Origin of the sequence: Paenibacillus sp. MAEPY2 (assembly GCF_000499205.1) — a bacterium.
GTDB lineage: Bacteria > Bacillota > Bacilli > Paenibacillales > Paenibacillaceae > Paenibacillus > Paenibacillus vandeheii.
On sequence record NZ_AWUK01000028.1, the window covers coordinates 1 to 57,671 of the forward strand.

The 57,671-nt window shown below is 44.4% G+C and carries 46 protein-coding genes and 2 pseudogenes (1 of these 48 running past the window's edge); 25 read left to right on the plus strand and 23 right to left on the minus strand.

Annotation, left to right across the window (positions count from 1 at the left end; translation table 11 throughout):
• Positions 1–221 (minus strand): annotated as a pseudogene (locus tag P364_RS36970) (IS3 family transposase); the annotation flags it as partial.
• Between the two features lie 297 nt (positions 222–518).
• Positions 519–596: pseudogene (locus tag P364_RS38760) on the minus strand (transposase); the annotation flags it as partial.
• A gap of 346 nt (positions 597–942) precedes the next feature.
• Here P364_RS38760 and P364_RS0120305 point away from each other — a divergent pair.
• A complete protein-coding gene (locus P364_RS0120305) occupies positions 943–1,686 on the plus strand; it encodes an SDR family NAD(P)-dependent oxidoreductase (RefSeq protein ID WP_024631910.1) in 744 nt (247 codons plus the stop codon).
• 24 nt (positions 1,687–1,710) lie between these two features.
• Positions 1,711–2,010, plus strand: a complete 300-nt coding sequence (locus P364_RS0120310; protein ID WP_024631911.1) for a hypothetical protein — start codon at positions 1,711–1,713, stop codon at positions 2,008–2,010.
• A 210-nt stretch (positions 2,011–2,220) separates the two neighbouring features.
• Here P364_RS0120310 and P364_RS0120315 read toward each other — a convergent pair whose 3' ends face one another.
• Positions 2,221–3,414 carry an alpha/beta hydrolase family protein gene (locus tag P364_RS0120315; protein WP_024631912.1) on the minus strand — a complete coding sequence of 398 codons (1,194 nt, stop codon included), beginning with the start codon at positions 3,412–3,414 and terminating at the stop codon, positions 2,221–2,223.
• Positions 3,415–3,663: 249 nt separating this feature from the next.
• Between P364_RS0120315 and P364_RS38765 the strand changes: the two genes are divergently transcribed.
• The 9 genes from P364_RS38765 (at position 3,664) to P364_RS0120355 (ending at position 12,058) form a co-directional block, all read left to right on the plus strand.
• Positions 3,664–4,047 (plus strand): helix-turn-helix domain-containing protein, encoded by a 384-nt coding sequence (locus P364_RS38765; protein ID WP_081718047.1) that lies wholly within the window; start codon positions 3,664–3,666, stop codon positions 4,045–4,047.
• A gap of 269 nt (positions 4,048–4,316) precedes the next feature.
• Complete coding sequence (locus P364_RS35515; protein ID WP_161634267.1) at positions 4,317–4,478, plus strand: transposase; 162 nt, start codon at positions 4,317–4,319, stop codon at positions 4,476–4,478.
• 175 nt (positions 4,479–4,653) lie between these two features.
• Positions 4,654–5,529 (plus strand): AraC family transcriptional regulator, encoded by an 876-nt coding sequence (locus P364_RS0120325; RefSeq protein WP_024631913.1) that lies wholly within the window; start codon positions 4,654–4,656, stop codon positions 5,527–5,529.
• 33 nt (positions 5,530–5,562) lie between these two features.
• Positions 5,563–6,459, plus strand: coding sequence for an alpha/beta hydrolase family protein (locus tag P364_RS0120330; RefSeq protein ID WP_024631914.1), 897 nt, complete (start codon positions 5,563–5,565; stop codon positions 6,457–6,459).
• Between the two features lie 1,341 nt (positions 6,460–7,800).
• Positions 7,801–8,385 carry a TetR/AcrR family transcriptional regulator gene (locus P364_RS0120335; RefSeq protein ID WP_236642260.1) on the plus strand — a complete coding sequence of 195 codons (585 nt, stop codon included), beginning with the start codon at positions 7,801–7,803 and terminating at the stop codon, positions 8,383–8,385.
• Positions 8,386–8,542: 157 nt separating this feature from the next.
• Complete coding sequence (locus tag P364_RS0120340) at positions 8,543–9,412, plus strand: NAD(P)-dependent oxidoreductase (RefSeq protein WP_024631916.1); 870 nt, start codon at positions 8,543–8,545, stop codon at positions 9,410–9,412.
• 28 nt (positions 9,413–9,440) lie between these two features.
• Positions 9,441–10,493, plus strand: coding sequence for an LLM class flavin-dependent oxidoreductase (locus tag P364_RS0120345; protein ID WP_024631917.1), 1,053 nt, complete (start codon positions 9,441–9,443; stop codon positions 10,491–10,493).
• A gap of 56 nt (positions 10,494–10,549) precedes the next feature.
• A complete protein-coding gene (locus P364_RS0120350; RefSeq protein WP_024631918.1) occupies positions 10,550–11,500 on the plus strand; it encodes an alpha/beta hydrolase in 951 nt (316 codons plus the stop codon).
• A gap of 183 nt (positions 11,501–11,683) precedes the next feature.
• Positions 11,684–12,058, plus strand: coding sequence for a DUF2750 domain-containing protein (locus P364_RS0120355; protein ID WP_024631919.1), 375 nt, complete (start codon positions 11,684–11,686; stop codon positions 12,056–12,058).
• Positions 12,059–12,604: 546 nt separating this feature from the next.
• Here the strand turns inward: P364_RS0120355 and P364_RS35520 are convergent.
• Both P364_RS35520 and P364_RS0120365 read right to left on the minus strand, forming a co-directional pair.
• Positions 12,605–13,546: a DUF4158 domain-containing protein gene (locus tag P364_RS35520; RefSeq protein ID WP_024631920.1), complete on the minus strand. Its 942-nt coding sequence runs from the start codon at positions 13,544–13,546 to the stop codon at positions 12,605–12,607.
• A gap of 346 nt (positions 13,547–13,892) precedes the next feature.
• Complete coding sequence (locus P364_RS0120365; RefSeq protein ID WP_236642259.1) at positions 13,893–14,387, minus strand: MarR family winged helix-turn-helix transcriptional regulator; 495 nt, start codon at positions 14,385–14,387, stop codon at positions 13,893–13,895.
• A 171-nt stretch (positions 14,388–14,558) separates the two neighbouring features.
• Here P364_RS0120365 and P364_RS0120370 point away from each other — a divergent pair, with 171 nt between their 5' ends.
• The 9 genes from P364_RS0120370 (at position 14,559) to P364_RS0120425 (ending at position 23,945) form a co-directional block, all read left to right on the plus strand.
• Positions 14,559–15,311, plus strand: a complete 753-nt coding sequence (locus tag P364_RS0120370; protein ID WP_024631922.1) for an SDR family oxidoreductase — start codon at positions 14,559–14,561, stop codon at positions 15,309–15,311.
• Positions 15,312–15,404: 93 nt separating this feature from the next.
• The gene (locus P364_RS0120375; RefSeq protein WP_024631923.1) at positions 15,405–16,376 is read left to right on the plus strand and encodes an aldo/keto reductase; all 972 of its coding nucleotides are present in this window, start codon (positions 15,405–15,407) and stop codon (positions 16,374–16,376) included.
• A 1,607-nt stretch (positions 16,377–17,983) separates the two neighbouring features.
• Positions 17,984–18,664 (plus strand): hypothetical protein, encoded by a 681-nt coding sequence (locus P364_RS0120385; protein ID WP_024631924.1) that lies wholly within the window; start codon positions 17,984–17,986, stop codon positions 18,662–18,664.
• A 451-nt stretch (positions 18,665–19,115) separates the two neighbouring features.
• Positions 19,116–19,553: a hypothetical protein gene (locus P364_RS0120395; protein WP_024631926.1), complete on the plus strand. Its 438-nt coding sequence runs from the start codon at positions 19,116–19,118 to the stop codon at positions 19,551–19,553.
• A 188-nt stretch (positions 19,554–19,741) separates the two neighbouring features.
• Positions 19,742–20,257, plus strand: a complete 516-nt coding sequence (locus P364_RS0120400) for a transcriptional regulator (protein WP_024631927.1) — start codon at positions 19,742–19,744, stop codon at positions 20,255–20,257.
• Positions 20,254–21,261 carry a linear amide C-N hydrolase gene (locus P364_RS0120405; RefSeq protein WP_024631928.1) on the plus strand — a complete coding sequence of 336 codons (1,008 nt, stop codon included), beginning with the start codon at positions 20,254–20,256 and terminating at the stop codon, positions 21,259–21,261. Before P364_RS0120400 ends, P364_RS0120405 begins: the two co-directional genes overlap by 4 nt.
• 594 nt (positions 21,262–21,855) lie before the next feature.
• Complete coding sequence (locus P364_RS0120415; protein WP_024634591.1) at positions 21,856–22,449, plus strand: stalk domain-containing protein; 594 nt, start codon at positions 21,856–21,858, stop codon at positions 22,447–22,449.
• Between the two features lie 99 nt (positions 22,450–22,548).
• Positions 22,549–22,869, plus strand: a complete 321-nt coding sequence (locus tag P364_RS0120420) for a hypothetical protein (RefSeq protein ID WP_024631930.1) — start codon at positions 22,549–22,551, stop codon at positions 22,867–22,869.
• 161 nt (positions 22,870–23,030) lie between these two features.
• Positions 23,031–23,945, plus strand: coding sequence for a phosphotransferase (locus tag P364_RS0120425; protein ID WP_024631931.1), 915 nt, complete (start codon positions 23,031–23,033; stop codon positions 23,943–23,945).
• A gap of 519 nt (positions 23,946–24,464) precedes the next feature.
• Here the strand turns inward: P364_RS0120425 and P364_RS0120430 are convergent.
• The 8 genes from P364_RS0120430 to P364_RS0120465 form a co-directional block, all read right to left on the minus strand.
• Positions 24,465–27,131, minus strand: a complete 2,667-nt coding sequence (locus tag P364_RS0120430; protein ID WP_024631932.1) for a discoidin domain-containing protein — start codon at positions 27,129–27,131, stop codon at positions 24,465–24,467.
• A gap of 195 nt (positions 27,132–27,326) precedes the next feature.
• Positions 27,327–28,976 (minus strand): extracellular solute-binding protein, encoded by a 1,650-nt coding sequence (locus tag P364_RS0120435; protein WP_029881152.1) that lies wholly within the window; start codon positions 28,974–28,976, stop codon positions 27,327–27,329.
• A 19-nt stretch (positions 28,977–28,995) separates the two neighbouring features.
• Positions 28,996–31,296, minus strand: a complete 2,301-nt coding sequence (locus P364_RS0120440) for a helix-turn-helix domain-containing protein (RefSeq protein ID WP_236642254.1) — start codon at positions 31,294–31,296, stop codon at positions 28,996–28,998.
• 309 nt (positions 31,297–31,605) lie between these two features.
• Positions 31,606–32,697, minus strand: coding sequence for a glycoside hydrolase family 88 protein (locus tag P364_RS0120445; RefSeq protein ID WP_442952317.1), 1,092 nt, complete (start codon positions 32,695–32,697; stop codon positions 31,606–31,608).
• Between the two features lie 70 nt (positions 32,698–32,767).
• Entirely contained in the window at positions 32,768–33,649 is an 882-nt protein-coding gene (locus P364_RS0120450) for a carbohydrate ABC transporter permease (RefSeq protein WP_024631936.1), read from the minus strand.
• Between the two features lie 10 nt (positions 33,650–33,659).
• Positions 33,660–34,583 (minus strand): ABC transporter permease, encoded by a 924-nt coding sequence (locus tag P364_RS0120455; RefSeq protein ID WP_024631937.1) that lies wholly within the window; start codon positions 34,581–34,583, stop codon positions 33,660–33,662.
• 56 nt (positions 34,584–34,639) lie between these two features.
• Positions 34,640–36,265: an extracellular solute-binding protein gene (locus P364_RS0120460; RefSeq protein WP_024631938.1), complete on the minus strand. Its 1,626-nt coding sequence runs from the start codon at positions 36,263–36,265 to the stop codon at positions 34,640–34,642.
• Between the two features lie 262 nt (positions 36,266–36,527).
• Positions 36,528–36,926: an RDD family protein gene (locus P364_RS0120465; protein ID WP_024631939.1), complete on the minus strand. Its 399-nt coding sequence runs from the start codon at positions 36,924–36,926 to the stop codon at positions 36,528–36,530.
• 281 nt (positions 36,927–37,207) lie between these two features.
• Between P364_RS0120465 and P364_RS0120470 the strand changes: the two genes are divergently transcribed.
• The gene (locus P364_RS0120470; protein ID WP_024631940.1) at positions 37,208–37,528 is read left to right on the plus strand and encodes a DUF2642 domain-containing protein; all 321 of its coding nucleotides are present in this window, start codon (positions 37,208–37,210) and stop codon (positions 37,526–37,528) included.
• A 210-nt stretch (positions 37,529–37,738) separates the two neighbouring features.
• On the opposite strand, the gene P364_RS0120475 is transcribed toward P364_RS0120470, so the two are convergent.
• The 9 genes from P364_RS0120475 to P364_RS0120515 all read right to left on the minus strand — a co-directional run bounded on the left by P364_RS0120475 (position 37,739) and on the right by P364_RS0120515 (position 52,831).
• Positions 37,739–40,246 (minus strand): WG repeat-containing protein, encoded by a 2,508-nt coding sequence (locus P364_RS0120475; RefSeq protein WP_024631941.1) that lies wholly within the window; start codon positions 40,244–40,246, stop codon positions 37,739–37,741.
• Positions 40,247–40,419: 173 nt separating this feature from the next.
• Complete coding sequence (locus P364_RS0120480; RefSeq protein WP_024631942.1) at positions 40,420–41,799, minus strand: DUF4179 domain-containing protein; 1,380 nt, start codon at positions 41,797–41,799, stop codon at positions 40,420–40,422.
• Between the two features lie 5 nt (positions 41,800–41,804).
• The gene (locus tag P364_RS0120485) at positions 41,805–42,347 is read right to left on the minus strand and encodes a sigma-70 family RNA polymerase sigma factor (RefSeq protein WP_024631943.1); all 543 of its coding nucleotides are present in this window, start codon (positions 42,345–42,347) and stop codon (positions 41,805–41,807) included.
• Between the two features lie 167 nt (positions 42,348–42,514).
• Positions 42,515–42,793: a hypothetical protein gene (locus P364_RS0120490; protein ID WP_161634262.1), complete on the minus strand. Its 279-nt coding sequence runs from the start codon at positions 42,791–42,793 to the stop codon at positions 42,515–42,517.
• Entirely contained in the window at positions 42,780–44,552 is a 1,773-nt protein-coding gene (locus tag P364_RS0120495; protein WP_024631945.1) for a hypothetical protein, read from the minus strand. The genes P364_RS0120490 and P364_RS0120495 overlap by 14 nt, the downstream gene beginning before the upstream one ends.
• A gap of 4 nt (positions 44,553–44,556) precedes the next feature.
• Positions 44,557–48,072 (minus strand): DUF4132 domain-containing protein, encoded by a 3,516-nt coding sequence (locus P364_RS0120500; RefSeq protein ID WP_024631946.1) that lies wholly within the window; start codon positions 48,070–48,072, stop codon positions 44,557–44,559.
• Positions 48,073–48,165: 93 nt separating this feature from the next.
• Complete coding sequence (locus P364_RS0120505) at positions 48,166–49,317, minus strand: VWA domain-containing protein (RefSeq protein ID WP_029881154.1); 1,152 nt, start codon at positions 49,315–49,317, stop codon at positions 48,166–48,168.
• 23 nt (positions 49,318–49,340) lie between these two features.
• On the minus strand, positions 49,341–51,743 hold the full coding sequence (locus P364_RS0120510; protein WP_024631948.1) for a DUF5682 family protein: 2,403 nt from the start codon (positions 51,741–51,743) through the stop codon (positions 49,341–49,343).
• The gene (locus tag P364_RS0120515; RefSeq protein ID WP_201770155.1) at positions 51,731–52,831 is read right to left on the minus strand and encodes an ATP-binding protein; all 1,101 of its coding nucleotides are present in this window, start codon (positions 52,829–52,831) and stop codon (positions 51,731–51,733) included. Before P364_RS0120515 ends, P364_RS0120510 begins: the two co-directional genes overlap by 13 nt.
• A gap of 498 nt (positions 52,832–53,329) precedes the next feature.
• Between P364_RS0120515 and P364_RS0120520 the strand changes: the two genes are divergently transcribed.
• The 4 genes from P364_RS0120520 to P364_RS0120535 all read left to right on the plus strand — a co-directional run bounded on the left by P364_RS0120520 (position 53,330) and on the right by P364_RS0120535 (position 56,791).
• Entirely contained in the window at positions 53,330–54,520 is a 1,191-nt protein-coding gene (locus tag P364_RS0120520; protein WP_024631950.1) for a cytochrome P450 family protein, read from the plus strand.
• A 39-nt stretch (positions 54,521–54,559) separates the two neighbouring features.
• Positions 54,560–54,904 (plus strand): hypothetical protein, encoded by a 345-nt coding sequence (locus P364_RS0120525; RefSeq protein ID WP_024631951.1) that lies wholly within the window; start codon positions 54,560–54,562, stop codon positions 54,902–54,904.
• A gap of 170 nt (positions 54,905–55,074) precedes the next feature.
• The gene (locus tag P364_RS0120530) at positions 55,075–55,356 is read left to right on the plus strand and encodes an ArsR/SmtB family transcription factor (RefSeq protein ID WP_024631952.1); all 282 of its coding nucleotides are present in this window, start codon (positions 55,075–55,077) and stop codon (positions 55,354–55,356) included.
• Positions 55,357–55,609: 253 nt separating this feature from the next.
• Positions 55,610–56,791: an MFS transporter gene (locus tag P364_RS0120535; RefSeq protein WP_024631953.1), complete on the plus strand. Its 1,182-nt coding sequence runs from the start codon at positions 55,610–55,612 to the stop codon at positions 56,789–56,791.
• Positions 56,792–56,942: 151 nt separating this feature from the next.
• Here P364_RS0120535 and poxB read toward each other — a convergent pair whose 3' ends face one another.
• Positions 56,943–57,671 carry the 3' end of a ubiquinone-dependent pyruvate dehydrogenase gene (poxB, locus tag P364_RS0120540; protein ID WP_024631954.1) on the minus strand. It continues 999 nt past the right edge of the window, so 729 of the gene's 1,728 nt are visible here — the last part of the coding sequence; the start codon falls outside the window, past its right edge; it ends in the stop codon at positions 56,943–56,945.

Sequence of the window (57,671 nt, forward strand, 5' to 3'; positions counted from 1 at the left end):
GTGGTACAGACCGTTCGAGATAGAACGTTTCAGACTTTAGCGTGGAATGAAACGATTAATAGGGGCATTATCAGCGGGCGTTCCCTGACGGGACATGCTCATGGTAATGCCTTTTCCTTTTACAGTTTCCTGATACGCCTGAGACGTGTACACACTGCCTTGATCACTATGGGCATCATGCCCGGTCGCTCTGGTAGTTGATTCAGCGTGTCCAGAGCTAATGCAGCAGTGATCTTTCGGTAGCCGTAACGAAATTTATGCTGTTACAGAGCTTACAAATGTGTTCTACCGTCGGGTCTGCGCGCTCTGTACGAGAAACCCCTAACCATCACAGGTTTGGGATACACTTACTTCCCCTTCGAATGGACTCTCTCCAGGGGATGTCGATTTTTGCGACACCTCCATTCCAGTTCCTTGTACTTTTTTAGCACGTCCAGTTGTTGTTTCAGAAACCGATTCTCTGCTCTCAATCTTTCGACTTCTGACGCATACTCGGGGCCACTCCCATAGCTATACTATTTGCCGATAGGTTGTTCCAGTCGGTGAATTTCTCCATTCCGATACCAATTCATCCAGGTTTTCAATTGGGTCTGATTTCGTATGTCGAGCTGTCACATGACTTCTTACATTGAAATACCTGATAATCTCATCTCAATGGCTTTCATCTTTACTTCCACTGGGTAGCTGACTCAAGTTGCCAACGCAAAAACACTTCCAAAGTTGTTCCCATATCTTACGACATGGTCGCATTCTTTTGAAGGTATTTTAATTTGTATCACTTCATGGGGTCAGTTCCCACCAGTGTGGCCGGTTTTTATTCTTACTAGGATTTTCGGGCACTGGGAAATAGATTGATATTTTGGAGTTGACACTCCAAAAAAAATGCACTAGTATTTGTATTGTGGAGTGTATGCTCCAAAAAAGAAGGGAGATATAAATATTATGAATTCGAATCCAACTACTGCACTGATTACAGGAGGAACAAGCGGGATTGGTCGTGTAGTAGCAAATAAGCTCGCAGCGATTGGCGTTCATGTCGTAGTTGCGGGGCGTAATGCAGAACGCGGTGAAAAAACAGTTGCAGCGATCAGAGAAGCAGGTGGGAAGGCTGACTTCGTGCAGACAGACCTTAGCAGTGCTTCAAGCGCAAAAAGCTTAGCCCAGCGTGCAATTGAGCTGGGAGATGGACAGGTTGATATCCTTATCAATAATGCTGGAATTTTCCCCTCTGGAGCAACACATGAAACCACAGAGGAAGAATTCGAAAAAGTATATTCTATAAATGTTAAAGCGCCTTTCTTTCTTGTTGCTGAACTTGCACCTCGAATGGCTCAGAGAGGAAAAGGAGCTATTGTCAATATTTCATCTATGATTGCCGATTATGGTATTGCTGGTTTGAGCCTTTACGGTTCAAGTAAAGCAGCGATTATTCTGCTTACCAAAGCGTGGACAGCAGAATATGGCCCCAGCGGGGTTCGCGTAAATACTATAAGTCCCGGGCCTACTCGTACAGAAGGTACAGATGTTATGGGGGATGAACTTGAACATATGGCTGTACAAGCGCCGGCAGGACGCTCTGCCTCAGCGGATGAGATTGCAGAGGCCATCGTCTTTCTTGCTACAGATCGTTCCAGCTTTATTTATGGCACTAATCTGGCTGTGGATGGGGGACGAACCGCTATTTAATGAATATCCAGGGAGAACCATTAGATGCTTTCACTAATGGAATTTTCAAAGGATACTTTGTGTCATTTTGGTAGGGAACTTTATGTCAATGTACAAATCCTGTCGAAGGACAAGAACATGGTCCCATTGAAAGTCGCTATTTTAGCGGCTTTTTTTGTTTTATCGGAACAAGTTCTTGTCCCGAGTCGAGGACAAAAACTTGTTCCGATTGCCGTATTGGACAAGAACATGAGCCGATTACCGATTAGAAGAATGTATAATAATGGAGAAATAGTGATGGTCTTTAGGCGCAGTTTGACAACAATGGGCTTTACCCAAAAGTAACCACCCGTTGGACGGGTGGTCAGGATTTAAGGAATCAGGCTATTGTTCCCATCTGAGGATAAGAACTTATTCCTGTTGCTATAAAGTAGAACATATGGAACATGCAGCTGTAAGAACTTCAGAAAAGACAAACGCCTTTTTCCTGTGTTGGGGAAAGGCACTAAGAGGTGATGTAATCTTCACCTAGTATCGGTATTCTTTAAAAGAAACTTAATTTTTATTCAAAACTTGATCTAACCAGGTAAACATGCGGTGGTTAGTCAATTTCAATGCTCCAAAATGGCAATGTTCTTCAGCAGAATCTTCTGCAGTAAATTTCATATATGTTTTGGAACTCTTTAAAGATTGGAATAATCGTTCAGGTTGTCCTGCAAAGGCATGATCATGCTCTGCTTCGCACACGAGTACCGGACACATGATTTGCTCAGCAACACCATCTAAGGTAAAGGGTTCCGTTTTGCGCACGAGTTCTTCTACATTCGTTGCTAGGAACGTGAACTGTCCATTTTCTATTCCCCATCGAGTACCTGTATCTTTGGCCATAATGGACGCGATTAAGTTCTCAGTCTCTGGTGAACTTAAATCGGATTTGTCACTTGTATTTATACCCAACGCCTCAGCCATTGCCCCCACTTGAAAGGAGAATAAACCGTCATTTGCTATGCATGCAGCGAGCCTGTGTTCATAAGCAGCCGCGCGCGGAGCCAAATACCCACCTAAACTAATACCCATTAACGCCATTTTGTCGGAGATGACTTCTGGGCGCTTGGTCAGGTAATCGACCACTGGAGTTACAGCAGCCTCCCAGTCATGCCTGAATGGAATTCGCTGCTCGCGGATAACAGCTCCTTGTCCAGGGCCCTCGAATACCAAGCAATGATAGCCTCTTTCTAAAGCAGAGGTAACGACTTGAAAATAAAGCTCTTCTGCAGTGGAATCATATCCACCGTGAACAATCAGGACGGGCCCGGGCTGATTCCCGGCTAAATAGAAGTACCCCGGTAGCTCTGTATCTTCATAAGGAATCGAAACAATCTCCCAATGATGATCAAGCAAAGAAAGCGCCTGTCTGAATGTGTTACGGCTAAGGCTCCATGTTTCAAGAATACGCTTATCCTCCGGATTGCCATGGAGAAAAAATTCAGCAGTACGGTAGTAATTAGATGCACGCAAGTAGAATTCTCTCGCGCTGATCTTGTTGCCTTGCTTGCTGCTCTCCTCAGCTTCCCGATGAGCCCGGATTCCTGTCTTAAGCCATTCCTCATACCAGCTTTCAAAATTGCCTTCCTCGATTCGATAAGCAGTAGATAGGCATTCGCCTACGTCCGCTCCACCAAAAGCTGCGTACCCCATTGTCCGAAGTAATTCGAACGAAAAAGTCTGATCATCGAAAATAAGTTTCATAATTAGTGCACTCCTTACATATGTTATTTTCTTAGCGAACTTTTTATTTTATCGGTACAAGTTCTTGTCCCGAGCCAAGGACAAGAACTTGTACCGATTACCGGAATGGACAAGAACATAGTCCGATTTCCGATTAGTTGTATATCTCATCCAAACCTATCGTATTTCAAGTCGAAGCGTTTTATCCAGATGGATTTCCAAGTATACTCAAGAGATCGTAACGAAAAACACCCTTCAAGGTAAAGGACGATCTCACATGAAAAAAGGACGAAAACCACATTCGAGGAACGCATCGAAATTGTAAAATATACTCTCACACATAAACTCGACTATCAGAAAGCGGCTGAGAAGTATGACGTGTCTTATTCGCAAGTATATGCATGGACTCAGAAATATCAATCGGGTCAAGAAGAGGCCCTCCGAGATCGTCGGGGACGTAGAAAACCTGTAGAAGAACTGAGCGAGCAGGAACAACTCAAGCTGCGGATGTCGAGGGACCAGAACATGGTCCCATTGAAGTCGCTATTTTTGCGGCTTTTTTATTTTATCGGTACAAGTTCTTGTCCCGAGCTAAGGACAAGAACTTGTACCGATTGCCGAAATGGACAAGAACATATTCCGATTACCGATTAGATGGTTATCTAAATATTAAGCATATGTAGTTAAAACCTTAATAAACCCCATGATACATGACAGTTTTCATCATTATGGAACAACTGCTTCGAGGAAAGGTAAACAGAGGCGGCTAGGTAATAATAAAGCGAATTAGTAGTACTGAAACAAGCTGTTGAGGGACAAGAACCTGGTCCCATAAAAAGTAGTATTATCCCCTTCAAGTAGACACTTAAAAAAACCTTCATGTTATCATGGGGGTTCAAGTGAAACTTGGAGGGCATATTTTTATGGCGAAAAAAGGACAAACATTTCAGACATATACCGAAGAATTCAAAAAGAAAGCAGTTAGAGCGTATGTCGAAGGTTCTTCAAGTTATAAAGCAGTAGCTGAGCGCGAAGGGGTTCGAAATTGTTCCCAACTGAAGGTATGGGTGATTTACTTGGAATAAATAAACTTTGTGTTTAAGTTTTGCTTTTGGTTGCCTGATTGGCGTTAACAAGAATGCAGCTGATCCGGAACCTGACTGTGTTAATATACGAGAAAAAAAGCACAATCCGCAAAAAAAATCAAAACAAGGCGTTTCGCATGCCGTAAAGTGAGAATATCTCCATGGAGGCATTGAAATGAACTATAAGGAATCAGTAATCAAGGCCATATCCTATATTGAAGATCATATGTTCGATGAGAATTTAAACGTTAAGATTACAGAGGTCACCGGCTATTCGCAATACCATTTTCACCGTATCTTCCTATCTGTTACACGATGCTCCGTTTCGGAGTACATCCGCAAGCGGAGATTGACTCGCGCGACATATGATTTGTTTCATACCAACCAAAGGATCATCGAGATCGCCATAAAGTGCGGATTCGAGTCCCAAGAAGCTTTCGCACGCGCCTTTCGTAAAATGTTCTCCATCTCGCCTGGACAATTCCGCAAGCAAAGAGACATGAAGGATACGTTGTTCCGGACCATGGAGATGCATCCTTTGAATGAAGAGAGGCTGCAACATTTGCACACTGGTATTTCTCTCGAACCTTCTTTAGTTCACATGGAAAAGTTGAATCTGGTTGGCATGTCGATAAGAGGTGTCGAATCGGACGAGGTCGGATTGTTATGGCGAAGCTTCAGGCAGAGAGTTTCTGAAATCAAGCGAAAACCTAACTCGGAAGGCATTTATTATGCGGTTATTGAACTTACAGGTGAGCAATGGGAAGTCGCTTATACCGCATGTGTCGAGGCTGGCAACGAAGCAAGTCCGGCTCCAGCAGGGATGATTGCCAAGCTGTTCCCAGCAACAACTTATGCAGTATTTTCACACAAGGGACCGTTAGACAGACTCAATGATACTTTCCAGTACATCTACGAAACATGGTTACCCCAGTCGGGCAGCGTTCGTACCAATGCCCCGGAATTCGCGCGTTATGACTGGCGATTTCTAGGTCCGACAAACGAGGACTCTGTACTGGACATCTATATTCCAATTTGTTCACCATCATAAAGAGTACGAATCACAAGAAGAGGGGAATTCGAGATGAACAAAAATGCTGAAATTATGGAAGGATACGCGGGATACTGCGAGGTGAAGATAACCGACCCTTCGTTGGGGATAACCTTCCCCATGATCGTCATGTATCCGGCAGATTCCCCGGAACAGACTCATCAGTTAGGTCCGTACCCTATTGAGGTGGCCAAAGATGCGGCACCACGAAAGGGGAAGTTTTCGCTGGTTATCATTTCACACGGTTCAGGTGGTTCTCCGTTTGTATACCGGTCAATTGCCTTGCATTTGGCGCGAAGCGGCTTTATCGTTGGTCTCCCCGAACATCCGAACAATAATCGCAATGATAATAGTCTGGAAGGTACGGTCACCAATCTCACCAATCGCCCCCGACACCTTTGCCTTGCGGCTGACTGGTTTTCTGAAGATGAGAGATTCAAAGGACTGATCGAGTCGGACAGCTTTTCGGTCATTGGGCATTCCATGGGCGGATACACAGCGCTAGCGGTAGCAGGAGGCGTCCCGACTTCCTTCCCTAACGAAAGTCCATACGGGCAGCCGTACCCGATCAAGGTTACGCGCGATCGGCGGATTCGATCCCTGGTTTTGCTGGCGCCGGCGTCCGTTTGGTTCCGGAATGAAGGAGCGCTTAGCAGTGTGAATCTCCCCATTCTGATGATGGATGCGCAGCATGATCCTTACACGCCGCCTTTCCACGCTCAAATCGTCTTAAATGGTGTTGCAGACCCACGACAGGTTCTCTATCGGACTGTTGAGAACGCTGGACATTTTTCCTTCCTGAGCCCGTTCCCATCTGCGATGATTTCACCAGCCTTTATTCCCTCGCAGGATCCACCTGGCTTTGATCGCTTACGATTTCACGAAACATTGCAGGCTGAGATAGCCGGATTTCTGTCCATCCAGCATTAATGTGCATACTAATCAGCATTAATGTGCATACTAATTTATGTTTGGTGGCAACTATCGAAGAATGAGAGCAGAATATACCTACGAGGGCAGTCGGTCACACGATCGGCTGCCTTTGTTGAATGATATAGCAAGGTCAAAGTATCAGTTAAAACCCGGAACCGACTGGGCATCGGGATATCATTTCCGTCTAGCCATGGTCAACGTTCAAGCATATGTATTAATGTCTATGGATACGATACCCAAGGGAACTTTATAAAGCTGTTTTTCAACGCAAAAGACGGACAACTTTTGTTAAACTAATGAGGAACGTTAGCTCAATAAAATAGCGACAGTCTAAGGCTTTATTTTCTGCTGACACCAGATCGAAAGAAACGGTCTCTTTTGCAAACCTCACAACTCTTTAGAAATACTTGACCGCTTCAATTATGGAGTTAACCTAGTTAACTTACCTATTTTAAAGGTTATATAAGTTAACCTAAACAAAAATAGCCGGGGCCGTCTGAATGTGGGCGGGCGGCTTGCGGAACTGAACGGATAGGGGAGCAGCAGCGGGCCGATCGCCTGGGCTTCAGCTCGTGGGCGCTCCTGGCGTGCCTGGCTGCTCGATACTTCCGGATGCAGACAAAAGGACAGCCTGGGCCGTCCTGGGTGTGAGCTGCCCCGGTGGGCACTATGGAGCTGCGCGGATCTCGTCCGGATCGGAGAGAGCAGCAGCGTGCCGGTCGCCTGGTTTCATTCTGAGACAGCTTCTTTAGGCTTTTGGATGCTGGTTGATAGGTTGGGGCTGGTTGGATACAAAAAAGTATCCTGGGCTGTTCTAGGAACAATGTTGTTGTCCTCAGACAAGAATAAAGGATATGTCGAGGTCATGAACAATCCAACTTTAATGTTCTTGTCTTGTCGAGGGACAAGAACATATTCCCATTGAAGTCGCTATTTAGCGGCTTTTTTTATTTTATCGGTACAAGTTCGTGTCCCGAGTCAAGGACAAGAACTTGTACCGATTGCCGAAATGGACAAGAAATGATCCTATTGCCGATTAGATGAATGTCTAAATGAAAGCATTGTAGTTAAAATTCAACAAACACCATGACACATAGAGTTTTCACATCGTTATGGAACAACTGCCTCGAAGAGAGTTCTCCTAATTCATAAAACAAACAAACGGTATAATTTGTTTACAGTAAGAGTAATAGTTTCTATATTGTTTATTTTATGGTTCCTTATTTAAAATTACCGATTTAATAAATGTCTTCCGTATGTCCAAGAGTGTGCACGTAAGATCTGCTCACTTTTTTCTGGACTGATCAGTTCAGATATGTTATATTTCTGAAACGGGAGGTGTTACTTATCGCCAGGACTAAAGAATTTGACAAAAATCAAGCGTTACACCAAGCAATGCTGTTGTTTTGGAAAAAAGGATACGAGGCTGCTAGCATACCGGATTTACTAGAAGTGATGGGCATTAGCCGATCCAGCCTTTATGATACGTTTTCCGACAAGCAAACCTTGTACAGAGATGCCCTGGAGCATTATAAAAAAGGGAGTTCCAATAAGCAGACCATTCTTGAACAAGAATCAAACGTTAGAGATGGAATTCTTCAATTTTTTGAGTATCATATTGCTTCAGCATACGATACCAGCCTACCGGGCGGATGTTTTGTAACGAATACAGCTACAACATTGGAGTCACCAGATGAACAGATAAATGTCTTGATACAGACTAGTTTTTCGGATTTGGAACAAGCATTTTGTGAGCTTTTGGAGAAGGGCCAACAATCGGGAGAGATAGATAAAACAACAGATATCAAAACATTGTCTTATTTATTGCTGAATTTACATCAAAGCATAAATATTATGGCCAAAACAGGTCAAAATCCAGAACGTGCAAAAGAGATGATTAGTTTTGTAATTGCAGGTATATAATTTTTTTTGACAATATCGGAATGATTGTTCCGTTATTATATTCCTCATATTTTGAAGGTTCCATTTGAAGAGTATCTGTAAGACCATATTTTTTTGATCATTCCGGAACATTCATTCCGTTATTAAAACTATCCATCAACAATAAGGAGAAACACCAATGAAGATATCGTTTATTGGACTTGGAAATATGGGGCTTCCAATGGCACAAAACCTGTTGAAAGCGGGGTATGAATTAGTCATCTTTAATCGGACCCCTGAAAAAGTTGAACCATTAATAAAACAGGGAGCACGCTTTGTCCAAACACCACTAGAGGCAGCGAAAGAAAGTAATCTTGTAATTACCATGTTATCTGATGATGCTGCATTGAGAGAGATTGTTGAGGGAGCAAATGGTGTTCTGAACGGATTATCTCAAAATGGAATTCACGTATCTGCCAGTACGATCAGCGTAGATCTGGCTCGGAAATTATCCGTATTGCATGCGGAGAGACACCAACACTTTGTGTCTGCAACCGTAATGGGGCGCCCGGATGCCGCTAAAGCAGCTACATTGCGCATTATTTTAGCTGGTCCGGAACATGCAAGACAAAGAGTACTTCCCATGTTAACAGCACTAAGTCAAGAGATATTTGAGATTGGGGATCATGGCGAAGAAGGTAACATTGTCAAAATAGGCGTTAACTTTCTAATTGCTTCAATGCTGGAAGCTTTGTCGGAAGCGCAGCTCATGGTTGAAAAGCACGGCATTATGCCGTCCCGATATATGGATGTTGTGAATGCTCTTTTTCAATCTCCGGTATATCAGAACTATGGAGCGATCATGACTGAACAGCGCTTTGAACCAGCCGGTTTTAAAATGAAGCTCGGGTTAAAGGATGTTGCATTAGCTATCGAGGCAGCCAAGTCAGTTCAAGCTCCACTACCTTTAGGCCAGCTTATTCATCAACACCTCTCTGAAGGAATTACCCATGGTTATGGTGAGTTGGATTGGACGGCCTTAATCCGTTGTCTTGAGCATTCCTCTTAAGGAAAGAAAATATAAGGAGAGATTAATTATGGAAATAGGTGTTACTTCATTCGTAGAAACAAAGCCTGATACTGAGACCGGAGTTGTCATGAGTCACGCTCAGCGATTGCGAGAAGTCGTCGAAGAAATCGTCCTTGCAGATCAGGTAGGACTTGATGTGTTTGGCATAGGTGAGCATCATCGTGATGATTATGCAGCATCTTCACCAGCAATGGTGTTGTCCGCTGCGGCGCCTCTCACAAAACGAATTCGATTGACAAGTGCTGTGACGGTCCTATCTTCAGCAGATCCTGTCCGTGTGTTTCAGGATTTTTCCACACTTGACGGTCTCTCCAATGGACGTGCCGAGATTATAGCGGGTCGGGGTTCCTTCATTGAGTCCTTTCCACTGTTTGGTTATAACCTGCATGACTACGAGGATCTATTTAATGAAAACATTGAACTGCTTCTTAAATTACGGGAATCCGAGAAAGTAACATGGAGTGGAGGCCATCGACCAGCGATACATAATCTGGGGGTATACCCGCGTCCTGTTCAGAATTCTATACCTGTATGGATCGGTAGCGGAGGTACTCAGGAGTCTGCCATACGTGCTGGAATTCTAGGTCTGCCACTAGTTCTGGCAATTATCGGTGGAGATCCAACGAAATTTGCGCCGCTTGTAGAACTCTATAAAAAGGCGGCAACTCATGCTGGTCATGATGTATCGCAGCTTCGGGTAGGTTCACATTCTATCGGATTTGTTGCAGAAGATAAGGAAAAGGCCGCAGAACTCTTTTTCCCGTCCACTCAGTACGGCATGAATAAGCTCGGCAAAGAGCGGGGGTGGGCATATTATGATCGCTCCAGCTATGATGCTGCCCGCCGCTCTGATGGTGCGTTGTATGTAGGGGATCCGGAAACAGTTGCTCAAAAAATTATTCATCTTCGCAAGCATGTAGGAATTACACGTTTCATGATGTATGTTCCCTTAAGCACGATGCCACATGAGTTGGTAATGCGGGCTATAGAATTGCTCGGTAAAGAGGTTGCACCGCGAGTACGAGAGGAAATTTCCAAGTGGGAAGCTGAAATGAGATAAGAATTAACTTAAAAACATAAATGAACGAATTCATTATTATATTTGGAGGAATTATCATGAGCATTGAGACACGTATATTACCAAAATTAAGAGAGGTATATTCACAATTTCCAGGGTTTGAGTTGGAGAAAAATTTAGAGTGGAGCAGAAACTTAGTATCGGCTACATCGGTGAAAAAATCAGAGTATGTAAACACAACTAGCCGGAAAATTCCGAGAGATAAAGGTGAGATGCTGGTCAAAATATACGAACCTGCCGATCGAACGAATGATTTACTACCAGCCATGTTGTGGATTCACGGAGGCGGATATGTGTTAGGACATCCCGATATGGACGACAAATTGTGCGAGCGTTTTGTTCAGACAGCAGAATGTATTGTCGTATCAGTGGATTATAGGCTCGCTCCTGAGCATCCTTATCCTGCAGCGATTGAAGATTGTTATGCTGGATTGGTATGGATGACGGAGGAAGCAGCAATGCTTGGTATTGATGTGAATCGGGTTGCAATCGCCGGTGCTAGCGGTGGTGGAGGGCTGACAGCAGCACTCGCGCTGATGGCTCGCGATAAAGGAGGTCCGTCTATTATTTTCCAAATGCCATTGTACCCGATGTTAGATAATCGTAACATCACGCCATCTAGTCATGAGATTACAGAAGAGGGTTCAATCTGGAACCGAACGGACAACGTGGCTGCATGGAATATGTACCTTGGTGAGGAGAACGATGTCAGTGGAAGTTCTTCTTATGCAGTACCTTCGAGAGCAGAGAGCTTGGCCGGATTGCCGCCAGCCTATACTTGTGTAGGTCAACTCGATCTATTCCGGGACGAGACGATGGAGTATGTGGCAAGACTAGCACAAGCAGGTGTGGATATAGAATTTCACCTCTATCCAGGTTGCTTCCACCTTTTCGAAATTCTTGCTCCAGAAACAGAAGTCAGTCAGCGCGCTGTTCAGGGTTATATGGATGCGATGGCACGAGCACTTCATCCCAACAGGGTTCTTTAAAGCTGCAGAGGGAAGCCGATCCGCAGTAAAATAGCTAGAGGTCACGTTATAAATGAAACCAAATCGCCGCAAACCTGCGGCGATTTGGTTTTTACCTAGATTTTAGCGTGACAAAAAACCATAAGACACAACATAGATACGATAATAATGGAAAAATAAGATAAAACATCATTAGGAGGAAATATGAATCAGAAAGAATTTGAATCTGTCATCAATCTCCCTGCAAATATTCGTTATGAATACTTCATCAAAAAAGTAGTAGATTCAGAAGAAGTGTGGGGCCTTTATGAGAATGGTTGGTCAGTTACTGAAGATGATGAAGGTAATAAATTACTTCCATTTTGGCCTAAGAAAGAATTCGCGGAATACTGTGCAACTGATGGTTGGGAAATTTACTCAAGTAAAAGTTTGGATTTGTACGAGTTCATAGACGAGTTTCTACCCAATCTAAAAAAAGAGGGTTTTAAACCTTCAATATTCTTAAATAATGCTGATTCTGCTGTATTAGAAGTCGATATACTAATTGAGGATTTAAAGACAGAACTTGAAAAATACTAACAGGATTAATAATGGCCGTTCCCAGAATATCAACCGACCGGGCACGGTCGAATGTAATGATTTATTTGATCTTTTGATCAAATGTATTGAAGTCGCTATTTTTGTCGAAGGACAAGAACATGGTCCCATTGAAGTCGCTAATTTAGCGGCTTTTTTTATTTTATCGGTACATTGAAACAATTCTTCTAGATATTCCTGACACAAGAGATAGGGATAAGGAATTTGAAAATGGGCTGAAAATGTCTAAAAAACGGTTTATGTCGCGGGACAAAAACATTGTTCCATTCAAAGTCGCTATTATAGCGGCTTTTTTGTTTTAAGGAACCAAGTTCTTGTCCCAAGCTGAGGACAAGAACATTGTACCATTGCCGAAAAGGACAAGAACAATATGTCATTTCGGATTAGGGGTTGTAAACGAACAAACACTGAAAGATTTGGTCAAAGAAACTGGGTACAGGACATCTCTAATGATTCCCTCCGGATGCTTGATGGCCGTCGCCATGTTAAATAAAATGCCATACTTGTTGCCGACTCGTCGTAGATCGTTCAGAATTTCCTTTTCGATCTTTCGTTCGGCGCGTACTCCGATACGGTAAATAATTTGAATAAGCAGATCGACCAGGTTATCCGATATTTCCATGCAGCGAAACCAAAAGAAAGCTGACAACAGCGTATATCGAATGAATCTGGATGTCGGCGAAGCTCACGTAGATCCTCAGTAGAAACGCGCTGCCGATACTTTTTCAACACCTTATGGGGAATGTCTCGAAATAAATCATCCGGAAGCTCCAAATTGCGAATAGTTCGCAATTTGTTAACTTCCTTCAGCACGCTATCCACTCCAGCACGACCAGGATCTGCTTTTAACTCATTAAAAGATATTTGTATGCTGTTGTCGCTGGCGGTTTCTTCTTCGTCAATCTCTAAATAAGAAATGCTATCAATCAGAGAGTCTAGCTGAGTTAGAGACGTGGAAGGCAGCTTTTGGTATGTCGCTTGGAAGAAGGATTCTTCATATGTGTGAATGGCTGAACGGATCAAACGCTCAATGCGGTCCGGCGTGGGAGGCACGATTTTTAATTCATGGAATCGACGGTAAACGCGTTCCTTTAAATGCTCAAATTCATGATCGTGATGTAGAACATGTTGGCATAGCCATTCTGCCATTTCCTGAGCATCCTCTATCGTATCCACACGGAACCCGAAGAACTCCCGGATCTGTGTTCGGTGGTAGGTGATTGAACGACCGATCCAATCGTACTGAGCATATAATTCCGGTTCAGAGAAGATTTGTTTTGCAATGTACGCGATCACCGCTTTGGGAACTTCGTACTTATGAGTTGGGAAACGGGCTTCATTTTGAAAAAACTTGAGTAGCACGGCAAATCCAATCCTGGTTTCCCCGGTCTTGTTCTCGATCAACCTCATCTCGTTCGGTAGGATCGTAAAATGCTCGATTAATTCGTCCAGTTCCCAATTCCGTTTCATGTTATCCCCTCCAAAGTAAAGTTCCTATAACAAAAACAAATTCGGAACTTATTTTATTAATGGTGACTACACTAACGGGCAGTTTAGTTGAAGATACATTCCGGTGAACCGTATCAAAGGTTACGGCAAGTTTTCTCGAAAAAACCTATAGCAGGCTTGGAAAGGCCCTTTGCCGGCATGGACTTGGGGAGGACCGCGTTCGTCGGGAAAGTCGGTAGAAATAGGCTGCAGCGCGTTTCGGGCCACAGAACGATTGAGGGGACTATAGGGGCTCTTGCTGGCAGAAAGCAAATGCCCCTCCGCTATGTTGGCGGAAGGGGACAGTTCCTTGTCAATTGCAGTACTTTTATACCTTGTGCTTAACATCAAAACAGCGATTAAGGGGACGGGTCCTTACAAGATAATGAGGCATTTTTTTTGTTCTTTCCGCTAGTTTAGTAATCGAATCAATGTCTTGATCGGTTAATAGATCTAGAAAATGCTTGCGTATTGCCTTTGAGACTATGGGAAGGGCATCATCCAAGGCTGACTTTCCGGCGGAAGTAATGATGACTTGAACACCGCGATCTGTGTCTAGTGGTTTCCTCAGAACAAGTCCGCGTTTTTCCATCCGAGTTAGATGATGTGATAGTCGGCTCTTATCCCAGCCCATTGATTCAGCTAATTCCTGTTGGCGAAGCTTACCATTCCCGAATTGGACTAACCGGTCTAATACTCCAAAATCACCCTCGGATAGTCCTGTGTATTCAGACATTTCTTTTACAACGCGACCGAAGATTTGTTTAAAAGAGCCTTTCCACATACTCCATATTCGCATTTCGACTTCGTTTAGTTCGTTCATATTCATATCCATAAATACATAATAACACGGTTGACGCATCAACCTCAAGGTGCTACAATGTGTTCAGGTTGATACGTCAACCAAACGGTGAGGTCGACCTAAGATTGACATATCAACTTTGGGTTGTATTACAAAGATCTCACAGTCAATTCAAGAAAGGGAGTTATTACTATGCAGGAAAACCCCGTCGCCTTGGTTACCGGGGCCAATAAAGGAATCGGTCTTCAAATCGCGAAGGATCTTGCAACGCACGGCTTTACCGTGCTCATCGGATCGCGCAATCTCGAGAAAGGGGAGACGGCTGCGAAGAGCGTCGAAGCCGATGTCCGCGCCATCCAGCTCGATGTCACGAATCAGGATTCCATCTCCGCCGCTGCAGCGCGTATTCGCAGCGAACTCGGCCGTCTCGACGTGCTCGTCAACAATGCGGGAATATCGCACGCCGGTCAGCCGGGCAGGCCGCTCGAGGAGGTTGGAAAATCGGGTCGACCAAGCGTCGCTTCTCTCGACGAAGTACGCGCGGTGTTCGAGACGAATGTGTTCGGCGTGATTGCCGTCACGCAAGCGATGCTGCCGCTCCTGCGTGAAGCGCCGGCGGCACGTATCGTTAACGTATCAAGCGGCTCTGGCTCGTTGACGTTGAACGCGGACCCTACCAATTCGCATCGCGAAATGTTTGGCGCTGTTTATGCCCCGTCAAAGACGGCTCTCAATGCGATTACGCTCGCCTTTGCCATTGAACTCATGTCGACAGGCATTAAGGTCAATGCTGTATGCCCGGGTTTTACCGCGACGGATCTCAACAACTTCGAGGGAACGGGCACTGTCCAGCAAGCTGCTTGTCATCCCGTACGCCTTGCGCTGATTGGAGAGAACGGTCCGACGGGTACGTTCTCAAATGAGAGACGCGAGCTCCCATGGTGAAGTAGTCTCTAGCACTGGATCAACATTGAGAGATGTATAGACAACCTGAAGGTGTGAATACCTTCCAAATATACTTAAGGAGTGTGTTAACAAATGGAATATGTAAAACTTGGCCGCAGCGGCTTGGATGTTTCGCGGTTAAGCCTTGGAACCATGGGCTTTGGGGTACCTGAACGCGGCAATGCCCCATGGTCGTTGAATGAAGAGCAAAGCAGACCGATCATTAAAAAAGCACTAGAATTGGGCATCAACTTCTTCAGTACCGCAAATATGTATTCCGACGGAACAAGTGAAGAAATTCTCGGACGTGCATTAAAGGACTTCGCTCGTCGTGACGAAGTCGTCATTGCGACTAAGGTCTTTGTTCCGATGCGCAAAGGTCCGAATGCTATGGGGCTTTCCCGGAAGACCATCATGACCGAAATGGATAACAGTCTAAGACGACTCGGAACGGATTACGTTGATCTGTACCAGATCCATCGTTGGGATCCTAATACGCCGATTGAAGAGACAATGGAGACTCTCCACAATTTAGTTAAGGCGGGCAAGGTAAGATACATCGGAGCATCCTCCATGTTGGCATGGCAGTTTGCGAAAGCTCAGCATGTCGCGGAGCGAAATGGTTGGACACGGTTCGTTTCCATGGAAAATAGACTTAACTTACTTTATCGGGAAGAAGAAAGAGAAATGCTCCCCCTTTGCAAAGATGAGGGAGTTGGTGTCACCCCTTACCTACCTTTGGCTGCAGGCCGGTTAACCCGGGATTGGAATGAGCAGACCTCGCGATCCGAGAATGACCAGGTAGCAAAGGGATTGTTTGTTAAAACGGAAGAGGCTGATCGTAAAGTTGCGGAAAGAGTTGCGGAAGTTGCCGCTGACCGTGGAATTCCACGTGCACAAATTGCACTTGCATGGTTGCTGCAAAAGGAAGAGGTTACAGCTCCAATTATCGGCTCAACTAAGATCAGTCATCTCGAAGACGCGGTTTCGGCGTTGTCGGTTAAATTGACACCCGAAGAAATTACGAGTCTAGAAGAACTTTATATACCGCATACATTAGTATAAATTGGACACAAATACACAACATCTTTGGGCGAACGCTTCTACGGTGTTCGCCCTCTTATATGGTTGTTCATGAGAGGGGCGGGTCTACCTGTTTACCTAACAGTATCATTATTATTCAGACCATGACTTATTAAGTCTGCATTGGATAGTAAGTTTACGCTGAATCGCTCTCTAAACGTGCTATCTGCTAATCGTGAAAGTCTGATCCGTATACAAAGTCTTCTATCATCTTAATAGTGGACACCTCGATACCGTTCTGAATCTACATCTTCACCAACGATCGATCTATTAGCGAAATCCTATATATTGAACTCTTCATGGATGCGATTCATGAAGAGTTTATTCTCTTTTGCGGTGTTACGGCGTACCTACCATAAATTAAAACAGGTCATTCCGCTAACGAGAAACGTTAGTTTAACAAACAGACTGCAATTGGTACATTTACACTCATAAAAAGAACTCTCCAGACGCGGAGGGTTCTAACATTTTTATCCATGTGTTTGCGGGTGGTATCAGCTACGCTGGTATTACCCCGAATTGAAGACTTCATAACTGACCACACAGGTTTGGGTTATATTATTTCCGAGAGAAAGGTAAATTTGACCAACTCAATACACTTTTTTGAGATACTCCGCTAACTCTTTATTTAATTGGAACCGAGGAAAGGTACCTGCTGATATACAACAAATAGAGAAATGACCTATGTTACTTATATGCCTTTATTGTTGGATAGGGGGTTAATAGCTCTCACTGTTTTATACTGAAAATCCACAACTAACTGAGGTTATGGATTTTCGCCTTTAAGTGATATGGAACTTTTTTGATTCTGGAGGATCCCGGGAAGGATAACAACTAAAAATACTAAATGCATAGTAAGTAAGAGTATATGATCGATTAGAGGAGGAATTATAGTGAGTTCTTACAGTAAAAAAAGGAGAAAAGGATGAAAGCTTTAATTAGTTGAATAACAATAAGTGCAGCTAGACAAAAAACCATCATTCCTAGGAATGATAGTTCAGATTGTCGAGAAAACCGGTTCTCTTTCGAGAGTCGGGTTTCTTTGTTATCGAAGTACTCGTAATTTACAAATATGTTTGCACATATCAACACGAAAGTGCAATACGTAATACTTATACTATGAAGTCTTATACACCTCAAGCGGTTGCAATACTGATCAGAGGTGACAAAGATGTTGAAAATAAAACACTTCAAAAATCAGTTGACGCTTATGTCAAAAAACTAAGTTTTTTTTAAAACCGTTAATCTGTGATATGATGAGATTAGTACAAGATTAATGTCGAGGGACAAGAACATATTCCCATTGAAGTCGCTAATTTAGCGGCTTTTTTATTTTATCGGTACAAGTTCTTGTCCCGAGCCAAGGACAAGCACTTGTACCGATTGCCGGAATGGACAAGAACATAGTCCGATTGCCGATTAGGCGTATATCTAATCGGCATCTTGCTCTTCGTTTCATTAAACTAACGGGCAGGTTAGTTTAACAACATCTCGAGGTTCTAATGTGATCTGAAGTGAATATTTATTGTTATTTATTTCATCCTTTAATATGATTGAATTAAATTAAACAAAGAAAGGTCTAAAGGAATATGTATGATTTTATCGCAAGTAAAAAAAATATTAATGAATATGAAAGTTCGAAGATACTTACCTCAGAGATTGGAGATAGGGAAGAACTCGCTCAATTTAGAGGATCTCTGTTGACGCTGTTTGGAGAACCCGATTATGAAACCTCCGATGCGGAGAATGCCTTTCAATACACGATTAAAGCAACAGACAATGTTCAAAATTCTTATGAAATTGTAGTTTATCAGGGGCCAAGCGGACTTGCGATAGCAGGCAATAAAAATGAAGCCTCCGTTCTTAATGTAGCTCAATTTTTTGTTGAATATGTAAAGAAAGCTAGGCCTGCTGACTTCGATGAGAAATTAGTCTATGAAGACACCGGATACAGAATAGATTATGGGTGTAAGAATGGTGATTGCTATTATAAAGAGTCACCTCAAAATACAACTACTTTAAAAAGAAATAGAATCAGGCTGGCTTATTTAACACCAGGCCAATTGAATGAAATACATGAAATTAATGAAATTTATTTCACAAAAATAAAAGATCCCGATGACTCCTGGTTCTGGAAAGAGGATCTGTTAAACTTCTCAACTATAGACTTTCCGTTGATTCGTGACTTAATGCGTAAGGACCTAAGTTTGATTTTAGGAAAACCGATCGGTCTTGATGAAGTGATGCAGATTGGGAGCGAGAGGTTTTGATCCGAAGTTCAGTTCAGAAACTCCTGAGATGGCATTAAACGCGTTAGCAGAAATTTGGGCATGGAAAACAACTGCAGGTAACGCGTCACAAAAGAGACGTCTTGATTGTTCTTCATTTGCTTGGACAATTTCACGAACAGTTTATGGATTTTATGGTGGGAATTTAAATAGAAATCACGCTTTAGCTAATGCATTGTATGAGGAGTATGAAGATGGAATTACATCTCAGGAGGATACACTTCGATTCTTCTATGCATTACTCGAGCTCTTCAAATTTAAACGACTAAATGAATGATATGTCATTAAACTAACGGGAAACATTTAATAAAAATAAGAAAGCAGCTGATCAAAGTATCGGCTGTTTTTGTTCATCTAACGGACAGTTTAACAGACCAACTCCTTTATACATAAAACTCACCCATATGAGGAAAGATCATGGTGAGGTGATTGTATGAGAAAAATTTTGATGTCGTTTCTAGTCCTTTCTATTGGGACCATTTTATCCATTCCGTCAGTAAGTTTAGCTCATCCACATGATGAAGCGACTAAAGGTAAGGATTCGATTGAATGGGTTGCATTATGGGGATTTCCACAAACAAGAGAAGAACAGTTAGAGCGTATGTTAACGACTGAATTGCAAAGGAAGACACTATTTGCGCTCCAAGAAAAACAATATTTAAAGACGGGGAAAGAAAATGTCTATAGCATCGATCCGTTTCAAGTAGCGAATATGAGAACGGTAGATGGTGGTTTTTATGTAATGGATGTAATAGCAAGTGTTCACAAGGTTATTCACAATGAGGTAGATAAGAAAGTAGAAAAATATCAAATAACTTTCCGCCACAATTACGATTTAGGATTTGTCGTCATGAATGTAGTGAAAAAATAAACCACCCTAAGTTGTTCTACTAACGGGCAGGTTAGTTTAAACAACGCTAATCAGGAATTTTAACTAGTGCTGTTTTTCAAGTGAATTTTATTCTCTGTTTAAATAAGACATAAATTATGTCGTTAGTATTGACGTAATTTATGTCTTCAGTTATATTATTGACATAAATCACGTCAGGAAGTGATGATATGAGTAAAAGTGAGCCGCTCGCTCTCAAAACAGTATTGGAATATTTGGTTATGATTAACGAGCAATCATATTCAGGAATTGGCCGTCAGCTTCACATTACACCTCAACAATTTTCAGATTGGATCAAAAAGAGACGACCGATTCCGCAAGAGCGGTTACAGACTCTAGCGAATTATTTTGGAATTGACGGGGCTATTTTTGTTGATAACAATAACTTCGTAAAACAACTGACACCTTTGAAAAAAATAGATATTCATATTTTGTTGATAGATAAGAAAGTCGAACTGCTTGAGGAGGAAGGGGCTGAAGAAGAAGACATTGGACCATATAGAGAGAAAAAACAAAAGCTACTTAAAGAGAGGGAAGAACAGCAACGTTTAACTAGAGTTGCATCCACGCTTCAGCTAAACGACAAGCGAATTAATCAAATATTAGATTACGTTATACATGAAATCGAATCCGGACGAGTGGAAGAACTTGAAATGAAGTTAAATAAAGGAGAGGAACAGCGATGAGTACCGCAATTTACTTTCACCCGGAGAACACACGACTTCTGGGCAAAAATCAGGATGTCCCTTACAAAGGAGCATACATATTTACAAATAAACGTGGTGTTGCCAAAAGTGCAATTGTGCAGCCTCCAGAGCGCCCAGCGAAATGGATATCCCGATACGGGAGCCTTACCATCTCACAAGTTGGAAAAGAAATGCCAAACGGCGGAATCAACGAAGCCGGTCTTGTTGTAGAGCAGACAACACTATGGCAATCTACTTATACGGATGACGATCGTCTACCGGCAGTTGGAGAGTTGCAGTGGATTCAGTTGCTTCTAGACACTTGCGCCTCAGTAAAGGAAGCGGAGCAAGCCTCTTGCAGTGTACGCATTGCACAGCCAATGTCAAGGCTGCATTATATGGTAGCCGATCGGTCTGGAGATTGCGCTGTGTTCGAATTTCTAGGCGGTGCCATGTATATATATCGGGGAAGCTCATTGCCGTATTCAATTATGGCAAACACTCCTTATACTGAAGCAATAAAAAATTTGGAGGACAAAGAAGAACGCTGGCGTAACGCGTACAGCGATTATGATCGTAATTCCATGGACCGATTCTATAAAGGGGCGACTCGCCTTGCAGGTGTGATACCAGTCAACGAGAGAGAGCGACTCCAATTCACTCAGGATTCGTTAGAAATTGTTCGCAGGGAAGATACGGCTTATACCCTCATCTATGATTTAGAACAAATGCAACTTCATTTCACAACAAGTATATATCCAGATCTGAAGACAGTACGGATGGGTGAGGTAGATTTCTCATCGGATGCAGCGCCACTGGCACTGAACCTCCAACAGCGAGCTGTATCCTATATCAACTACAACGTGGATTTGAATCGTAGGATTGCAGAATCGTTTTTCAGGGACCCCGTGTTGACCACAGCATTCGGTTGGAGAATTACTGAAGATATGATAGATTTTTTTGCGTCATTTCCGGATAAATTTCCAAAAACACTAGATTTTTAACATCATTAAAGAGGAACATTCTTGGAAGATGATGACCGACTGATAAATGAAGGGAAAGTTAGTTTCAAGATCCAAAAAGTGTTGCAACTCAAAATGGAAACACTAGCTCAATAATACCAAAGCAGCAGATCAATGTGATCGGCTGCTTTTGTTAAGCTAACGGGCAGTTTAGCTTAATAACTCATTCTTGGTTTTGAGCACCGCTTGATTTCATCTAGGGCATGTTAGGACATGAAAAAGCATCGACTACTCAAATATATGCCCAGTTGGGAGGGGAACGAAGAAGAGAGCTATACAATCGCTTTTTTAGGCACATGGATGAGTAGTAGTGACCTAATGAATAAATTGCTGTTACTCAACTAAAGGGTAAACCAGTGGATAAATTTACCTGTATTATTAATTGCTAATTCATGTAAAATTTATTGGTAGTATGAATAATTAAGAGTGAGGAGTAAATATGAAAATCATTATTTTAAAAAACCAATTTTGTGGGTTGTTTTTATATCATTATTAAGTGGCGCTTTAATGATTGGTCCAATGAGTTCTTATGCCGCAAATGATGATTAAGATGATGCATATGGCGGAGTAAACGGTTTGCTTTCTGAGGGGAGATTATATGCCCCTCTCCGTAGTATGGCGACGAATGATCTATTCAGATACGATGAACAACTTGATAAATATTTTGATGTAAAAATAACTTGGAATCAGAAGACAAAAACTGCTTCACTAACTAAAGGCGGGAAGACTTTTAATGCTACTGTTGGTAATGGAGTATTGTTGAAAAATGGCTCGGTGTATGTACAATTTAAAGCTTTAAGTAACTTCTTCTATCCGAACGATTATATCAAATGGGATACATCTACTTTGACAGGAAATTCTGAGCACATTACGGTATATGCTCGTCCATTGACAGATAATCAAGCATTGACTCTTGCAACAAATGCGATGTCCAAAAAGAAATACTGGATTCAATTTCATAAAAATAACGTAGAAATAGGTCTTCCTGAGTCAGAGTATATTCAATGGAATAAAAGTCTTACTAAATTTAAAGCGGTCTTTCATTCAGATGGGATTGTTGGCGACTATAACTATAGCTACAGTATTGAAGCTGAGATGACTAAGAAGGCTAATGATTGGACTATTACTTCATTTAATTATTTCGATGGTACAAGGATATATTATCCTTAATCATTACCTGGTCATTAGTGGATAGGCATTAAACTCATTAATGGTGATGTCCTAAAGATAGACAACTTACTCGATTACGTGATAAGATTTGGTTAAATCGTGAAGCGCGCGTACAAGAGAGCCGTATGGGAAAGCATCCCTACAGCTCTTTTAATTTTTGATGAGCGTTGGAACTATAAAGAAGGTTTTGATGTTGCAAAAGAAAACGATAGAATACTGGTTGTTCGCGGCAGGGCTGATATCGAATCGCCACTAAGCGAAATATTGAATGATGAAATGCCCAACGCAATCTGGCTTACTGTGAAGAAATCTTACTATGACGCAACTACGGTAGGTGACAGAATAAGCATAAGTATCGGAATTCGAGATACTGGGATAATTGACATGTCTTTTCCAGTCCAAGGCAAAATCAGGAATTAAAAAAATATGATTAAGCTAACGGGAAACGTTAGTTCAATAATACCAAGGAAGCAGCTGATCAACGTGATCGGCTGCTTTTGTTCAACTAACGGGTAGTTATGCGTAACTTCCAGGGAATGTAAACATCTAAATAACGTAAGGAACGAGGAGGCAGACAATTCATGGGAGGAACGAATGTATGGGATGCGGAGTGGGAGGTTAACGAAGAGCAGGCGCGGACGCTGATCGGCAGACAATTCCCTCAGTTGTCATCGAAGCAAGTAAAGCGATTGGGCTGGGGCTGGGACAATACGGTTTTTCTCATCGGTGACGAGTACGTGTTCCGGTTCCCAAGAAGAACGATTGCAGTTGGCTCGATTCGTATGGAAGGGGAGCTGCTGCCGAAGCTGGAGGCATATATGTCCATCCCCTGTCCGAAACCGTTGTTTTATGGCGAAGCAAGTGACGAATACCCGGCACCATTTCTTGGCTATGCCTACGTGCCAGGAGATTTCCCAATCGGTTTGACGGAAGAACGCCGGGCTTTATCGGCAGAGACGTTGGCGAAATTTTTGCGGAGATTGCATGAGTTTCCGGTGCAGGCGGCGCTGAAGTGCGGAGTTCAGCAAGATCATCGAAACTTGACGGACATAGCATCGCGCAAAGTGAAATTGGAGGGCTTTCTATCGAAGGTGGTTGAACACTTGTCGCCGGAGGAGTCAGGTGTGATCGAAGCGTATATTAGCAGGCTGCAAAAGGACCGTGTCGAGGCGGTGAATGCACTGCTACATGGTGATCTTCATTTCAAAAATATGCTTGTGAATGAGAACGGGATCGTTTCCGGCATCATTGATTGGGGCGATCTGAGCGTAGGCCATCCGGCTTGCGATTTGAGCGTTGCTTATAGCTTTTTACCACCTTACGCTCGCGGCGTGTTTTTCGAAACGTACGGAGGAGCGGACGAGGAAACGAAGCTGCTAGCGCGGCTTATCGCGGTATACATCCCCATACTGATCTTAATGCAAGCGGTCGATGACGGGAATGAAGCGATTGCGGCAGAGGCAAAATCCAACATCATGCGGGCACTGTCGGATTAGGCTCATTATTTCGTTGCGGCTATGGGGCTATGGCTACCGGCACCATTTTGTCGTTTAAAGGCAGTGATAAGGTACGATCAGCCTTCTCTGATGCCGTTCTTGTCCTTTAACGGTACATGTCGAGGGACAAGAACATTGTGTCATTCCGGATTAGAATGTTATCTAAACAGCATAGATACGATAATAGGGATAAGAATTCGATTTTATACATATGTACAAAATACGAGTTTTGTGAAACAGTAATCAATCTATCTAATAAAGATCATGATGATGATTTTTAACCCTTGTGATTCAATTCGTTCCAATTGCAACTCTGTTCACATGGATAAATGTGGCTTATTCTTTTTACAACCCTCGAGATATTTTTAATTTCGTATGGATAAATATGTGATCCTACATGTTTCTAATTGTTTGTATTACACACCCAACTCAATTCTCAAATATAATATGCACCCATTCCAACTTTAAAATGAGCACACATTATATTTGATACCGACTTTTAATTTATGCTACATCAATTTAATTCGCATGCACCCAAAACTCTATAATACTGTTCCAGGTATTGGATTCGTTTCCTTGCCCGACATAACGAATGAATTTTGCCTGAACCGGTTCAAATTCAAATGTTTCATAGGCAGCTTGTTTTTGACTGGCGACGTTACTCAATACCTTTTGGTAATTAATACCATCCAATGAAACTTCCAAATCGAAATAATTGGATCGCGTATGACCATTATAGAATTGAATGCTTACCTGCCTTACTTGAGTCTGTTCATCAAGCTCCAACTGCAAGTATTGTCCCTTTCCATCTGCAGACCATCTGGAGTCTGGATCTCGGTCGATCGTATGGATCGGCAGATTGCCGTCATCTGCACTTGCCGTAACCTTGGTTACAGCAGCAAACGGTCCTTCCGGTTCGGCCATAGGCTCTTTGACTTCAAATTTCTCTCGTGCTTCGACCGTTACTCCATTAAAGACGCAGCTCACGATGACGTCGACAATTCCCGCTTTAACCGCATAAAATGTAGATCCGTCCGTATATCCGATCGTCTCATCACTCGACGTATACGTGACAGGAACGTTCAATTCGGCAATGTTCACGATCTCACCATTATCTAATGTTAGAAATGAGGATAATTCCCCGCTCGCGCCTGCGCTGATCGCATTGCCTGCAACTCTCCATCCTGGAAGCGCTTTATTCGGACTTATGGAGATATTCTCTGGAAGTATCGGTGTATCCGCTACCTTAAAATTCACTCGCACGTTCTGGGTATGACCCCGATACGATACAGAGATCTCTCCAGTTCCATAGGTCCCTTGCGGTTGTTTAATTTTAACCTTAGCATCCTTCGCAAATGGTTTCGCAGAGATGAACGGTGTTTCCGTTGTACCATAAGGTAAAGTGTGAACGTAATCCGTTCTTAAGAACTGCATACCCGCTATCGCTTCGCCATTCACCAACAAGGATTGGAGCCCCAGCTGAATATCTTTGATTCGCTTCTTGCTCTGATCCTGATATAAACTTTGCGGGGATAAACGATCGCCCTCCCCAATACCTTCCGCCATATCAAATGGCTGCGTATTCGCATCCGGAATGGAACCAACAATGTTGACGTTCACGCCGGTGTCCTTTCCTTTTGTTCCAATGACATATCCATTCCCGAATTGTTCTGATTCTACAATAACGCCGGATTTACTGCGATGTGCCGCCTGTCCGGTCGTATTCCAGAACACACTTTCCGTGGTAACGACTCCATGACGATTCGTTTCGGATGATCCATAATCCCGCGTAATGGCGGATATTCCGTCTCCGTTGACTACCAGGTTGTCGATCAGGTTCGCCATGCTCAGATACATATGGAAGTCGGTCATTAATGAAGGATTCTCGGAATACGACCCTTGCAGCACATTCCCGTTCGCAGAGAAGTTGGCATACGTGAAGCTGTGTCTTGCGCCTATTGCCTTACTGTTCTTGATGAGATTATCATTGCCTATAAATTGATATAAATAACCGTTTCCATTCGCTCCACGATACTGCGGGTACTGCATGGTTACATGATCCACTGTGACGTTCTTCGTACGGTCCAGAATAATCCCCTTGGACAACAGATGATAATCTGCATTGCCAGCTGGCTTATACGTGTTAATATTACGAATCCAGCTGTTCGCCACTGCGATCACATTGACCGCTTTAGCATTATCAGCCTCGTATCCAGCCGTTCCAACGACTTTGAAGTCATCCTCACCAAGTCCAGGTTTCGAATTCTGAATGTTTGCGATTGAGAAATCCTCCAAACCAACCTCGACAATCGGATCAGCCGTCTGACTAATCGTAATGTCATCGCGCAGCTTCATTGGATAACGCGTCGGAATGTCTAGCGTAATCGTGTTATTCTCCGGATCTACCCCCACGATTTGGCGATAGAATAACGGTTCTACTTTACCGAGACGTGAAGACCATTTGTTTTGCATGCCCAACTCATGTAAGAACCCAGGCGTTGTTTCGAATGAAATGACCACGTAATCATTCACCGCAAACCCGCTCGTATCCTCAACGGGCAGCAGGACGGTTGGATCGGTAACGGACTTGCGAAGTTTCGTAGAGATCCCGGTTTTCTTCCAATCCCCGTTACCGATCCGGATAATATCCTTGTTTTTCATATTTTGCTGTGCATTATAGATATGAGTCTTGTTCATCCCGTCACCTTTCAGGACTACCCGACTTGCAGGAATGGTTAGTGAATAATCCTTGCCTGCCTGAGGGTTAACCTGATATGTACCTTTGGGAAGATACACGACACCCCCACCCAACGCAACCGCAGCATCAATTGCCTTTTGAATCGCCTGGGTTGCATCACGGCTCCCTGAAGGATCGGCAAAATAAGGTGATTTGGTAACGTCGATACGTTTGTTCTTGGCCGTTTTAGGCAGGTCTTCTTCCCCACGTCGATAACCGGCATACGAAAAGTCATGCAGAAATCTTCCTTGTTCATCTTTAAATCCTGGATACCAATCATTTGGGTAGAGTCTGCTTCGGCCATCCGTTCCTAAAGAGAGGTTCTCACCCGCACGTTCAATAGACGGCTGTGAGTCACCCTCTGATGCTCGAACCCCATGAGTTCCAGGTACAGACAATCCAACAGCCAACGTAAATGCCAACCCTAACAAAGGCCATTTTTTCCGCATTCTTTCGTTCTCCTCCTTTTGGATTTCAGAGTATGTGAGCGGTTTCAAGAAAACCTGTAGTCACCTCCAATCCTGCTCAAGCAAGAGTCATGTGCATGCCTTCTCAGCATGTCATAACCGATTGTAGAGTACGAGGAAACGAAATTACATGAACAAAAACGACACTCCAATGCCCATTTTATACAATATAAGGATTTATTTAGAGGACACTGCGCGATTATACCGTTCTAAAGCCTGCTGTTGAATCTCAATCGCACGTTCAATCTGCAACGACTTGATTTGCTCGACATACATATCAAAGGAATCCACCGGCTCCATGCCAAAAATGATTTTAAGTGACATCTCATCCACCACCTTGTTCACTTCCTGCATGATTACGGACAACTCCGTGCTTTCTTTCTCGGTCTTGGGCAGGGTTGGCACCTGATGGAGAACAGCATCCGTGTTGGACCATAGCTGCACCGCCTCTTTCTGTTCCGGTAAAATATAATATTGTTCCATATATCGCGTATCCTGCACAAATGGACCAAAATAACTTGCTCTGGTGTACATCGCAAGAGCTTGCGCCGGCGACCACTTATCAGGGTTTTTCAGAATAGTATCCGTATACGTCGGATACCCGTCTTTCATCTCAAAGCTAACACCTTCTATTCCAAAGTTGAACAGCAAATGCCCCTCAGGCCCATACCCATAATCGAGCATGCGTGCTGCTTCCTCCACATGACGGCTGTTGCTGGATATGGCGACTCCACTGGAACCGATAGCCGGAGCGAGCTGACCGAATTTGGGGCGATCTCCTTTGTTCATGACAGGATATGGCGCTGGTACAAGCTGTGCATTGGGGTCCGTCTCCTGCAAAATGGGCAGCCATGTACCGATCCCCGCACCTGCATTCCAAATACTCGCGCCACTGCGTCCTGTTGTCATGTTGGTATCCTGAGTCTCCGAATCGACGGCAGCCAGATTCTTGTCAATGAGTCCTTCTGCGTACCATTCACGAAACAAGGCTAGAAATGCCTTATATTCAGGTTCCTGCGCTCCAAACTTAATGTGGCCATCTTCCACGAAGAATCCTTTTTTAATGCCAAAAGCGCCAATAAAACCGCCGCCTTCGATACCAAACAACGGATTCGGAACACCGAGGAAAGTGAGCGGAGCGTCAGCTCCCTTTTTGTCCTTAAATGCCTGCAGCATCGTATGCCATTCGTCGATCGTGGTTGGTACATCAAGACCGAGCTCATCCAGCCAGTCCTTTCGGATAATCGGCCCTTGATAGGTTCGCAGCTTGTCTTGTCCCTGAATAAAGGGAAATGCGTAATAACTTCCACTGGCTGTGCGAATCTGCATATCAATGTCCGGATGCTCGCTCAGGTACTGCTTCAGATGAGGTGCATGTTGATCAATAATATCGTTTAATCGCAGAATGTATCCGTCTTTGATCGCTTTCTCCGGTCCACCGGGATAATTACTCCACTCATATTCGATCATATCCGGCAGCTCTCCGGACGTAAGCAGCACATTGATCGCTTCTTTGGCCTGATTGGCGGGAGGCCGGATGAATTGAAGGTTGACCCCGGTTCTTCGCTGCCATTCCTGAAAAAAAGGAACATCATTGAAACTGGACTTGATGCTTGCTGCATTGCCATTCAGTTCTGCCCAGTAGGTTAATTTCCCATCGGTATTGGAAGCTGTAGTAGAAATGGTCCGAGATGCTGAAGAATCGGGTTGGTCATTCATCGCGGCATCCGAATCTGTCCCGTTCTGATCGCAAGCAGTCAGCATGCCGAGCAGCAGGAGTAGTCCTGCCACCTTTGCTATGAATGCCAACTTCCACTTTACATTCATATTCCGGTCTCCTTTCAAATCAACTGATTTCTTTATATTTACCAGGCGTAATGCCTTCGTATTTCTTGAATACCCGGATGAAAGTGGCTGCATCATTATACCCGACCAATCGGGATATTTCGTTGATAGATTCCTGTTTATGCTCAATCATTTCTTTAGCCTGTCGGATACGGCACTTATGAATACAGTCCAGCAGCCCCTCACCGGTCTGATTCTTGAAAAGTTTGGACAAGTAACTGCCCTTCAGTTCAAAATGCTCACCAATGGCGTTGACGTTCAAATTCACGTCCGTATAGTTACTCTCAATATACTGTGTAACCTGGGTACTGAGATGACGCAGGGAATCCTCACGTTCTTGTGATACATTCGTTGCGCGCTTATCAGCGGCATAGGCACATACCTCCTCTAGCAAGGTCTGCAAAGCCTCCTGCATCTCCTGGATGGTATCCCCGGCAATAATGTCATCAATCCGGTGCGGATAATGGGTTAATGTGATATTATCCCTGTCCCCCAGATCATTGATGGCCTTTATCATCGTACCTACCAGGTTGAAAATCAGGCAACGAGCGAGTGTGAGCGACATGATCGGTTTATCAAAATTTCGCGCTGTAATCTCATTCATATAAACGCTGGCTTGGTCGGTATCTCCTGCCTTGATAAAATTAAGAAGCTGCTGTTCTACTTGAAGCGGATAGTAGTAGCCAAATGGGTCATCCGCCATTGCATCGCTGCGTACATCCCCATAGGTGATGATGCCTTTCTTGCCAAGCACCATTTTGTATTCCATCGCGTCCACTGCTTCCTGGTATGCTTCGGCGATACCAATCCACGATGTATGGCGTCCGCTGATGGAGATCGTCAGTTCCATATCATAGCGTTCTAGAAAGCGTTGTGCTTCTGCCGCAATGTGATGAAGATCCTGATTCCAGTCCGAAGAATCCGCTTTCATATTTACAAGGCAGACCATCATATCATCGACTTCCGCTACGTATCCAGCGTGCTGACGTTCTGAAGTCAGTTCCTCAACAACGTTGGAAATAATGAGATGGATTAACTTGTTTCGTTCATTGATATCAATGCCCGGCAGCTTTCCATAGAGATTCTCTTCATTTTCGATGACAAATAGGATTACGGCAAACTCACTTGAATACAGCGGCATATGGAATGAACGGAATGCATCTTCGTAGGGAACGAGTGTGTCCTGTTTGCCTTTCAGAAGCCGATTAATCATATTCGAGCGCAGCACCTGCTGATGTTTCTGCAGCTGCTGGGCAATCTCATTCTTTTCTGATCGTGTGTTCATAATGACCTTTTGAATAAATCTCAGTTCGTTCCGATCAGCAGGTTCGTTCTGCGTGGTTTTGTCTTGTAGTGATTCCACGAGCTGCTGGATTGGAGAGTAATTCCGGCGCATGAAGAACCAGGTCAGTACACCCGCACTAATGAGACTTACCAAGATACTAATATACGTAAAATTGCGAACATACACTGCCTTTTCCCAATACAGGCTGCTGGGGATAATTAATGCATACTTCAGATCGGATACCGCCGAGTCCATGTAAAACATCTCTGATTTGCCTACCTTGGCGTTATCCAACTGAACCTGGTTGCCATTCATGAATGGCTTCAATTCCTCCGATCCCGGGCGATTGCTCATCAGAATCTCGTTATTCTGGTTCAGGATCAGCAGTGTTGCATCACTAAAACCCGAAATGCTCTCAATCGCTTCCTGGAATCTTCGCGTATCGGCCATGACCACAACTGTACCCGTCTCCTGACCATTCAAATCATCAGGCAGACGTGTAATGTAAGCAATGGCAGACTCCGCCGGACCTGCATTCTGATGCGGCAGAATGACGAATTGATTCGTTTCTGCACCCAGGATCTGATCCCGCCACGCTTCAAAAGACATTGCACCTGTGTTATGTAGGGTATGAAATGCCGTCCGCATATCCCGAATATTACCTGAACGGAGAATGGATTGGTCTTTTTTCCACACGACGTAGAACTCATCGATGGATGCGTAGGATGTTTTGTAGAGACGAAGTTCCTTCACCAGCTGATAAGCCGTATAAGGCGCCTCCTTGGCTGGCTGATTGGAATACATCAGCGTTTGCAGGTTCGGACTCCACGTCATCTCCATATTTAACCGCTTCATGAGATCAACTTGTGTATCGATCGTATAACGCATTTGCTTCAATAAGGAATCGTTCGCCCGATGTATTTCACTCTTGAGTGTCTCATTGGCTTGCATGTAAATAACCAGGCTGATCAGAATGGGTACTATTAAAACAGCACTGTAGGAGACAAGCCAGGTCACGATTATACTTTCTCGTTTTTGCCACAAATATCGAATATTTAGCAACAACTCATCACCCAACTCTTCGTAGATTATCGATGTTTGGATCAGGAATTTATTATAACGGCAAGAGCACGATTCGGATATAGATAAAAAGTTCAATTCAATTGACAATAAGGTGATCAAGCAGCGATTTCCCGCGTCAAATCAAGCACAAATAGCCCGAATAGACAGCTTTCGTCTATCGGGCATTCGGTATCAAAACATTAATGTATTGTCATTCAATTTTTGAATAGATGAGAATGTTTTTATAATGTTCTTAGAGCATTTTTAGAAAATGCGATGCTTCCATCTGTTTAATTTGGCGCTGGCCTCCACGTAGAAATAGTCACCGTAAATGAGAGAGACATTCACGTTCTGACCTGCCGGTTTATGACCGGTTCCCTCCAGAAGCATACCTTCGTGCTCAAGAAGATCCCATGTTCCATAGTGTTCCCGCAGGGAGCTCAGGATACGTTTGGCAATGGTAGCATAAAGCCTGCCTTCAGGATCAGTGAGTACACCTGCAAGCTCAAGCAATCCGGAAGCAGCAATTGCACCAGCCGAGCTGTCTCGTGGAATCTCTTCTCCTTCTTCGGGCTCTGCCCGGAAATCCCAATGTGGAACGCTATCCTCAGGCAAGTTGGAAATGAAGAAGTTCGCCACACGCTGTGCAGCATCAAGATAAGCCGGGTCTTCAGTAAAACGATACGTATTCGTTAATCCATATAAAGCCCACGCAGCTCCACGACTCCAAGCCGAATCTGGCCCTGCTCCCTGTCCCCCTATCGCTTCTGCCCGTTCACCTGTCTCGGGATCAAATGAAACGATATGATGCACAGAACCATCTTCCCGGACAAAATGCTTCATGACCATATCCGCATGAGCCTTGGCGATATGGCTGAAACGGGGATCTCCACTCTCCTCCGATGCCCAGAAGAGTAAGGACAGGTTCATCATCGTGTCGATGATCGACCAGCCCAACATGTCTCCATTCCAGGCCCGAATGAAACTGCCTTTGGTATTGAAGCGCCCAGCCAGGAAGTTGGCAGCAAATAAAGCACGTCTAGCTGCATCTTCATCTCCGGTGAGCTTGTATTTGATGACGGCCGTGGGCAGGAAATGAAAGCCCACATCGTGGTCAAAGTAGTTATTTTCGAGAAACCGTTCCGATAGCCGTTCATCCCAATTCCATGCAGCCTCTTTATATTGCTCATCACCCGTCATATCGTACACAATCCATAATATGCCCGGCCAGAATCCTGAGGTCCACCAATCGATTCTCATGTCGTCATAAATGCCATTCGTACCTGCGACATGTGGAGACTTGTCACCTATAGCTGCCAGCATCTGGTCGGCTTTGCTCTTAATCTGATCCCACATGTCCTTGTCCAGTTCATTTAATACGTTCATGTAACGTCATACCTCCTTACCGTTTCTTCAATTCTCCGGTTTAACCTTTTAATGAACCTACCATGACACCCTTCACGAAAAAGCGCTGCAAAAACGGATAGATGCACAGGATCGGTATTGTTGCTACCATAATCGTTGCATACTTGATGGTTTCCCCGATCTGAAAGCGATCCCCAGCCGAGGCACCTGCTGACATGCTCTCCGTGGAATTGGCAATCAGAATCTCACGCAGCACCAATTGCAGCGGGAACAGCTCTCGGCTTTTGATAAACACCGATGCATAGAACCACCCGTTCCACTTATCTACCGCGTAATACAGAATCATTACGGCAATGACCGGCATGGACAACGGGATAATAATACGGAACAAAATGGTAAAGTGATTGGCTCCATCAATCTTGGCCGATTCTTCCAGGCTGTCCGGAATACCCATAAATGATGTTCGCATGATGATCAGGTTAAATGTACTGATAGCAAAAGGCAGAATGGTCGACCACAGCGTATCTAACAGGCCAACGCCTTTGACAACCAGATACAGCGGAATCAACCCGCCGCCAAAGAACATCGTGAACACGATAAAGAACATGAACACCTTGTTCCACATCACGTTTTTACGTGATAGCACGTACGCACCAAGTGCTGTCATGAACAGGTTGACGATGACGCCAAACACGAGAATAAACAAGGTATTACGGAAACCTGTAGCTATCCCTGGATTGGCAAGTACACTCTTGTAAGCTTCCAGACTGAACCCGACCGGCTTCCACAGGAGACCCTTGTTCGCTAACAGCTGCGCCGAGTCGCTTAAGGACGCGAATAACACGTAGAGCAGTGGATACAAGGTGACGATAACAAGCAGGATTAAAAATGTATAATTCAAGATCGTAAAGATTCGGTCAAACCAACCGCTTTCCTTAATCAAAGTTACCACCTCACCATAAGCTGTTTTGACTCACTCTGCGGCTGATATAGTTCGCCGAAATCAGAAGAACGAGATTGATGACCGAGTTGAATAGACCGACTGCCGAGCTGTAACTCCATCCGAATTCCAGCAATCCCTTTCGATACACGAAGGAAGAGATCACGTCTGCCGTTTCATAGGTCACCGGATTGTAGAGGAGAATGATTTTCTCAAACCCGACATTCAGCATATTCCCCATCCGGAGAATGAACATGATTGTAATAATAGGCAGTAATCCCGGCAGTGTAATGTGGAACATTTGCTTGAGGCGGCTCGCTCCGTCTATCTTCGCCGCTTCATACTGTTCCAGATCGATGCTCATTAACGCAGCGATATAGATAATCGATTCCCAACCGATCCGCTGCCATATTTCAGAAAGGACATAGATTGGACGGAACAGCTCCGGCTTTTGCAGCATCGCCTGACCGTCATATCCGAGCATCATGATGAGACGGTTGATTAAACCATCCGCGTTCGTGAAGTCTGTAATAATACCGCATATGACAACAAGAGAGATGAAATAAGGCATATACGTTATCGTTTGAACGACCCGCTTGAATGTGCGCTTGCGTACTTCATTGATGAGCAGCGCCAGAATGATCGGTGCAGGGAATTCAAAGAGCAGCGTATACAAACTGATGAGCAGTGTGTTCTTAAGAACCCGCAAGAAATAGTAACTGTTAAAAAACTCTTCAAAGTGCTTCAGCCCAACCCAATCACTCCCCAAAATACCCTTCATCGGAGAATAATCTTTAAAGGCAATAATTGCGCCGTACATCGGACCGTAATGGAAAATAAGATAATATCCGATAACGGGAATCATCATGATATACAAATACTTGTTCATCATGAAGTCCCGGACGAACCGGCTTCTGAACGATTGACGATTGCTCATGATGTACCTTTTCACCTCTTTTCAATCGGGAGGGCTGTGGCCCTCCCCTTTTACAATTACCGGTTGTTGTAGCGTTCGAGTGCTGCTGTCTGGATTTCGATAGCTCGATCCAGATGTAACGACTTCATCTTCGCGACATAGCTCTCAAATTGATCCACCGATTCGTTACCCAGAATGATCTTGATCGTCATCTCATCGACGAGCGTGTTGATATCGTTCATGATGGTCGCGTATTCGGAGCTCTCTTCAGGTGTAGGTGTGATTGTAGGCAGATTATATTTTGCAGCCTGCGTATTCTTCCATACATCAATGGCATCACGCTGAGTCTGCAAAGCAAAGAACTGCTCGGCATAACGTTTGTCTTGAACGAACGGACCGTTATAACTGCTGCGGGCATATAGGGAAATCGCTTGTGCTGGAGCAAGTTTATCCGGATTCTTCAATAACAAATCCGTAAACTTCGGATAACCGTCTTCCATGTTGTAGCTGACACCCTCTTCACCGAAGTTAAAGAACATGTGTCCTTCCTCACTATAGCCATAATCCAGCATGCGAACGGCAAGTTCCGGGTCCTTGGCTGCCGTTGTAATGGCTACGGTACCTTCCGAGGCATAACCCTGATTGAGCTGCCCGAATTTAGGAATGTCGCCTTTGTTAAGCACCGGGTATGGTGCAGCGACCAGAACGGCATCCGGATCATTTGCTTCTACGAGCGGCTGCCATTTGCCGATACCTCCGCCTGCGTTACCCACACTGGCGCCAGTCGCACCCGAAGCGAGGTTACCGTCAACTGATTTGGTATCTGCTGTCGAGATGTTTTTATCGATCAGCCCTTCTTTGTACCATTCCTGGAATAACGTCAAGTATTCTTTGAAGCCCTCTTCTGACGGGCCAAATTTGACCTGTCCGTCTTCTTGATAGAATCCGCGGTTTACACCGAAGGCGCCCAGGAAAGCACCATTACCGGAATCATTAAAGAATCGTGGCTTACTTACAACAGCGAATGGAGCGGCAGCGCCTTTTTTCTCTTTAAAAGCTCTCAGAGTCGTTGTCCACTCATCAATTGTTTCTGGAACGGGCAGCCCCAGCTCATCCAGCCAATCCTTACGAATGATGGGACCCTGGAAGACACGAAGATACTCGTCTCCCCGAACGAATGGGAATACATAGTAGCTGCCACTGTCCGTTTTGACCATCTTGTCGATGTCCGGATTCTCCTGCAGATATTTCTTCAGATTTGGCGCATACTGGTCAATCAGATCGTTCAGCTTGAGAATGTATCCATCGTTGATGGCTTTCTCCGGTCCACCGGGAAAATCTCCGATGAAGTTGTACTCCAGCATGTCTGGCAAATCCCCGGACGCCAGCATCACGTTAAAGGATTCTCTGACCTGTCCCGTCGGAGGTGCCGTGAATTTAAGTGGCACGCCGGTTTTTTCCTGCCATTTTTGAAAGAATGGAATTTCGCTGTGCGAATTTTTGACCCCAATCAGGTTTCCGTTAATTTCACCCCAATACGTAAGCGTCTTATCCGTTTGAATTGGATAGGTAGTTGCTTCCGTTGATCCGCTCGGCGTCCCTTTATCGGTATCGCCCGCTGTACTGTCTCCGGACGAACACCCCAGGATCGTTGTACCTAATAACAGGATCATCAAACTTGTAGATAACACTTTTCTTCTCATGGACCTTATCCTCCACCTTTTGGGAATGTCTGTGCTCTACCTCAGAGTAAGGGAGAGCGCATTGTAGCGATATTCGCAAAAGATCAAATGACATGTTGATTTCGTCAGAAGGAACTGATCATTTATCCAAAACGATAGACAAATTCTCTATGTACTCATCTGCAATGTCTTGAGTTTGCTGTGTTGGCGCGGGTTTGTGACTGTGTTTCTGACATCACAAAAAAACAGACCATGAACATTGTTCATAGTCTGTAACTCATTTTCAGTCCCAAACGACTTCTGTACCTGCAATAAAATCGTGTAGTGCACGTTTGTCCTCGCGAATGGCCACCATGAAGACACTTATAATGAAACCAATGCCAAATGTGATTGCGTATACCAGCCCAGCAACAACTACACGCATCAGCATCGTTCCGATTCCCGGAGGCTCATGAGTATCATATTTTCGAATTCGAATTCCGCAAATCCGCTTTCCTATCGTTCTACCGTACCAGAAAACGGGCAATAAAATGGAATATAATCCACTGATAAGTTTTGCTAGAGGCTCGTCATTATCGAAATTTCCTGTCAGGACACCTACAATAATAGCTAAAGGCAATGAAACGATGAGCGCATCCAAAAAGCTTGCCCCGAGTCTGATCCAGAAACCTGCTTTATACAAAATGTTTCCTCCAAAATTTCTTTACTAAAAGGACTAAAAAATACGTTATTGCTAACTCCTTTCATTCATTTGTTCTAACTCAACATGGGTTTGAGAAGCTCATTGCGAACCGGTATTCACCATCACCTATCTGGGTGTATATACTATTCAAATCACTACCACATTACACCATTGGAACCAATTTTAACACATTTCAGTTTGAAGGCCGACATGGACACCTTAGGTATTGATCATACGTTATAGATGTTTTATTCAATTTAAGACAGAGGAGAATGAAGCACATGTATAGATTCAAGTACTATGGAGATCCACAGGACTATGCCTTATCCACAGCTTCGCAATATTATCGAAATAGAGATACACAACGCAAAGAAACTTTAGTATTACCGAATGATGTGATGTACGAAGCAGCTGTAGAGCCCAAATTCACCGAGCTATTATTCCAACACATAGGGTTAAAGATCGTCATCACAACAACTGTCGGCAAATTGGTAGGTACTCTGGATGATGTTTCCATTGATCACGTCACTCTTGATATTCTTGGGAAAAATCATCACATTCGTTTATGTGAAATCGTTTATTTTGAAATAGCAAAAGAGTAATCACTCTGATGTAGTAAACCGTACCCTATAGAGTAGACAATTTATAAAAGTCTCTTTATGGGTACTTTTGTGGTAAATCATGAGAAGAGACCGGATTGGAGATACTACGTTAAAGAGCAAAAAAAATGTTTATAATACTCGAGTGAAGCAGCTTTCATCCACCCCGTATGTAAAGTCTGTTTGGGGCATCACTAAGATGAAACATTTCATTTAAGCATGAAAAGCTTTCCAGAATGAGCCCTCTATATTAATGATATCCTTGATTTGGGCAAATGGAATCGTAAATGTCGGAAATCCCGCCACGTAAGGAGCGATTTCATAAGGACTGAAATACACATGCAATGCATCACGTGAGACAAAAAACGGCTGATCCGGGCTGATTCCCTCATACGTGTCCGGAAAAACATAAGAGTATTGCGGGTCATTTTTGATCTGATCGCCTATAATTTTGCTGAGTACCTTCACATAGTCACTGTTTGGTTTAAATAAATCCTTGAGCTTATACATCTGACCGCTACTCAGATTAATAATCGCATAGATCATCGTAGGCATGCCATGTGCTGCACCAGCCGGGTAGTTATAACCCGTGAGTTTGAGTTGAAGCAATTGCTGCTGATAGAACGTAATATCAAAATCCCCTGTATACGTGTAATCCAGCTTCTGATTCGCAGGAATGGGCTTCACTTGGGATAGTGCCTTTAACTTGGCGTTGACTGCAAGCTGAACTGCTTGATCCGTTAACCCCTCCAATTGCGGATAATACACGAGGTAATCGGGGTTGGGCTTATATTTCTCTTCGCGTACACGATATGGCGGGTGAAGCGGAACGATCGTATTTTGCCGCCAGATGATCTGCCCGGCCCGGTTTACATAGGAAACACGCTGGTCGACATAAGCCTTGATTAGATCTGGAGCTACCCATTCAAGTGTGCCCGAGCCTTCAACACGAGGGTATCCTGATGCAGGTCGCCCATTGAGATCCAGAAAGAACGTTTGTGTTCCATTCGTGGCTGAAGCCAGCCCTCCTTTGTAATTCGATACATCCGTATATACAAAATCCGAAAGCCTTCTGCCGCTGACATCCGCAATTGCATAGACCGAACCTATAAAAGACTGTTTGGGATCAATCGCTTGCCCCAGGGCCAGACGATGTTCTCCCAGATCTCGAATGTCATTGTAGCCGGGTTGGATGGTAAATGTGCCCTGTGTATTAATAACGCCATAGATGGAGTTGTAGTCCTCCGCTGTATTCACAATAGCGTACCCACCATTAAACGGAAAAGCCGAGGTGAAGCTAGGCTGAATTCGGACATGACCACGTTCGTCAATATAACCGTATTTACCCGATGTTTCTTTCTGAAAAGGAAGTAGTCCGTCACCCACAGGTCCCACGTAGGCATACGGGTACGTCGCCAGTCGCTGACCATTCCGATTGATTAACGCATATTCATTATCCTTGATCTGCACAACGGCCTTGCCATCCTGAAAATCGTTTGCTGAAGCGAACTGTGCCCGAATGACCTCATTTCCAGCTGTGTCCAAATAGCCGTAACGACTGACTTCCCCACCTGGCTGACTGCTGTTTGAAAGGTAAAACAGCGCTCGGCCATCCTTCACATCGGCAATAAACGGATATGCCCGTTTGGTCAGCACATTACCCTGTTCATCAATCATCTTGAACCCTTGAGAGTCAATAACAATGGCCCGACCTTCTGCAAAAGAATTAATGGAATCGTATACAGGTTGAACAACGAATTGGCCGCTAAGATTGATGATGCCTGTCTTCCCGTTTTTTACTACGACAGCCAGGCCATTTTGTTGAAAGTCTTGGGCATCGTCAAGGATCGGTTCAAGTCGAATACGACCCTGGGCATCCATATAACCCCACCGGGTTCCTGTTGTTGTTCTGACCGATATCGGAAATAGCCATGTCGTTTCACGTGCATGACCCTCTGTGCTCATCGCTTGTCTAATCTTCTTTTCCAGCTCAAGCAGAGCTTCCCGTGAAGGGTATGGGTCATTGAAACTTAGCGCTTTTTGGACAGAAACGAGTGCAGCGGTAAATAATCCGGCTTTATACTGAGAGTCCGCAAGATAGTACCAATAGAAAGTATAATCTGGATGCTGTTCTGCCAATTGTTCGTAATACTTCACGACCTTAGGAAAGTAATACGGGTATACATCTGTTGCTTGAACCCATTTACCATTCTGCCAGCGGATGATCTCGACCCGATAAGCTTCACCTGTATCATGAATCCAGAGTGCAATCTCCACTTTGCCATCTCTGCCGTGGGGACCGGGCATATCAATGATTTCCGCATGGCTATAATACAAATCTTCTGGCGCCAAATCTGTCAGTCCCGTTTCCGTCCAATCGTATACAGAAAGCTTCGACCAGATCGCACCGATCTGCCAGCCGACAATGAGATTGTTCCTTGCCGTAGATGTCACAGATGCCGCTGTCAGCAAGGTAACGCCATACCCCAAGCCTTTAGTCAAAGACATCTTGATCCAGCGACCTTGGTAAAATTTCAGAACAAGCAGCATTAATTCTCCGCCCTGCTCATATATAGCAGCAATCTCCGGCATTCCGTCTCCGGTTAAATCTGAAGCATAAATGGCCGGATGTTGGACCGGCTTATCAATGGTGACGACAGTCGCGTCAGCCGGGATATGTTGATTAACAATTTGTGTTAACAGAGGTTCGCTCATGGACATGCCTCTTTCCTCCTTAAGACAGCATTCGCCTACTGGTATGGGTATGCATCATAAGCGAGGATATGACATCTGAGCGAATATAACCGAACTTTGGAAAGTTGAACTTAAGGGCAAATTCATATAAAAAAGAGCAGCCGTTAAGACCACTCATTTTATTGGTAACTATCCCCTAATTAATCTTGCAATTTCACTTTTTGGCCGTTCAACATCAAATAATTCACTTCATTTACCGGTATGGTGTGAGGCGAGATCCACTTCATCAAATTGTCATCTATATTTATGAATCCCGATTTGGGGAGAATGCTTGTGCCATTATTCAAATAAAGTACCATATGAAGATCCTCAGGCCGGAATTGATCCATCCCTTTACCCATAAGTGTAACGCCCAGGGAAGAGACCTTAATCTCCGTACGTATATCCTCATTCATCACCAACGTCGTTTCTCCGGTTTTACTTAATGAATCTTGTTTCAGATCAAAAGTTGTTTCCCATTTCCCCGTAACGAACTGATCGTAACGAGTAAAGTTTCCTTTAAGTTGAAGATGCTCAAGTTGACTGATATTCGAAATATCAAAAATATACTCCTCATAATCCCCACCGTAATTGGTGCCATCTTTCGTATAAGAGCCATAGGAGACGCTATTCATAGCAATATCCTGTTTATTCCCTCGGTCATCAGTGAAGAAAAAATAACCATGATTGTATCCACCCATTTCGTCATCTGGATTAATCTGAATATGCAATTTCCCATCAACGAAACCTATATTGGATATATACATCCAATCAATCCCAGGCAACTTGATATGAGTTTGATCCTGACGAAGGACATGAATGAACTCCTGTTCACTTAATTCCTGAGCGGATTCGCCTCCCCACCCGCTAATCCAGTCTTTGAGTGGATCAAGCGTATCAACTTCATACTGCTGCTTCTTACTCAGGTGTTCTGAAAGATTTAGCCTAGAATCATAGTTCTCTTCTTTAGTTGCACCTGATAAAAAAGAACTGATCTGGACACTCATTCGATTGCTGAGCCTTTTTCCCTGAACCAGAAATCGTACAATAGCTGTCTTCTCAGCAGCATCATATTGCACTACCTGTGCATGATGTGCCCGACCACCTGATACATGATAATCATATACATCAAGTGAAGCATTTACTCGGTCTCCTGTTAGATCCGTCAGGGCTACATATATTTCAGTTGTGCTGCCGTCTCGAACCGCTCCAAGCGTCTGCATCCGTATGCCCTGATCTTCACTGGTCTTGTTTACGGGCTGAAGAATGTTGATTCGATCTACGCTTAGAAATTGTAACATGGCTGAAAGGTCAATCACTCCCATGGCTGCTGCTGCACCTGTGACAATAGTTAACGACAGGATGGCGGCAATGGGGATATAGATTATCTTAGGGATTCTCCTTTTATACCGTTGTGTTCTATTCTGCTGTGAATTACGCTGTGAAGCAGCCTCAAAGCCAACTTTTTCATGGAATAATTTCTTGATATGGGTAAGATTCTGTTCCGTAATATGATCTCCTGGATTCGATATGGGAATCACCTCCTCTATTTCTTCTGTAACAACCACTTACGTAACCATTGTTTCGAACGATAAATTTTGTTGTGGACCTGTCTGATGTGCAAAGACAATGCTTCTGAAATTTCCAATGGCTTCTGACCTTCGTAAAACCGACGTTTCAGAATTTCCCGTTCAGGTTCTGGAAATGATTCAATAGCTTGTTCCAATTCCTGAGATCTTTCTTTACTGATCAATTGAGAGAGCGTGTCCTCGGTTTGAACAAAATGAATGCTTTCCTCATATGCAATCTCGCTTCTGCGATTCAATTTCCGGTAACGATCAATGGCTTTGTGCTTCGCAATGGTTGCCAAATAATTTTTCAAACTACTTCGCTCGGGCTGGAAAGAAAGTGGATGTTGCCAAAATGAAAAAAAGGTGTCTGCCACACATTCTTCGATTTCTTCTGTTGAGGCATTATGTAATATGGAATAGATAATTTTCCACAACAATCCCGCATAATTATTCATCACCCATTCCATGGCTTCATGGTCACGCCTTGCAACTGCTTCCCTGATCTGTTCTTCTTTCATGCTTACCCTCCCTTCTGTCGTTGATAAGATACGCATCAGTATGGTAAGGACATTACCATCTAAACGCAACTCCATATTAGATTCGTTTCAGAAACTAAATTTACTCAAAAAATATAAAAAAAATTGCAGAGGCTCACGCTCCTGCAATTTTTCAAGCGTATATCGGTTCAGAATGATTCCTGAATGCTCAGCTGTACATACTGCGTGAGGCGGCAATAATGAAACAGCAAAAGTTCTTCATTACCGTTTCCCAAAGCGGTTTTCCGGCCTTCTTCGATCATGTGTTCCAACACTTCGCGAAGGAAAGTCATTTGGAATCTCGAGGTTTCCGTAATTAGCTGTTCCAACACTTCAATATCTCTCAATGTAAATTGGGATAATCCGCGAAGCAACAGTTCTTCTGACCAGCTGCTGATCTTCTGTATCAACTGACTATAGTCTTCCAAATCTCCCCGTCCTTCCATAGCCCGCATCCAGTTTCAGACTGATCACTGTTTGACCCTTCAGGAAGCTGATCGGGTATATCCGTTGTTGCTCTATACGCACAAAAGCATAAAAATGTTCGAGTGTTCCTGCTCCATAACACGACTCCAGTCGTTTGATCATGGTCTGCCATTCTGTTGAATAAGGAAGAGGCAGGTCCAACGTCTCACCATTGTCACTCTCCATCGTAAGAATAAGGTCCTGTGATTGTTTATTAAAGCGATGTTCTACAATCCGGGCAACCTTAATCATCGCCAGTCGCTCTTTTGGAGCGGAAAACAACTCAAATGGGCGTGAATCCTCAGCGAGTACAGAGGCTGCATCTTGCATGTACTTGCCCAGGTTCACCTCTTCCACTCCTGTTCGGGGCAACAGCGTAAGCTTCGCGCCTTCCCCCGAGGACAGCCTGTGCTCTTCATTTACTTTCACCGAACGAAACTGAACCTCTTCCCCGGCAAATTGACGAAAAGTCAGATTGGGCATCCATGGAGTGAAGGAACCGTAATGCTCTGTATATGAGAATTGATCATCTTCATAGTATACCGCCCGCACATCGCTGTACGTATACATCTCTTCATCATCAAAACAATAGAAATAATAAGTGATTCCACGGTAACCGGAGCGTGTCTCCCACGCATCAGCACCCAATCCATACAGATGCAGTGCAGGAACCGCACGATATTTACTACGAAAACGGCCAATGAGCTGGCTCTGCTTGAACGCAGATACCTTATCTTCTTCAAGCACCTGAAGTGCAAGATACAATGTAGTCACCCGATCAAGCATAGACTGCATGGAGAAGCGTACATGTCTGTTAAAAAACAACTGCAATTCTCCCTGAATCCCGCGTAAGCTCCGCTCGACGTCAGGCAGTTGACCACTATGTGCCGCAATCGCCAGTGTTTCCAATTGGGCCATATAGGACTGCGGTAGACGAGCAAGTCCCGTTTTTAACAGATCAGCCAGCATGGAGCGACATTCCCGCACGGTTTGAATTGAAAACTTGGCATCATGGACACTTCCACTTATGGCTTCCGTATCATCCAAACCTTGTTGCATCCGATACCGCAGCAGCGCCTCAAGCTTGGCCATATTACCGGCAGTTTGTTTTACTTTGCACAGGGCCTTGGCCAGACTAGCTTCCTCTGTAAACGAAACCTCAATTTCTTGTTTCACCAAACGTACCGTCAGAAGAGAATCTTCCAATACTTCAATCTGTTCTGGATACCTTAATCGGAACAAAACCTCTTCGATCAAGGAAGAACTATACGATTTAACCAAAGGAGCAAGATCCGATTCAATCATCCAGCGGAAGCGGGATTCCATTACCAGGGAGTGTGTATTTTGAATTTGAACTGCCTCATGATCATCCACATCAGAAGAAGGCTCGAAGTCTGCTGAGGAAGCTTCTTCCCCCTGATTCACTGTATCTTCTGCATGGTGTTCCCGTTGATAATATAATATGGATATCAATATATGTTTGCAGATATGATCTGCCGGACAGGAGCATTTCCACTGGTCCAGCGTATTTTCTAGTGTGCATTGTATACCATCACTTAACTGACAACTTACAGATGCTTCATTCCAAGTGTATTGCACAGTCACCCCATTATCCAAATCTTTCAGAGACCGTTTATACAATCCCTTGTTGGCATACCGAATCAGATAATCCTCCGTACACAGCGTCGAAAACACCCGAAATTTCTGTCCAAATCCACTCACTTGATCAACGTCCTGACGCTCTTAAAATATCATAGATGGTCTCACTGAACACACGACCTGCGATTTCACCCAAGGCAATGGACTTATGATCGCCATAATAATAGTGTTTCTGAGTGCCAGGCTTAAAGAAATGCAGTGATTCCAGCGTAATTTCTTCCAACCCTTCATAATACGTAATACTCGTACCACTGAAACGTAGCTCTGCGACAAGATCTCCATACTCTTTGTAAAATTCATGATACCAGCCCCCATCCTGCGCCGGACCTTTGACCCAACCGTATTTCTCCAGTGCTTTGGGGAATGCAGTTGGAGAGAACTCGGATTCCGGCAAGCGGTCATATTCAACCTTCTTTTTGTCCTCATCCTCAGGCACATGAATTTGACGATTCAGCTGCTCAAACGGCTGCTTGATCTCGTAATCCTCCAGCTGCGTTTTCCATCCTTCGAGCGTAGATTGATCTAGTTCGAGTGGATGAATAAGGCCCACCAGCGAACCCGAAGGCAGCTCGTATTCATCCTCATCGACGGTATTAAACGTGCCGTCTTCCATGTAACGGAAGGTGTTAACCAATTGGCCATTTTCATACGTGCCCCAAATCAGACCAACCGCGAACTTCTGCATGAGTACATTTTCAACAAACAGCGCTTTCCATTCTCTGGCCGTCCACAGACGTTGCTTGGACAGTGATTCTTCCAGACGCTGCGCTTGAATCGTAACCATCGTTTTGAGGTCTTTTTTCAGTTGGGTAAAACGTGCCTTGGACTGCGCCGCAAGTTCAGCATCATCTTTTTGTGCAGGGACAGGCAGGCTCTTCACGGATTTCCCCGTTTCTTCATTTAGGGCAACGACTTGCAGATCTCCATTCACTTTAATCAGGAATGAACGCTCTCCGTAGCTAAGTTGCATCGTTCCCTTCTTATCAAAACCAAGCGTTGTGACAAGTCGGTCTTCCAACTGTTCCGAGGTAAGTCCCATATTTTCCGCAGCCAGCTGCAACGCTTCTTCAGCCGCACCCTTAACCTGGCGGTTTTTCACACTGCGTTTAATCTTGTCAATCGCCATGAGAGCAGATGGTTCCTTAAGATAGGCCAATACCCTTACAGCATCTGCTGCAATGGCGCCTCGGCTGCTTTCTGTCCATTCCTTAATTTGAGGGGCCAATATCCTTACAATTTGATTATCACCAAAGAGTGCCGAAAGGTACATGACCCACTTCTCCTTCGCGACAGCACCATCCTGTATCCATAATTGGAGCAGCTCGCTAGCAAACCGTGACAATGATTCCTCGCTTGCATACTCACGTAATTCATTCAGTCTTTCGTTTGGTGCAGATGTATGATCTATTGATTGCACCAAGAGATATTGCTTGATACGACCATCTAATGGTTGATTGTCCGCTGAACGCACAAGAGAAGGAAGATCGTTCAGAGACAACCAACCTATTCTGGCCAGCTTTTTGCCATCTGCCTGATCGGCAAGCGCCGCATGAGCATACTCCGGGCTTTGATCCGCGGTATCTAGCAGAATTTGAATCAGGTTCTTCCAATCTGCAGACTTTTCACCCTTCAGAAGCTCACGATATATATCTTTGCTATTTTCCAAACTGCGGATCGCGCTGAGAGCCATTTCTTTCACGCCCGCTTTTTTCTCCGAACGGTATATGGCGGTATATAAGTCCTGATCAGGAATCCGATTGAATTCAGATAACGCCACGCCATTTGCCTTTTTGGAAGAGTCCTGCAATCCGGCACGAATCGCTTCCGCTATTTGTTTTGTCGAAAGTTCATGACGTTGTTCAAAGGTAATTTCCAAAACAAGAATGCGTGTATCGGTTGGCAGTTTCTTGTATTGGCCAATAGCATAGTCCAGATTCTGTTGAATAATTCGGCGATATTCATCCTGAGGCATCGTTTTGTACTTGTAATCGGTCATGCCATTAAGCGAAATTAGGCTAGACAGCAATTTCTCTTGTTTCACCTCTGGATCTAGGCCGTAACGTTCAAGCAGCTTCTCTCCGCTAAACGCGTAAGATTGATACATCTCAGAGACAATATCCAGTGTCCACTCGGGATACGTGGTGAGAATCACGAACCGACGCATCGCCTCCGAATCCAAAGGCAGGAAACTAATGCTGATCAAGTTATGAACGCGCTTTTTGTCCCGATTCAGGTTATTAAACAGCCCACGACTATTCGGATCTTCCCAGTATTCTTCAAGGGAGCTTTCACAGTTCAAATATCGTGCAATTGCAATTCCCTGTCTCCCTCCATCTAACGGATGCCGAAGAGCACTGAACACGGCTTGTTCAACAGTTTCATCCACATCTGGGACTGCGATTCCATGGTCCTCCAACATTTTTTGAATGCACAATTTGAGGAATGGGGGTTTTAATATGTGGTATGCACGAATAGCCTGCTGCGAGTCATTCACAACAGCTGATTGCAGAAATTGCCATGGTATGGTGTACGCTTCAAGTTCATTACGCAACATTTCTATCAGCTGATATGGCTCATCTAGGGGCACCAGCCCTGAAAGCAGCTCATTGGCATTTTTCGTTCTTGGGTCCATGCTCAGTAAGTAACGTCTAACTTCAAGTGGATAGATTTCATGTAACTGATTTATCGCTTCGAGCAAAATGCGACCGGTCTCACTTTTGTTATCTAGGAAACGTTGTTTCCCCCCACTGATGTTAACCATATACAACAAGGCGCTGCTTAGAAGGATCATCGTCTTGTCGAACTCGCTGTAAGACAGTTGTTCCTTTTTGGAAAGAGAAGTGTTCGAATAGTTCTCAGCCATAACCCGGCTATGCTTCTCCTGGAGGAATTCGCTATTCAATTCATGTGCAGATCTATTATGTTTGGTTTGAAAATTGCAAACCACCAGAGGCTCAATCAATGTATGCAATTCGTTGTGCAGCTTACTTATGTTACTGGTCATCACATGTTGAAACAATGCAGGCAGAGATTGCATGAACTGTTGCACCTGGGCATGATAAGAAGGGCTATCATTGAGATCTGAATAAAGTCGGAGGAGTATCATCCCATTAATTACATCTTGGGAATTCCCCTTCAGTCTGCTCTTTAATTCATCCAGAATTTCCTTTTCGCCAGCAAACCGATTGATTTTCTCCAAACGGTACAGCAACCCGCCCATACGATCATCGTTTTTGCTCTTTCCACTCAGTCCATAAGCTTCCGAGTCATTTCCGAGACAGAGCGTAAAGCCATCGGTTCTCCACGTGTTCCTTCTGGAATAATTGGATTCCATATGAATTACAATGGCTCCCGCCCGAAAAAAGATATCTCCGTCATCTTTTTTTGCAATTTTCATAAGTACATCTATCGTCTGATAGGCATAATGGCTGGAACCTCCCATCATATCAGGGAACTTGTCCGTCGTTCCCATCACATAATCGATGATTTCCGAACGCCGGTCCGTTTTCAACGAATATTCGTTGGAACACACCTCTGCAAATTTCTCCACCAAAGCCTCCACTGCACGGTCAGCGGTCAGCATTACACATTCCTCCTTAAATATAAGTTCATATGTGATCTTGTATATAATCAATTAATAAATCAGCATGATACGTCATTCAAATCATCCCGCTGCTCAAGTAATAATTTCGCCAATCCAATCCGCCAGCTCATTGGGCGTAATCGCCGCTACATGTGCACCCATATTAGATAACGTCTGCGCAGCATGTTTGTTGTACACGGTATCTCCGTTAAAATCGAGTGCGGTCAGCACCAGCAACTTGCAGCCCGTATCCAAAATATCCTTACATGCCTTATACATGTGCTGAATCGGGTAACCCTCTTCCAGATCGCTAACGAGAATATATATCGTTTTCCCGGGATTTTCGATCAACGTCTCACCATAACGCAGCGCCTTTGCAATGTGGGTTCCCCCACCAAGCTGCACGTTCATGAGTACATCTACCGGATCTTCCAGCCTGTCACTCAAGTCGACAACCTGTGTGTCAAAAATAAACAATTTCGTGCGAAGTGCATTCAGACGATAGAAGATGCTGGCCATCACTGAACTGTATATGACTGAATCCAGCATGCTTCCGCTCTCATCCACACCAATGATAATGTCCCACTTGTTATGAGACTGGATATTCCCGTCAAAATAAAGACGGTCAATGACAAATCTGCGATTGGTTTTGTCATAGTTCTTCAAGTTCTTGGTAATAGTCTGCTTGAAATTGAGATTACGCAAGGAGCGCACCGAACTGGATGCATAGCGGCTGCGTTTCCCTATAATGCTCGCTCTGGTCTGAGATTCGAGCTTGCGTCGCAGCTCTTCAACCACGACTCGTACAATTTCCTTGGCGCTCTTCAAAACGTCGCCTTTCATTCGGCCTTTGAATTGCATAATGTTCTTGAGCAGGTTCATATTGGGTTCGAGTGACTCCAGCAGCTTTTTGTCTGTTAACAATTCCGTAAGGCCATAACGGTCAAGCGCCTGCTTCTCCAGGATTTCCACCGTTGGTTTGGGGAACAATTCCCTGACTTTATGTAACCATTTGGGAACGGTCAGATCCGAAGGACCTCGTCCTCCCCCTTTTCTGTAACCCTGCTCTTCACCGTACTCGCGATTAAATAGATATCCCAAAATCTCATCGACTTCGGTATATTTAAAATCATCAGGGAAGTAATCTCCTGTATTGGATAGCCCTTCGTCAGCGGATTCACCCAGAATAAGGCGCCAACGGTTTAGGGTTTCCGCCCGATTAAGCTTTTCACTGTCTTTCACCATTTCCTTGGTTGTATGCAGCTCATTCAGATCAGCTTCCATGCATCAAACTCCTTCCGAAGGGCTTCATCCCATGTTTTCGTCTGAATCAGTAATCGTTCGTCAACGGAAGACCATGACATCTCTTCGGCCTCTACCTGATGCAGGTTTGCGACGCGATCCGCAATTAGGCCTGTCTCCATGGGTGTAAAATAGGTAAATGCCAAGCGAAGTTCAGGGATCATGCGGATAAACTCTTCATAGTCAAGTTGCTCGATCATATAGTTCAGCTCTGATAAAAGCTGATCTTCATACAGAAAAGCGTCCCGCGCTACAGAGAACACCCCTTGTAAATAAAGTGCAGTCTGCCGGGTCTGTTCCTGCGATCCCCGGATGTACCCACGCGCTCGATCCACGATCTCTTCCCTACGCCTGTCTCCAAGTCCTGAAGATATGGCAATACATACGCCCTCCAGCTGTGCCGGCAGTTGGCTGTCTGACAGCAGTTCATTCAGGTGTGCGCGGAAGGTAGCATCCCGAAAATGCTCTGCGGATGACTCTGCCAGCATGGCAAGCAGCTTCAATCCCTGGACAATCTCTTCATGTTCATCCGGATTCGTTCTGGAGAGCTGCATCAGTTTGTCAACGGCATTGTTATAGGCTTCGGATACGAGGTTAAGGAGCTGCTGTTCTTCGGACAACCCAAGAAGTCTGCGATGCTGCTGAATCCGATTCAAAATATGAAGACTTCCACACAACGACAGGAAATTCCCATCCTTTCGCAGAGCAGACTTCACTTGGTCATACAGCGTCATTGCTGTATTCTGCAGGCCCATGAGCAGAGCTTGAAGCATGGATTTGGCCAAGTCACCACTGTGATGATCCGGTATGCCCTGCATCTCTTCTTCCATCTTGCGCGTAGCGGCTTCCCGAATTGTGCCTCCGTAAAGTGAATTCTCGATTAATCGAGCCTCAATTCTGGAGGAATAAGTATAGATCCATGTCTCTCGAACAAGGTTCATGTCACGCTGTGTAATCCAATCGGGTCCCGATTGCCGCTTCGCGAAATCCGGAACGAGATAAACCATACATTGAAACAATTGACTTTGCCGACGATGATCTGGTTTGGCGTATAGATCAAGTACTTTCTTATGCTGGCCTGTATTACGAATTTGAAGTTTTGACTCCGTACAACGTTCTTTGAAATCCTCAACGATTGGAATACTGAACGGGTTGGGAGCTACTTTCCCTATAACATCTCCGGTTAGCAACTTGTGCAATTCTTGCAGCGGTTTATCTGAAGCTAACGTAAGTTCCCCCTTAACAAAGGAAGAAAGGGTTGCATCCATTAGATCATAGACACCGCCTTCCCTTTTCCCCCTCAGTCCTGCGAGGCCCTGAACCATGCTATACGCCTCAATGGCGTCGCTGGTTGATACATGTTCATGCGCTTCCCTCAGCTTGCGGGTTAATCGGGATAACAAGTCTAACGCGGTCAAATTATATACGGAGCCCTTTTGCCGATGCAGCTGGTTCCAGATCTGTTCGTAATAATTCACGTAAGGCATTCCGCTTGCATAACCATTCAGTCGATCCGCTTCGGCAAACGTGTAGACCATGGGATACATCTGCTGATGCACAGATTTCTGATGCCTTCCTTGAGCCTCCATCGCCAACCCTTCTGATGCCGTTTCATGATTATCGGGCGTCAGCAGTCCATAGGTATGAAATCCGCCAGTGATGACAAGCACACGGTCATGCTCCTGTCGGGCTTGCTCAATCCGTCTCTTCATGTGTGCTTCTCTTGTCCGGTCGCCTGTACTGTTCAATCGCTCATCTGAATAACACATTCGGGATAATGTGCAGTACGTGAATACATCCTGTACAAATGCCTGTGTCGACTTCTCCAGACCACCAATTTCAAATACGTTCTCCCACAATTCATCGAAACTTCGACTGTTTGTCTTTATACATAAACGGTGGATAAACTCAGACCCTGCAAGCAAAGTCTCATCTTGAATGGAAATCTCCCGTTGTTCTGCCTTGTTGGATTTAGAGAAATGATGGTAGTCCAGATCAATAAATGTTGCTGGGATGTTCAGCCGAGCTGCTTCTTTGAGAGCTACATATTCAGGAGAGTAACGAAGCATCGGATAATAACAGGCCGCTCTCTCATTTTCACTCTCATAGGTGTAGTAAAGACTAACAGGAGGTATGGTCGCCTCGTCAGCCAAAACTTGAAGCAAAGGATTTCCACTCTCAGGTCCTTCGATTAGAATGATGTTGGGCTTGTATTCTTCAATTAATCGCAGTAAATGATAGGAACATGCTGGGCTATGATGGCGTATGGGAAAATAAAGCGTTCCGCTGGTCAGGTTAAACACACGGGATTCAAATAGCGTCTGTAACTGGGCAACATCCAGATCAGCAGTTCCTGTTAACCGATCCATTTCTTCTCCTCATAGTACTCCTTCCAAATGCCTTCATCTCTGGAACGTTCCTTCACAACCTTGGAGAAGTAGGTTTTGAGAATGGACAAATCCTTGTCGCTTTCTTTTGCTATCGTTCCCAGCATGTTTTGCACCAGCCGATCCAATGCGATTCCCTTGTCTTCGTAATAATAGGAGGTCATTGCACTCTGTACATATACAGATACGGCTTCAGCCGTACTCATCGACGCTTGGGGCGAATCCAGCTTGTAACCTTCCCGCGTCATTCCCGTACGAAGCTCCATAAATGTCGTGGCCAGCAATTCAACCACATCCGAATTAATCTCAGTGTCTATTCCGCTATGTAGTAAAAGGCTGCGCGCCTGGGATTCAATAATTTTGGCTTCCATTTTCACGCTGCTGATCGGTTTAATCGTCTCAAAATTGAAACGGCGCTTCAGTGCACCACTCATTTCATTTACGCCCTTGTCACGAATGTTAGCTGTTGCGATCACATTAAACCCCGGTTTGGCAAACAGCACACCGCCATCCAGTTCAGGAATACTCATCACCTTGTCACTTAGTATACTGATCAGGCTATCCTGTGCTTCAGCAGGACAACGAGTAATCTCCTCAAAGCGGGTAAGAATCCCCTTCTTCATTCCGTTATACAACGGTGAGGGAACAAGTGCCGCTTCGGATGGGCCTTTATCCAGCAGCATGGCATAGTTCCATGAATATTTGATCATGTCTTCGGTTGTACCTGCCGTACCCTGAATCGTGTTCAGACTGGTACCGGAAATGGCTGCGGTCAGCAGCTCACTGAGCATGGTCTTGGCTGTCCCGGGCTCCCCTACCAACATCAAGCCCCGATTGCCTGCCAATGTAACCACGGCACGTTCAATCAGTACATCGTTGCCATAAAATTTCCGCGTAATCGTGATCTCTCCTCCGTCCAGTATAGCGGGCTTGTCCCTGCCGATAATAAAATCACGCACATACGTTGGGGACAACAACCAGTTTGGAGGACGTTTCCCCGTATCTTCTTCTCGCAGCGCCCGTAACTCTGTCTCATATAATGTCTCTGCGGGTGGCTTAAGCATATCCATCATGTAGGTTTCTCCTCTCATACAAACAGATCGTATGTTCCTATTAAGTTTTATCTTATCACAGCAGCCTTTCAACGAACGTAGAAAACGACAAAAATGGTTGAAACGTCCTTCTTAGCAGCATTCTTTATAAGCCCATGGACACATGGTTCCTAGCACAAATGTGAATGAGTTGTATCGTTGAATCATGAAGATGGCCTTTAAAATTAACTTGAACTCACATTGTTATTGTAGAAAACTTCAATTATAGGCCATATGACCCGGTGGGTTATTAAACGATCCGTATATTGAATCTAATCCTTGCCCCAACAAACGCTATTCTATTTAAATATGAAGCTTTTCATACCATATTTGTTAGTCAAAAACAAGGTTTCAATCGCTAAAATATTGAATATATAGATGGTGCAGGCTTTTCGTATGAAGCCACCGAAATTAACATATGATCCCTTAGAAAAGATGCGTAACATTACGAGCTTTTGATGAGAGGAGATTAACTATTTGAGTACAAATGAAACTTCACAGACGGAGTTCTTTAGCCGAGAATTTTCACAAAATCCTTATCCGGTATATGAAAAACTCAGACAGAATGATCCCATTCACAGAGTCCTGTTCCCTCACGGTGATTTCGGTTGGATTATTACCCGATATGAGGATGCGGTCGAGGTATTGAAAGACAATCGCTTCAGCAAGGATGTCATTAAACGTTATGGGCCGGATCAAGATAATATTTTTGTGCATAACATGCTTTTTTCTGATCCACCCGATCATCGTCGGTTGCGTGGACTTGTACAGAAGGCATTCACTCCAAGGCTGATTGAAGGCATGAGAAGCCATATTCAGGATATTGCCGATGATCTTCTGGATAATCTTAATTCCCAGGACAAGATGAATCTGATCGATGAGTTCGCTTTTCCGTTACCGATTATTGTCATCAGCGAAATTCTCGGTGTTCCTCTTGAAGATCAGGACAAATTCCGTCTGTGGTCGAATTCTATCATCGACGCGACAAGCGAGGAGAATTCCGAAGTGTTTGAGAAGCATGCCAAAGAGTTCATTGATTACCTGAATGCCTGGTTTGCCAAAGTACGTGAGCAACCGGGCGACGATCTGATCAGTCAGCTCGTTGTGGCAGAAGAATCAGGAGAGCAGCTCACTGAAAAGGAACTGCTTGGTGTAGTCGCGCTGCTCATCATCGCCGGACACGAAACAACCGTTAATCTGATCGGCAATGGTATACTTGCCCTTCTGGAGCACCCGGAACAACGCGAGCTGCTGATTAAGCGGCCTGAGTTAATCCATAATGCTGTTGAGGAAATGCTGCGTTATAACGGTCCGGTTGAATTCAGTACGTCTCGTTGGGCTTCAGAAGACATCGAATTTCATGGACATCATATCGCTGAAGGTGAGCTTGTTATCGTTGCGCTGGATTCAGCCAATCGGGACGAAGCGAAGTTTAAGGATGCGGATGTGTTTGACATCACTCGCGAGAAGAGCGCCCATCTGGCTTTTGGCAAAGGCATTCATCTCTGTCTGGGAGCCCCTCTTGCGCGACTGGAAGGTGAGATTGCTATCAACACGTTAATTCGCCGCTTTCCCGATATGCAGCTTCAGGCGGATGTGAATGAACTTGAATGGAGACCTGGCATGATTGTTCGCGGTGTTAAGGAAATCCCGGTACAGCTTAGATAGAAATGTATTTGGAGTAAGGAAAGCGAGGCACCTGGCTGCATGGAAATAAACACCATTGTTTTAGTCGTTTTTTTAATTCTTATTCTCATCTTATTGGTTCGTGTCATCAGCTTGCAGGCACAGCTGAATGAACTGAAGAGGGATGTAGAGCGCCTGGAGAATGGAGCAGGTAGTACTGCACAATTTCCGCTTAGTCATAACGCTTCTTCAGTGAATGTGTCTCCACCTCCACCGTCACAGGCTGACCTGACTGAACTTGATAGGGAGCTGCAGGCACTTGCACAACAGGGCAAGAAAATCATTGCAATCAAAAAGGCTCGTGAAGCCAGAAACCTATCACTGAAAGATGCCAAAGAATACGTCGAGTCTCTCGAACGACAATAAGAGTGAGTTTGAATCGACCTTCCAACTCCCTGCAAAGGTTTTTGCTTCAGTTGATTCATTTTCGACTGAAAGTAAAGATCTTCGTAGGGAGTTTACTTTTTTCAAAAGACATGATAAAGTTATTTCAATATTTATAGAAATAAGAAATAAAGACGAAAGGAACGATTTTGATGCAATCCAATACGATTGATGAACAGGCCGTCAAAATTCATAAAGCTTTGGGCGAACAAACGCGATATAAAATCATTCAGATCCTTTCGGGTGAAAGCAACCTGTGTCCTGCTGATTTGGAAAATAGGCTTGTAACGGTAGCGCTCTCCACTCTATCTCATCACCTGAAGCAGCTATCCGATTGTGGTTTGTTGACGTCACAAAAGAAAGGCACGTATATTTATTACAGCCTGAATACAGAAACTGTCCAGAGATTCGCTCCTTATCTGTTGGATAGATAAATTTTTGTCCGTTATTTCTATAATACTAGAAATATAAAATCAACAATTAAACACTCGTTCTGGCACATTGGAATGCAGAGACTCATCGTAGTTGCATACCTATCCTTTTACCAAAACACCCAGTACATTGGATGGTTTAACTGCTCAACCATGCCTCATCGGTTCATTCATAATATTGTTTTCCCGTTCTCTTGTCTTTATTTCTATATTTCTAAAAATATAATAATAACAAACAGAAAGAGGTTATATGCTCATGTCTAACACATGGAAAATCTATGTTCTCGCCTTGGTCAGCTTTCTTGTAGGGACCTCCGAATATGTCATTGCGGGTATTCTGGACAGGATCTCTGACACCATGAATATATCATTAATTGCTGCAGGACAGCTGATTACGATCTTTTCACTCGTTTACGCGCTCGGTACGCCCATCATAATCGCCTTAACATCCCGTATGGACCGACGCAAGCTGCTGCTCTACTTCCTTGGACTATTTGTCATAGGTAACGTCTTGGCCTACTTGCTGCCTGGATATGGACTGTTCATCGCCGCCCGAGTCTTGATGGCTCTAGGAGCCGGAGTCGTCGTTGTTACAGCCTTGACAGTAGCAGCCAAGATATCCGCTGAGGGCAAACAGGCCAGCGCCATCGCAACGGTCATTACCGGGTTTACCGCCTCATTGATCGTGGGAGTTCCTCTTGGAAGAATGGTTGCTGCGGCTTGGGACTGGAAACTTATATTTGCAGGCATTGCGGTTTTGGGTATCATTGCCATGGTGGTTATCGCATCTACGATCCCTTCTTCGGAAGGAGAAACGCCGGTTCCTTTGAAAAAACAACTAGCCTTGCTTAAACAACCTCGCATCGGATTTGCGCTGCTTGTCACCTTTTTCTGGTTAGGGGGATATTCCATTGCGTATACTTACATTTCGCCTTACCTGGTTTCTATTGCGGGCATGAGCGAAACGTTGTTAAGTTCCGCTTTGCTGGCTTTTGGTATCGCAAGTCTGATTGGTTCCAAATCCGGAGGATACAGCGCCGATCGTATGGGAGTAAAAAGAACACTCATCATGGGTATGGCCCTGCATGTCATAAGTCTGCTTATGCTGAATGTCACAGCTCATTCGGGTGCGGTCCTCTTCATTGTATTAATTCTATGGTCCTTTTCCGCCTGGTCTTCCGGTCCAACACAGCAATATAATCTGGTGACAATGGCTCCGGAATCGTCCGGGATTATGCTGAGTCTGAACAGTTCGGTTATGCAACTCGCGATGGCTGCCGGTGCCGGTATTGGAGGAATTGCCGTCAGTGCTGTTTCATTGTCATCCATCACCTGGATTGGAGCTTTGGGGGTGGTCATTGCCATGATTATTATCATTCTTGCCTATCGTCCGGGAGTTGCCACTAAACTTCAGACCGAATCTTCCCATGTGGCATGATGGATTGTAAGGCCAACAATAAAAATCATCAAACGCAAAAAGAGAGGCACTGTGACTTTACAGTAAGCCTCTCTTTCTTATTCAGTCTGATGAATGCTTTAGGTGCACGGTTCGAAACGGTGCTGTGTCAAGACTAAGGCGAACGTAAGTCTTATCTGAGCAAATTGGTCTTTGCCAACTCAATCAGCTTATCACCACGTCCATTCAATACTGCCTTCATCATCCATAAGGTGAAGCCTTCGGCCTGTTTGATATTAATCTTCGGAGGCAGGGACAGCTCCTGTCGATTCACCACAACATCAATCAGAACAGGACCATCATGCAGTAATGCACGCTCTACAGCCCCTTCCAGATCTGCCGGATCTTCAACCCGTATTCCTTCCAGACCCATCGCTTGGGCTACCATGGCAAAGTTCGGATTCACAAGCTCGGTACCGGACTCAAGCAATCCGGCAGCTTTCATCTCCAGTTCAACAAAACCCAGGGCTCCGTTGTTAAACACGACAACTTTAATAGGGAGATTATGCTGTTTAAGAGTCAAAAGATCACCCATCAGCATAGCAATGCCGCCATCACCGGACAAGGATATGACTTGTCTACCTGGATCAGACACCTGTGCTCCAATCGCTTGTGGTAGAGCATTCGCCATGGTGCCATGACTGAATGAACCCAGCAATCGGCGATTGCGGCTCATTTCAATATAACGAGCTGCCCATACGGTAGGTGTACCTACATCGCAGGTGAAAATCGCGTTTTCGGCTGCAGCATCGCTAATGACCTTGGTTAAGTATTGGGGATGAATTGGCATTTTTCCGGGTTTCCCAACAGCAAGCTCATCCAATTCTTTACGAACTTTTTCGTAACGTTCCACGCTTTTATG

Coding starts and splice junctions, on each gene's coding strand:
- P364_RS0120305 (WP_024631910.1), top strand. CDS start 943: ATGAATTCGAATCCAACTACTGCACTGATTACAGGAGGAACAAGCGGG.
- P364_RS0120310 (WP_024631911.1), top strand. CDS start 1,711: ATGCTTTCACTAATGGAATTTTCAAAGGATACTTTGTGTCATTTTGGT.
- P364_RS0120315 (WP_024631912.1), bottom strand. CDS start 3,414: ATGAAACTTATTTTCGATGATCAGACTTTTTCGTTCGAATTACTTCGG.
- P364_RS35515 (WP_161634267.1), top strand. CDS start 4,317: ATGGCGAAAAAAGGACAAACATTTCAGACATATACCGAAGAATTCAAA.
- P364_RS0120325 (WP_024631913.1), top strand. CDS start 4,654: ATGAACTATAAGGAATCAGTAATCAAGGCCATATCCTATATTGAAGAT.
- P364_RS0120330 (WP_024631914.1), top strand. CDS start 5,563: ATGAACAAAAATGCTGAAATTATGGAAGGATACGCGGGATACTGCGAG.
- P364_RS0120340 (WP_024631916.1), top strand. CDS start 8,543: ATGAAGATATCGTTTATTGGACTTGGAAATATGGGGCTTCCAATGGCA.
- P364_RS0120345 (WP_024631917.1), top strand. CDS start 9,441: ATGGAAATAGGTGTTACTTCATTCGTAGAAACAAAGCCTGATACTGAG.
- P364_RS0120350 (WP_024631918.1), top strand. CDS start 10,550: ATGAGCATTGAGACACGTATATTACCAAAATTAAGAGAGGTATATTCA.
- P364_RS0120355 (WP_024631919.1), top strand. CDS start 11,684: ATGAATCAGAAAGAATTTGAATCTGTCATCAATCTCCCTGCAAATATT.
- P364_RS35520 (WP_024631920.1), bottom strand. CDS start 13,546: ATGAAACGGAATTGGGAACTGGACGAATTAATCGAGCATTTTACGATC.
- P364_RS0120365 (WP_236642259.1), bottom strand. CDS start 14,387: ATGAACGAACTAAACGAAGTCGAAATGCGAATATGGAGTATGTGGAAA.
- P364_RS0120370 (WP_024631922.1), top strand. CDS start 14,559: ATGCAGGAAAACCCCGTCGCCTTGGTTACCGGGGCCAATAAAGGAATC.
- P364_RS0120375 (WP_024631923.1), top strand. CDS start 15,405: ATGGAATATGTAAAACTTGGCCGCAGCGGCTTGGATGTTTCGCGGTTA.
- P364_RS0120385 (WP_024631924.1), top strand. CDS start 17,984: ATGTATGATTTTATCGCAAGTAAAAAAAATATTAATGAATATGAAAGT.
- P364_RS0120395 (WP_024631926.1), top strand. CDS start 19,116: ATGAGAAAAATTTTGATGTCGTTTCTAGTCCTTTCTATTGGGACCATT.
- P364_RS0120400 (WP_024631927.1), top strand. CDS start 19,742: ATGAGTAAAAGTGAGCCGCTCGCTCTCAAAACAGTATTGGAATATTTG.
- P364_RS0120405 (WP_024631928.1), top strand. CDS start 20,254: ATGAGTACCGCAATTTACTTTCACCCGGAGAACACACGACTTCTGGGC.
- P364_RS0120425 (WP_024631931.1), top strand. CDS start 23,031: ATGGGAGGAACGAATGTATGGGATGCGGAGTGGGAGGTTAACGAAGAG.
- P364_RS0120430 (WP_024631932.1), bottom strand. CDS start 27,131: ATGCGGAAAAAATGGCCTTTGTTAGGGTTGGCATTTACGTTGGCTGTT.
- P364_RS0120435 (WP_029881152.1), bottom strand. CDS start 28,976: ATGAATGTAAAGTGGAAGTTGGCATTCATAGCAAAGGTGGCAGGACTA.
- P364_RS0120445 (WP_442952317.1), bottom strand. CDS start 32,697: ATGTGGGATCAGATTAAGAGCAAAGCCGACCAGATGCTGGCAGCTATA.
- P364_RS0120455 (WP_024631937.1), bottom strand. CDS start 34,583: ATGAGCAATCGTCAATCGTTCAGAAGCCGGTTCGTCCGGGACTTCATG.
- P364_RS0120460 (WP_024631938.1), bottom strand. CDS start 36,265: ATGAGAAGAAAAGTGTTATCTACAAGTTTGATGATCCTGTTATTAGGT.
- P364_RS0120470 (WP_024631940.1), top strand. CDS start 37,208: ATGTATAGATTCAAGTACTATGGAGATCCACAGGACTATGCCTTATCC.
- P364_RS0120475 (WP_024631941.1), bottom strand. CDS start 40,246: ATGTCCATGAGCGAACCTCTGTTAACACAAATTGTTAATCAACATATC.
- P364_RS0120485 (WP_024631943.1), bottom strand. CDS start 42,347: ATGAAAGAAGAACAGATCAGGGAAGCAGTTGCAAGGCGTGACCATGAA.
- P364_RS0120500 (WP_024631946.1), bottom strand. CDS start 48,072: ATGCTGACCGCTGACCGTGCAGTGGAGGCTTTGGTGGAGAAATTTGCA.
- P364_RS0120505 (WP_029881154.1), bottom strand. CDS start 49,317: ATGGTGAAAGACAGTGAAAAGCTTAATCGGGCGGAAACCCTAAACCGT.
- P364_RS0120510 (WP_024631948.1), bottom strand. CDS start 51,743: ATGGATCGGTTAACAGGAACTGCTGATCTGGATGTTGCCCAGTTACAG.
- P364_RS0120515 (WP_201770155.1), bottom strand. CDS start 52,831: ATGGATATGCTTAAGCCACCCGCAGAGACATTATATGAGACAGAGTTA.
- P364_RS0120525 (WP_024631951.1), top strand. CDS start 54,560: ATGGAAATAAACACCATTGTTTTAGTCGTTTTTTTAATTCTTATTCTC.
- P364_RS0120530 (WP_024631952.1), top strand. CDS start 55,075: ATGCAATCCAATACGATTGATGAACAGGCCGTCAAAATTCATAAAGCT.
- P364_RS0120535 (WP_024631953.1), top strand. CDS start 55,610: ATGTCTAACACATGGAAAATCTATGTTCTCGCCTTGGTCAGCTTTCTT.